The organism is Thioclava sediminum, from assembly GCF_002020355.1.
Lineage (GTDB): Bacteria > Pseudomonadota > Alphaproteobacteria > Rhodobacterales > Rhodobacteraceae > Thioclava > Thioclava sediminum.
On sequence record NZ_MPZV01000004.1, the window covers coordinates 386168 to 440788 of the forward strand.

The 54621-nt window shown below is 64.6% G+C and carries 60 protein-coding genes and 1 tRNA gene (2 of these 61 only partly in view); 24 read left to right on the forward strand and 37 right to left on the reverse strand.

The window, feature by feature from the left end; genetic code table 11:
• Window positions 1-114, forward strand: the 3' portion of a protein-coding gene (locus BMI91_RS17245) for an N-acetylmuramoyl-L-alanine amidase (RefSeq protein WP_244176672.1). It extends 576 nt beyond the left edge of the window; 114 of the gene's 690 nt are visible here — the last part of the coding sequence; the start codon falls outside the window, past its left edge; the stop codon is at window positions 112-114.
• 73 nt (window positions 115-187) lie between these two features.
• On the opposite strand, the gene BMI91_RS17250 is transcribed toward BMI91_RS17245, so the two are convergent.
• Window positions 188-2203 (reverse strand): NADPH-dependent 2,4-dienoyl-CoA reductase, encoded by a 2016-nt coding sequence (locus BMI91_RS17250; protein WP_078606032.1) that lies wholly within the window; start codon window positions 2201-2203, stop codon window positions 188-190.
• A gap of 225 nt (window positions 2204-2428) precedes the next feature.
• Between BMI91_RS17250 and BMI91_RS17255 the strand changes: the two genes are divergently transcribed.
• Window positions 2429-3334: a LysR family transcriptional regulator gene (locus BMI91_RS17255; RefSeq protein WP_078550848.1), complete on the forward strand. Its 906-nt coding sequence runs from the start codon at window positions 2429-2431 to the stop codon at window positions 3332-3334.
• A gap of 42 nt (window positions 3335-3376) precedes the next feature.
• On the opposite strand, the gene BMI91_RS17260 is transcribed toward BMI91_RS17255, so the two are convergent.
• Genes BMI91_RS17260 through BMI91_RS17270 form a run of 3 tightly spaced genes read right to left on the reverse strand, consistent with a single transcriptional unit; the run spans window position 3377 to window position 5780 of the window.
• The gene (locus tag BMI91_RS17260; RefSeq protein WP_078606033.1) at window positions 3377-4345 is read right to left on the reverse strand and encodes an OmpA family protein; all 969 of its coding nucleotides are present in this window, start codon (window positions 4343-4345) and stop codon (window positions 3377-3379) included.
• Window positions 4342-5055 (reverse strand): GNAT family N-acetyltransferase, encoded by a 714-nt coding sequence (locus tag BMI91_RS17265; protein WP_078606034.1) that lies wholly within the window; start codon window positions 5053-5055, stop codon window positions 4342-4344. Before BMI91_RS17265 ends, BMI91_RS17260 begins: the two co-directional genes overlap by 4 nt.
• The gene (locus BMI91_RS17270) at window positions 5052-5780 is read right to left on the reverse strand and encodes a competence/damage-inducible protein A (RefSeq protein WP_078606035.1); all 729 of its coding nucleotides are present in this window, start codon (window positions 5778-5780) and stop codon (window positions 5052-5054) included. Before BMI91_RS17270 ends, BMI91_RS17265 begins: the two co-directional genes overlap by 4 nt.
• A gap of 117 nt (window positions 5781-5897) precedes the next feature.
• On the opposite strand from BMI91_RS17270, the gene map reads away from it, so the two are divergent.
• The gene (gene map / locus BMI91_RS17275) at window positions 5898-6707 is read left to right on the forward strand and encodes a type I methionyl aminopeptidase (RefSeq protein ID WP_078550844.1); all 810 of its coding nucleotides are present in this window, start codon (window positions 5898-5900) and stop codon (window positions 6705-6707) included.
• Between the two features lie 140 nt (window positions 6708-6847).
• Here map and BMI91_RS17280 read toward each other — a convergent pair whose 3' ends face one another.
• The 3 genes from BMI91_RS17280 to BMI91_RS17290 are packed head-to-tail and all read right to left on the reverse strand — an operon-like array spanning window position 6848 to window position 9272.
• Window positions 6848-7516 carry an HAD family hydrolase gene (locus BMI91_RS17280; RefSeq protein WP_078606036.1) on the reverse strand — a complete coding sequence of 223 codons (669 nt, stop codon included), beginning with the start codon at window positions 7514-7516 and terminating at the stop codon, window positions 6848-6850.
• Complete coding sequence (gene rsmD, locus BMI91_RS17285) at window positions 7513-8076, reverse strand: 16S rRNA (guanine(966)-N(2))-methyltransferase RsmD (RefSeq protein ID WP_078606037.1); 564 nt, start codon at window positions 8074-8076, stop codon at window positions 7513-7515. Before rsmD ends, BMI91_RS17280 begins: the two co-directional genes overlap by 4 nt.
• A complete protein-coding gene (locus BMI91_RS17290) occupies window positions 8073-9272 on the reverse strand; it encodes an NAD(P)/FAD-dependent oxidoreductase (RefSeq protein ID WP_078606038.1) in 1200 nt (399 codons plus the stop codon). Before BMI91_RS17290 ends, rsmD begins: the two co-directional genes overlap by 4 nt.
• A gap of 82 nt (window positions 9273-9354) precedes the next feature.
• Between BMI91_RS17290 and BMI91_RS17295 the strand changes: the two genes are divergently transcribed.
• Window positions 9355-9843 carry a peroxiredoxin gene (locus BMI91_RS17295; protein ID WP_078570786.1) on the forward strand — a complete coding sequence of 163 codons (489 nt, stop codon included), beginning with the start codon at window positions 9355-9357 and terminating at the stop codon, window positions 9841-9843.
• A 54-nt stretch (window positions 9844-9897) separates the two neighbouring features.
• On the opposite strand, the gene BMI91_RS17300 is transcribed toward BMI91_RS17295, so the two are convergent.
• The 6 genes from BMI91_RS17300 to smc form a co-directional block, all read right to left on the reverse strand.
• Window positions 9898-10269: a 4a-hydroxytetrahydrobiopterin dehydratase gene (locus tag BMI91_RS17300; protein WP_078606039.1), complete on the reverse strand. Its 372-nt coding sequence runs from the start codon at window positions 10267-10269 to the stop codon at window positions 9898-9900.
• Window positions 10270-10326: 57 nt separating this feature from the next.
• A complete protein-coding gene (locus BMI91_RS17305; RefSeq protein ID WP_078522343.1) occupies window positions 10327-11208 on the reverse strand; it encodes a mechanosensitive ion channel family protein in 882 nt (293 codons plus the stop codon).
• Window positions 11209-11247: 39 nt separating this feature from the next.
• Window positions 11248-12435: a GNAT family N-acetyltransferase gene (locus tag BMI91_RS17310; protein ID WP_078606040.1), complete on the reverse strand. Its 1188-nt coding sequence runs from the start codon at window positions 12433-12435 to the stop codon at window positions 11248-11250.
• 57 nt (window positions 12436-12492) lie between these two features.
• On the reverse strand, window positions 12493-13257 hold the full coding sequence (locus BMI91_RS17315; RefSeq protein WP_093477243.1) for a glycerophosphodiester phosphodiesterase family protein: 765 nt from the start codon (window positions 13255-13257) through the stop codon (window positions 12493-12495).
• A complete protein-coding gene (locus BMI91_RS17320) occupies window positions 13257-13712 on the reverse strand; it encodes a RidA family protein (protein WP_078522346.1) in 456 nt (151 codons plus the stop codon). The genes BMI91_RS17315 and BMI91_RS17320 overlap by 1 nt, the downstream gene beginning before the upstream one ends.
• A 127-nt stretch (window positions 13713-13839) precedes the next feature.
• Window positions 13840-17298, reverse strand: a complete 3459-nt coding sequence (gene smc, locus BMI91_RS17325) for a chromosome segregation protein SMC (RefSeq protein ID WP_078606042.1) — start codon at window positions 17296-17298, stop codon at window positions 13840-13842.
• Between the two features lie 240 nt (window positions 17299-17538).
• On the opposite strand from smc, the gene BMI91_RS17330 reads away from it, so the two are divergent.
• On the forward strand, window positions 17539-17895 hold the full coding sequence (locus tag BMI91_RS17330) for a CidA/LrgA family protein (RefSeq protein WP_078606043.1): 357 nt from the start codon (window positions 17539-17541) through the stop codon (window positions 17893-17895).
• Window positions 17888-18604, forward strand: a complete 717-nt coding sequence (locus BMI91_RS17335) for an LrgB family protein (RefSeq protein ID WP_078606044.1) — start codon at window positions 17888-17890, stop codon at window positions 18602-18604. The genes BMI91_RS17330 and BMI91_RS17335 overlap by 8 nt, the downstream gene beginning before the upstream one ends.
• A gap of 10 nt (window positions 18605-18614) precedes the next feature.
• Here BMI91_RS17335 and BMI91_RS17340 read toward each other — a convergent pair whose 3' ends face one another.
• The 7 genes from BMI91_RS17340 to BMI91_RS17370 all read right to left on the reverse strand — a co-directional run bounded on the left by BMI91_RS17340 (window position 18615) and on the right by BMI91_RS17370 (window position 22864).
• Entirely contained in the window at window positions 18615-19271 is a 657-nt protein-coding gene (locus BMI91_RS17340) for a trimeric intracellular cation channel family protein (RefSeq protein ID WP_078522350.1), read from the reverse strand.
• Window positions 19268-19732 (reverse strand): ribonuclease HI, encoded by a 465-nt coding sequence (rnhA, locus tag BMI91_RS17345; RefSeq protein ID WP_078606085.1) that lies wholly within the window; start codon window positions 19730-19732, stop codon window positions 19268-19270. Before rnhA ends, BMI91_RS17340 begins: the two co-directional genes overlap by 4 nt.
• Entirely contained in the window at window positions 19725-20330 is a 606-nt protein-coding gene (locus tag BMI91_RS17350) for a glutathione S-transferase family protein (protein ID WP_078606045.1), read from the reverse strand. The genes rnhA and BMI91_RS17350 overlap by 8 nt, the downstream gene beginning before the upstream one ends.
• A 4-nt stretch (window positions 20331-20334) precedes the next feature.
• Window positions 20335-20763: a DUF3429 domain-containing protein gene (locus tag BMI91_RS17355; protein WP_078606046.1), complete on the reverse strand. Its 429-nt coding sequence runs from the start codon at window positions 20761-20763 to the stop codon at window positions 20335-20337.
• Window positions 20763-21710 (reverse strand): 4-hydroxy-3-methylbut-2-enyl diphosphate reductase, encoded by a 948-nt coding sequence (gene ispH, locus BMI91_RS17360; RefSeq protein ID WP_078541705.1) that lies wholly within the window; start codon window positions 21708-21710, stop codon window positions 20763-20765. The genes BMI91_RS17355 and ispH overlap by 1 nt, the downstream gene beginning before the upstream one ends.
• Window positions 21711-21770: 60 nt before the next feature.
• Entirely contained in the window at window positions 21771-22217 is a 447-nt protein-coding gene (locus BMI91_RS17365) for a YqaA family protein (RefSeq protein WP_078606086.1), read from the reverse strand.
• 83 nt (window positions 22218-22300) lie between these two features.
• Window positions 22301-22864 carry a LabA-like NYN domain-containing protein gene (locus BMI91_RS17370; protein WP_078522355.1) on the reverse strand — a complete coding sequence of 188 codons (564 nt, stop codon included), beginning with the start codon at window positions 22862-22864 and terminating at the stop codon, window positions 22301-22303.
• A 150-nt stretch (window positions 22865-23014) separates the two neighbouring features.
• Between BMI91_RS17370 and folK the strand changes: the two genes are divergently transcribed.
• The 4 genes from folK to BMI91_RS17390 all read left to right on the forward strand — a co-directional run bounded on the left by folK (window position 23015) and on the right by BMI91_RS17390 (window position 26899).
• Window positions 23015-23575: a 2-amino-4-hydroxy-6-hydroxymethyldihydropteridine diphosphokinase gene (folK, locus tag BMI91_RS17375; RefSeq protein WP_078550821.1), complete on the forward strand. Its 561-nt coding sequence runs from the start codon at window positions 23015-23017 to the stop codon at window positions 23573-23575.
• A 98-nt stretch (window positions 23576-23673) separates the two neighbouring features.
• Window positions 23674-24030 carry a DNA-directed RNA polymerase subunit omega gene (rpoZ, locus tag BMI91_RS17380; RefSeq protein WP_078522357.1) on the forward strand — a complete coding sequence of 119 codons (357 nt, stop codon included), beginning with the start codon at window positions 23674-23676 and terminating at the stop codon, window positions 24028-24030.
• Between the two features lie 27 nt (window positions 24031-24057).
• Window positions 24058-26190: a RelA/SpoT family protein gene (locus BMI91_RS17385; RefSeq protein WP_078550819.1), complete on the forward strand. Its 2133-nt coding sequence runs from the start codon at window positions 24058-24060 to the stop codon at window positions 26188-26190.
• Complete coding sequence (locus tag BMI91_RS17390; protein WP_341853201.1) at window positions 26096-26899, forward strand: DUF2062 domain-containing protein; 804 nt, start codon at window positions 26096-26098, stop codon at window positions 26897-26899. Before BMI91_RS17385 ends, BMI91_RS17390 begins: the two co-directional genes overlap by 95 nt.
• Window positions 26900-26906: 7 nt before the next feature.
• Here BMI91_RS17390 and BMI91_RS17395 read toward each other — a convergent pair whose 3' ends face one another.
• The 3 genes from BMI91_RS17395 to BMI91_RS17405 all read right to left on the reverse strand — a co-directional run bounded on the left by BMI91_RS17395 (window position 26907) and on the right by BMI91_RS17405 (window position 29868).
• Entirely contained in the window at window positions 26907-27152 is a 246-nt protein-coding gene (locus BMI91_RS17395) for a WGR domain-containing protein (RefSeq protein ID WP_078541711.1), read from the reverse strand.
• A gap of 104 nt (window positions 27153-27256) precedes the next feature.
• A complete protein-coding gene (locus BMI91_RS17400; protein WP_078541712.1) occupies window positions 27257-27967 on the reverse strand; it encodes a response regulator transcription factor in 711 nt (236 codons plus the stop codon).
• A complete protein-coding gene (locus BMI91_RS17405) occupies window positions 27964-29868 on the reverse strand; it encodes a hybrid sensor histidine kinase/response regulator (RefSeq protein WP_078606048.1) in 1905 nt (634 codons plus the stop codon). Before BMI91_RS17405 ends, BMI91_RS17400 begins: the two co-directional genes overlap by 4 nt.
• A 211-nt stretch (window positions 29869-30079) precedes the next feature.
• Between BMI91_RS17405 and BMI91_RS17410 the strand changes: the two genes are divergently transcribed.
• From BMI91_RS17410 to BMI91_RS17450, 9 genes are all read left to right on the forward strand, one after another.
• Window positions 30080-32056 carry an AMP-binding protein gene (locus BMI91_RS17410; protein WP_078606049.1) on the forward strand — a complete coding sequence of 659 codons (1977 nt, stop codon included), beginning with the start codon at window positions 30080-30082 and terminating at the stop codon, window positions 32054-32056.
• Complete coding sequence (locus BMI91_RS17415; RefSeq protein ID WP_078522363.1) at window positions 32053-32874, forward strand: ABC transporter ATP-binding protein; 822 nt, start codon at window positions 32053-32055, stop codon at window positions 32872-32874. The genes BMI91_RS17410 and BMI91_RS17415 overlap by 4 nt, the downstream gene beginning before the upstream one ends.
• Window positions 32875-32912: 38 nt before the next feature.
• Window positions 32913-33902: a branched-chain amino acid ABC transporter permease gene (locus tag BMI91_RS17420; RefSeq protein ID WP_078606050.1), complete on the forward strand. Its 990-nt coding sequence runs from the start codon at window positions 32913-32915 to the stop codon at window positions 33900-33902.
• Window positions 33903-34050: 148 nt separating this feature from the next.
• The gene (locus BMI91_RS17425) at window positions 34051-34233 is read left to right on the forward strand and encodes a hypothetical protein (protein ID WP_078541717.1); all 183 of its coding nucleotides are present in this window, start codon (window positions 34051-34053) and stop codon (window positions 34231-34233) included.
• A 40-nt stretch (window positions 34234-34273) separates the two neighbouring features.
• The gene (locus BMI91_RS17430) at window positions 34274-35350 is read left to right on the forward strand and encodes a branched-chain amino acid ABC transporter permease (RefSeq protein ID WP_078606051.1); all 1077 of its coding nucleotides are present in this window, start codon (window positions 34274-34276) and stop codon (window positions 35348-35350) included.
• Window positions 35351-35423: 73 nt separating this feature from the next.
• A complete protein-coding gene (locus BMI91_RS17435; RefSeq protein WP_078522367.1) occupies window positions 35424-36710 on the forward strand; it encodes an ABC transporter substrate-binding protein in 1287 nt (428 codons plus the stop codon).
• A 58-nt stretch (window positions 36711-36768) separates the two neighbouring features.
• Window positions 36769-37593 carry an ABC transporter ATP-binding protein gene (locus BMI91_RS17440; protein ID WP_078550806.1) on the forward strand — a complete coding sequence of 275 codons (825 nt, stop codon included), beginning with the start codon at window positions 36769-36771 and terminating at the stop codon, window positions 37591-37593.
• A gap of 89 nt (window positions 37594-37682) precedes the next feature.
• The gene (locus tag BMI91_RS17445; protein WP_078550803.1) at window positions 37683-38903 is read left to right on the forward strand and encodes a phenylacetate--CoA ligase family protein; all 1221 of its coding nucleotides are present in this window, start codon (window positions 37683-37685) and stop codon (window positions 38901-38903) included.
• A 52-nt stretch (window positions 38904-38955) separates the two neighbouring features.
• Window positions 38956-40605 (forward strand): peptidoglycan-binding domain-containing protein, encoded by a 1650-nt coding sequence (locus tag BMI91_RS17450; RefSeq protein ID WP_158522194.1) that lies wholly within the window; start codon window positions 38956-38958, stop codon window positions 40603-40605.
• A 95-nt stretch (window positions 40606-40700) separates the two neighbouring features.
• On the opposite strand, the gene ykgO is transcribed toward BMI91_RS17450, so the two are convergent.
• Window positions 40701-40826 carry a type B 50S ribosomal protein L36 gene (ykgO, locus tag BMI91_RS17455; RefSeq protein WP_038074920.1) on the reverse strand — a complete coding sequence of 42 codons (126 nt, stop codon included), beginning with the start codon at window positions 40824-40826 and terminating at the stop codon, window positions 40701-40703.
• 81 nt (window positions 40827-40907) lie between these two features.
• A tRNA-Val gene (locus tag BMI91_RS17460) sits at window positions 40908-40982 on the reverse strand.
• A gap of 180 nt (window positions 40983-41162) precedes the next feature.
• Between BMI91_RS17460 and BMI91_RS17465 the strand changes: the two genes are divergently transcribed.
• Window positions 41163-42029: an N-formylglutamate amidohydrolase gene (locus tag BMI91_RS17465; protein ID WP_093477246.1), complete on the forward strand. Its 867-nt coding sequence runs from the start codon at window positions 41163-41165 to the stop codon at window positions 42027-42029.
• 1 nt (window position 42030) lies between these two features.
• Here BMI91_RS17465 and BMI91_RS17470 read toward each other — a convergent pair whose 3' ends face one another.
• Window positions 42031-43293 carry a DNA polymerase IV gene (locus BMI91_RS17470; RefSeq protein ID WP_078606053.1) on the reverse strand — a complete coding sequence of 421 codons (1263 nt, stop codon included), beginning with the start codon at window positions 43291-43293 and terminating at the stop codon, window positions 42031-42033.
• A gap of 157 nt (window positions 43294-43450) precedes the next feature.
• A complete protein-coding gene (clpB, locus tag BMI91_RS17475) occupies window positions 43451-46072 on the reverse strand; it encodes an ATP-dependent chaperone ClpB (protein ID WP_078606054.1) in 2622 nt (873 codons plus the stop codon).
• A 197-nt stretch (window positions 46073-46269) separates the two neighbouring features.
• Between clpB and BMI91_RS17480 the strand changes: the two genes are divergently transcribed.
• Entirely contained in the window at window positions 46270-46479 is a 210-nt protein-coding gene (locus BMI91_RS17480; protein ID WP_078541724.1) for a hypothetical protein, read from the forward strand.
• An 81-nt stretch (window positions 46480-46560) separates the two neighbouring features.
• A complete protein-coding gene (gene pyrF, locus BMI91_RS17485) occupies window positions 46561-47262 on the forward strand; it encodes an orotidine-5'-phosphate decarboxylase (RefSeq protein ID WP_078522415.1) in 702 nt (233 codons plus the stop codon).
• Between the two features lie 10 nt (window positions 47263-47272).
• Here the strand turns inward: pyrF and BMI91_RS17490 are convergent, their stop codons facing one another.
• From BMI91_RS17490 to def (BMI91_RS17520), 8 genes are all read right to left on the reverse strand, one after another.
• A complete protein-coding gene (locus BMI91_RS17490; RefSeq protein ID WP_078541725.1) occupies window positions 47273-47512 on the reverse strand; it encodes a hypothetical protein in 240 nt (79 codons plus the stop codon).
• Between the two features lie 156 nt (window positions 47513-47668).
• Window positions 47669-47977 (reverse strand): flagellar basal body-associated FliL family protein, encoded by a 309-nt coding sequence (locus tag BMI91_RS17495; RefSeq protein ID WP_078522375.1) that lies wholly within the window; start codon window positions 47975-47977, stop codon window positions 47669-47671.
• 112 nt (window positions 47978-48089) lie between these two features.
• Window positions 48090-48365: an NfeD family protein gene (locus BMI91_RS17500; RefSeq protein WP_078522376.1), complete on the reverse strand. Its 276-nt coding sequence runs from the start codon at window positions 48363-48365 to the stop codon at window positions 48090-48092.
• Window positions 48365-49207 carry an SPFH domain-containing protein gene (locus BMI91_RS17505; protein WP_414717993.1) on the reverse strand — a complete coding sequence of 281 codons (843 nt, stop codon included), beginning with the start codon at window positions 49205-49207 and terminating at the stop codon, window positions 48365-48367. Before BMI91_RS17505 ends, BMI91_RS17500 begins: the two co-directional genes overlap by 1 nt.
• Window positions 49208-49267: 60 nt before the next feature.
• A complete protein-coding gene (locus tag BMI91_RS19895) occupies window positions 49268-49480 on the reverse strand; it encodes a hypothetical protein (protein ID WP_146684149.1) in 213 nt (70 codons plus the stop codon).
• Between the two features lie 41 nt (window positions 49481-49521).
• On the reverse strand, window positions 49522-50418 hold the full coding sequence (gene fmt, locus BMI91_RS17510; protein WP_078606055.1) for a methionyl-tRNA formyltransferase: 897 nt from the start codon (window positions 50416-50418) through the stop codon (window positions 49522-49524).
• A gap of 3 nt (window positions 50419-50421) precedes the next feature.
• Complete coding sequence (gene def, locus BMI91_RS17515; protein WP_078522379.1) at window positions 50422-50922, reverse strand: peptide deformylase; 501 nt, start codon at window positions 50920-50922, stop codon at window positions 50422-50424.
• Entirely contained in the window at window positions 50922-51467 is a 546-nt protein-coding gene (gene def, locus BMI91_RS17520) for a peptide deformylase (protein ID WP_075775430.1), read from the reverse strand. Before def (BMI91_RS17520) ends, def (BMI91_RS17515) begins: the two co-directional genes overlap by 1 nt.
• 129 nt (window positions 51468-51596) lie before the next feature.
• Between def (BMI91_RS17520) and BMI91_RS17525 the strand changes: the two genes are divergently transcribed.
• The gene (locus BMI91_RS17525) at window positions 51597-52772 is read left to right on the forward strand and encodes a MalY/PatB family protein (RefSeq protein ID WP_078606056.1); all 1176 of its coding nucleotides are present in this window, start codon (window positions 51597-51599) and stop codon (window positions 52770-52772) included.
• 46 nt (window positions 52773-52818) lie between these two features.
• On the opposite strand, the gene BMI91_RS17530 is transcribed toward BMI91_RS17525, so the two are convergent.
• A complete protein-coding gene (locus tag BMI91_RS17530) occupies window positions 52819-53166 on the reverse strand; it encodes a hypothetical protein (protein ID WP_078570812.1) in 348 nt (115 codons plus the stop codon).
• Between the two features lie 195 nt (window positions 53167-53361).
• Between BMI91_RS17530 and BMI91_RS17535 the strand changes: the two genes are divergently transcribed.
• Window positions 53362-54540 (forward strand): lytic murein transglycosylase, encoded by a 1179-nt coding sequence (locus tag BMI91_RS17535; protein WP_078606057.1) that lies wholly within the window; start codon window positions 53362-53364, stop codon window positions 54538-54540.
• An 18-nt stretch (window positions 54541-54558) separates the two neighbouring features.
• Here the strand turns inward: BMI91_RS17535 and BMI91_RS17540 are convergent, their stop codons facing one another.
• Window positions 54559-54621 carry the final stretch of an HlyD family type I secretion periplasmic adaptor subunit gene (locus BMI91_RS17540; RefSeq protein ID WP_078606058.1) on the reverse strand. 1272 nt of this gene lie beyond the right edge of the window, so only the last 63 of its 1335 coding nucleotides appear in the window; the start codon falls outside the window, past its right edge — the gene reads right to left on this strand; it ends in the stop codon at window positions 54559-54561.

Sequence of the window (54621 nt, forward strand, 5' to 3'; positions counted from 1 at the left end):
CGCCTTCGCTTCCGCCCGCGCCATGAGGGACCGCTGGATGCGGTCGACATGGCGCTGGTCGCCGATCTGGCGATGCGCTTTGGCGCAGATGGCGGGGCGTGGCGTTCCAGCTGAAGGCGAGGAGGGGGCGCTGCCCCCGCTCCCTGCGGGAGCCCCCCGGGATATTTCTTCCAAGCCGAAGAGGTGATCAGAGCGCCGCGGCGAGCCGGGTGCCCTGATCGATGGCGCGTTTCGCGTCGAGTTCCGCCGCCACATCCGCGCCGCCGATCACATGCGGGCTACGGCCCGCCGCGATCAGCGCATCGGCCAGCGAGCGGTCCGAGAGTTGGCCTGCGCAGAGCACGACCGTATCGGCCTCGATCAGCGTCGGGTTTTCGCGCGCCTCTCCGAACGTGACGTGCAGCCCCTCGGCGGTGATCTTCTCGTAGTTCACGCCGCCGATCATCTTCACGTCCTTCATATGCAGCGCCGCGCGGTGAACCCAGCCCGTGGTCTTGCCAAGGCGGCGACCAAGTTTCTCCTTCTTGCGCTGCAACAGCGTGACCTCGCGGGCAGGGGCCTCGGGCTCGGGCTTGGTCAGCCCTCCCGGTGTCCGCGCCGGATCGCCGACGCCCCATTCGCGCTTCCATTCTTCCAGATCGAGGGTCGGGCTTTCGGTCACCGTCAGGAATTCGGCCACGTCGAAACCGATGCCGCCCGCGCCGATCACTGCGACGCGCTTACCGGCGGTGACGCGGCCCTTGAGGATGTCGATATAGCTCACGACCTGCCCGCCCTCGGTCGGGATTTCCGGGTCGCGCGGCTGCACGCCGGTCGCGATGATGATCTCGTCGAAGGGCGCGAGCAATTCGGGCGTGGCGTCGGTCTCCAGCTTCACCGTCACGCCGGTCTTCTCGATCATGGTCTTGAACCAGTCGGTGAGCCCGTGGAATTCCTCCTTGCCGGGGATCGCACGCGCCATGGTCAGCTGCCCGCCGAGTTCGGAGGCCCGATCGAACAGGGTCACCGCATGGCCGCGCTCGGCCGCGGTGATCGCCGCCGAGAGGCCCGCCGGGCCCGCACCGACGACGGCGATGGATTTCGGCGCCTCGGTCTTGGTGATGACGATCTCGGTCTCATGGGCGGCGCGCGGATTCACGAGGCAGCTCGAGACCTTGCCCTGGAAGGTGTGGTCCAGACAGGCCTGGTTGCAGGCGATGCAGGGCGCGATCTCGGCGGCGCGGCCTTCTCTCGCCTTCACCACGAAATCGGGATCGGCGAGGAAGGGACGTGCCATCGAGACCATGTCGGCGCAGCCGTCGCCCAGCACCTCTTCGGCGACTTCAGGCGTGTTGATGCGATTGGACGTGATGACCGGGATCGAGACCTCAGGTTTGAGCCGCCCGGTGAGCCAGGTGAAGGCCGCGCGCGGCACCGACGTCACGATGGTCGGCACCCGCGCCTCGTGCCAGCCGATGCCGGTGTTGAGCATCGTGGCGCCTGCCGCCTCGACGGCCTTGGCGAGCGTGACGACCTCTTCCCAGGTCGAGCCGTCGGGGATCAGGTCGATCAGCGAGATACGGAAGATCACGATGAAATCGGGGCCGACCGCTTCGCGCACGCGCTTGACCACTTCGACGGGCAGGCGCATCCGGTTCTCGAACGAGCCGCCCCAACCGTCTTCGCGCTTATTGGTGTGGCGCACGAGGAACTGGTTGAGGAAATAGCCCTCGGAGCCCATCACCTCGACTCCGTCATAGCCCGCCTCGCGGGCGCGCGCGGCGGCGGTGGCGATGTCGGCGATCTGCTTCTCGATCCCGGCTTCGTCGAGCTCTTTCGGCGGGAAGGGGGAGATCGGGGATTTGATGGCCGAAGGGGCCACGCAATCGGGACCATAGGCGTAGCGCCCGGCGTGCAGGATTTGCATCGCGATCCTGCCGCCCGCCGCGTGGACGCGGTCGGTGATGATCTTGTGATGCGCGATATCTTCGGGGGTGAACAGACCTGCCGCGCCGGGGAAGACGCCGCCTTCATTGTTGGGGGCCATGCCGCCCGTCACCATCAGCGCGACACCGCCGCGCGCGCGCTCGGCATAGAACTCGGCCACCGCATTCCAGTCGCCGCGCTCTTCTAGATTGGTGTGCATCGAGCCCATCAGCACGCGGTTCGGCAGCGTCACATGGCCCAGATCGAGCGGCGTGAAGATATGCGGATATTGGCTCATGTAACCCTCCCTGATTTGGCCCGCACTCTGCGGCGCGAGGCGAAGCTTGTCACGTCAAACGCGGCGTCAGAGCGAGAGCGCCACCGTTTCGCAGGGATCACCAACCTGCGGGATTCTCTCCGATTGTTACCCTCGTATTGTCGCCGCGAAGTCTAAATTGCGCCCGATTTCGTGCCGATAAGCGGGAAATAAGAAACAGAAATTACAAGCCGAAGGGTGTTTGGGATGGATCGCCTGACTGAAATGGAAGCCTTTGCCACCGTTGTGGACCAAGGGGGCTTCACCGATGCGGCCAAGAAGATGGGCATCTCCAAATCGGCTGTGTCGAAACACGTCTCGGCGTTGGAGGCGCGCCTCGGCGCACGCCTTCTGAATCGCACCACCCGTCGCGTTTCGCCGACGGAAATCGGGCTGGCCTATTACGACCGCGCGCGTCGTGTTCTCAACGATGCGGGCGAGGCCGATGCGCTGGTCACGTCGATGCAGACGGCGCCCTCGGGGCTGCTGCGCATCTCGGTCGCCACCGATTTCGGTGTGAATCTTCTCTCGCCCGTTCTGGGCGAATTTCTGCAGGAATTTCCCGAAATCACCGTAAATATGGTGCTGAACAACCGCTACGTCGAACTCATCTCCGAAGGGTTCGACATGGCGATCCGCGTCGGCGAGCTGGAGGATTCGAGCCTGCGCGCGCGCAAGCTGACCGAGACCTCGCGCCGGATGATCGCCTCGCCGGATTACTTCAAGAAATTCGGCCGTCCTGAGCGGATCGACGATCTCAACGACCACAAGCTGCTGCATTATTCCAACCAGTCGGCGGGCAATGTCTGGAAGCTGACCGCGCCTTCGGGCGAGCGGCGTCAGGTCCGCTCGGCGGGCTGGCTGACGGTCAATGACGGCCAGTCGCTGCTGCATGCCGCAACGGCCGGTCTGGGGATCGCTTACCTGCCCTCGTTCCTTTACGCCGATGCGATGCGCGAAGGCCTCGTGGAAGAGGCGATGCCCGATCTGCCGATGGAGACGCTGGGCATCTATGCGATCTATCCGCCGGGCCGTTTCACCCAGCCGAAAGTGCGCGCCTTCATAGATTTCCTCGCCAAGACCTTCGCCGAGAAGGGCCCCGACAACTGGTGAGACCGAACTCCCTCCCGCGACGGGCCATTCCGCCGGCTGGCGCTAACTCCGGGTCGAGGTGAGAACCGCTTCGACCCGTCTGTTTTTCTCGCGGCCCTCTTTGGTCAGATTGCTTGCGCGCGGGGCAAGGAAACCCGCCCCCTCGGCGCTGACCTGCGACGCCGCCACCCCGTAATCGCCGATCAGCTTCTGCCGAGCCGATTGCGCGCGTTTCTTCGACAGCGCGATATTGGCGGCGAGCGAGCCCACCGCATCGGTATGGCCCACCAGCATCACCTGAAAATCGGGATTGGCCTTGAGGAACTCGGCTAGTGCCTGCAGCGAGGCGAAATCGCCCGAGCCAAGCGCAGAGGCGCCGGAGGGGAAGTCGAGATCGTCGAGCGCGACCGAGCCCTGCGCCTCAAGCGTTTGCGCAAGCGCGGAGGGGGCGACGGCGGGCGCATCGGCGCGCGGCAGAATCGGTGCGGTTTGCGGCGGGGCGAGCGGATCGTCGGGCTGGGCGGGGGTGACGTCCTGCACCCGCATCTCGGTCACCTGAATGAAGCCCGACTCGGACGAGCGCGACACGGTAATTCCGAAGTAATCCGACCCTTTGCGCGCCGCGATATAGCGGAAGTCGCCCAGATCGACATGCATCGCGGGCTCTGACAGCAGGTCGAGCGCGTAGCGAAAATCAAAGCCGCCGCAGGCCTGCGTGTCGCATTCATAGAGGATGTCGTAGCCCGCCTGTTCGAGCTGATCGCGCAGGGGCGCGAGGATTTGCAGCGTCGTGTTCTGATTGGCGCGCAGCTGATAGGCGGTGTCGGAGCGCGCGCCCTCAAGATCGCGGGTCTCGAGCTGACCGTCCTGCCATGGCCCGACCGCCAACTGGTAGCTGGTGGCGGGGCTCGTTTCCTGCGCGGATTGCGTGGCGCCTGCGGGCAGTGTCAGGTCCGCTGATGCGGCCAGCGCCGCGTGGGACAGGGGGGCGGCCAGCAGACCGGCGAGAAGAAGGATCGCCCGGCGGGTCATGCCACCTCCGGCGCGCGGCGATAGTGATATTGCGCGCGCACTTCCATACCGAAGCTTTCCGCGAGCGTGTTCGAGGCGTCATTGGCGAGCGTCGTGATCATCTCGAACCGCTCCGCCCCGGCCTCGGCGGCCCAGCGAGCGCCCTCATGGATCATCTCGCGCGCGAGGCTCATCCGGCGGTATTTTGGGGCGACGGCGAGCGCATGGAGCATCGCCGCCCCTTCGTAGAGGCCGATATAGGCAACGCCTGCGGCCCGGTCTTCCTTGCGGCCGAGAACGCAGGTTTTCGGCACCTCGGCGCGATCCATGATCGCTTGGCGCTCGGGGCCGACATCGAGCTCGGTCCACAGGTCGCGGGCGATCTGAAGCGGCGGCCAATGGGCGAAAGCGGTCACGGGCGGCACCTCGCCCTGCATCGCGGCGATCGGAGCCGACCAGATCCGCACCGGGTCATAGGATTCGTAACCGCGCGCCTCCAGGACCGCATCCAGGGCCTCGTCGCCCGCGCGTATCATGAAGCGCGGGCGCTGGCCCAAGGCGCGATGCGCGGCTTCGGCGGCCGGAATGTCGGCCTGCTCGAGCGGCACTTCCAGCGTCGCGCAGCTGACGCGCGAGCCGCCGCCTTGTCCGTCACGGATCAGAAATCCGCCCGCACGGCGATATTCGGCTGCGGGCCAGGTCGCGTCGATGATCGCATAGGCGTCGATCATGTGCCCTCCGGGAAGGCGGTCTTCAGCTCGGCGAAGCCCGCGTCGACCTGAACGGGATCGGTGCCGCGCAGCACGAGATTGGTGCCGTAACGGCCCTCCTGCACGAAGGGGTAGGACCCGATCGAGAGGTCGGGATAGCGGCCCGCCAGCGCGCGCAGATCGTCGGCCACCGAGGATTCCGCGCGCAGCACCTGCAGGCTGCGCGAGAGCATCGGCGCGCCGCCGGTGAGTTTCGGCAGAAGCCCCTCGACCATCGCCTGAAAGATGTTCGGCACCCCCGCCATCACGTGGACATTGCCCAGCGAGAAGCCCGGCGCGGCAGAGACCGGGTTCTCGATCAACACCGCCCCGTCGGGGATCCGCGCCATGCGCAGCCGCGCGGCGGTGAACTCGGTGTCGCGGGCTGCGTAATGCGCGGCGAGGATCGCCTTGGCATCCTCGCGCACGTCGAGCTTGGCCCCCATCGCCTCGGCCACCGCATCGGCGGTGATGTCGTCATGGGTCGGGCCGATTCCGCCGCTCGTAAAAAGGTGATCATGGGCTGCCGAGAGCTCCCGCACCGCGGCTACGATCACCTCGTTATCGTCCGGCACCACGCGGATTTCGCGGCAGGTGATTCCGCGTTCGACCAGCTGTCCGGCCAGATAATGCGCGTTTCCCTCGCGGGTGCGCCCCGAGAGGATTTCATCGCCGATGATCAGGATCGCTGCGGTGGGATTTGGCATCTGTGAGGCTCCTTTCGACTTGGTATAGGGCGCGGAACGGGGCGCGAAAAGCCCGGGCACTGGCCAAGCCCCGCTTTTGTGACTATCTAAAGGCCGAAACCCTTAAGGAGCAGACCGTTGGACGATACTCAGGGCCGCACCACGAAGGACGGAATCCGGATCTACGATCAGAGCGATTTTGCGGGAATGCGCGCCTCCTCGCAGGTGACGGCGCAAATTCTCGACGAGGTCGCCGATCTGGTGGAGCCGGGGGTCACGACCGCAGCACTTGACGCCTTCATCGAACGCCGCGTGGGCGAGCTGGGCGCTACCTCGGCGACCATCGGGTATCGCGGCTATCAGCATGCGAGCTGCATCTCGGTGAACCATGTCGTCTGCCACGGCATCCCGGGCGACAAGAAGCTGAAGGACGGCGATATCATCAATATCGACGTGACCGTGATCCTCGACGGCTGGTTCGGGGACAGCTCGCGCATGTATGTCGCGGGCAATCTGAGCCGCAAGGCCGAGCGTTTGATTCAGGTCACCCATGACTCGCTCATGGTCGGCATCGAGCAGGTGAAGCCCGGCAACACCTTTGGCGATATCGGCCACGCGATCCAGAAATTCGTCGAAAGCAACCGCATGTCGGTCGTGCGCGATTTCTGCGGTCACGGCGTGGGCAAGGTCTTCCACGCGCCGCCGAACGTGCTGCATTACGGGCGCGCAGGATCCGGCGCGATGCTGGAAGAGGGCATGATCTTCACGATCGAGCCGATGGTGAATCTGGGCCGCCCCGAGACCAAGGTTCTGGCCGATGATTGGACCGCCGTGACGCGGGACAAATCGCTGTCGGCGCAGTTCGAGCATTCGGTAGGTGTGACCGCCGATGGCTGCGAGATCTTCACCACCTCGCCGGCGGGACGCTTCCACCCGACTTGGCGCTAAGGTTCAGGCGTTAGTGGGGGCGCTGCCCCCCGCTGGCTGCGCCGGCCCTGCGCTTGCGCTTCGGGCGTTCGCCGGGGCGTCCTTCCACTGGAAGGCCGCTGGCCCCGGCTCACCCCGGGATATTTCCGCCAAGCCGAAGATCAGGGATCGAGGCCGATGAGCCGCGGCACCTGGGCCATGTCGGTGAACAATTCCGCCCCTTCCGCGGCGAGCTTCGGATTGTCGCCTTTCGGCGAATAGCCGAGGCAGCGCATGCCTGCGTTTTTCGCCGCGCGCGCGCCGGTGGCGCTATCCTCGATCACCACGCAAGCCTTCGGGTCAGCGCCCAGATGGCGCGCGGCATGGATGTAGAGATCGGGCTTCGGCTTGGGCATGTTCATGTCCTGCCCCGAGAACAGAAGTCCTTCCAGTCGCGTGCGGATATCCGGGTGCTGCCCGAGCGTCGCCTCCATCTTCGCCTGCCGTCCGTTCGAGCCGACTGCGAAGGGAATTCCCTCCGCATCGAGCCGCGCGAGAAGGCGCGGGATGCCCGGCATCAGTTCGGTCCCCTCGCGCAGCCGGGCGTAGAGCGCCTTGTAATAGCTGTCGACCCAGCCCTCGGGCAGATCGGCCCCGTGCTCGCGGCCCCATTGATAGACATTCTCGATGGTGGAGCCGATGAAGGCGTCTTCCAGTTCGGAGATCGTCTTGTGCAAGTCGTAGCGGGCGAATTCTTCCTGAATCAGGTCGAAGGTCGCGGGCTCGCTGTCGACGAGCACCCCGTCGCAATCGAACAGGACGGCATGGGGGATCTTCGGGTGGTTTGTCATTCAGGCATCCGGGCAAGGGTTACGAGCGTGTCGCCATAGCGGCGTTGGTCGAGCTGTTCGAGGGCGGCGGGCAGGATCGGCGGGGTGTTCTCTTCCCAAACGATCATCGCGCCCGGAGCGATCCATCCATTCTCGAGACAGGAGGCGAGGGCACGTTCGCCCAGCCCCATTCCGTAGGGCGGATCGAGGAAGATCAGATCGTAGCCTGGGCCGCGATTGGGGCCCATATTGGTTGCATCGCGCCGCCAGACATCGGTGACGCCCATCGCGCGCATCGCCTCGATATTGCGGCGCAGAAGCGCGCGGGCGGCGGTGCCGTCATCGACGAAGGCCACGCGGGCCGCGCCACGCGACAGCGCCTCCAGCCCCAGCGCGCCGGTGCCTGCGAAGAGATCGAGCACCCGCGCCTCGGGCACCGGATTGCCATGCCCGCCATTCCTCAGCAGGTTGAAGATCGACTCGCGCACGCGGTCGGTCGTGGGGCGCAGATGCGCATCCATGTCGCCCGCACCCACATCCGCCAGTTTCAGCCCACGCTTCGCGCCTCCGATAATTCTCATTTCATCAGGGCTTTCAGCTCTGCCGTGGTCTCGACTGCTTCGGGCGTCACGGGTTTGCCCGCTTCGATCAGGCGCTTGCCGACCATATAGGCGCGCGCATCGTTGATCGCGTCCACCGCGATCAGGCGGCCTGCGCGGAAATACCAGAAGCTGCTGCCTTCGTCGTGGCGGCTGACGACCTGATCATAGCCCGCATTGAGCCCGGCGATCTGCAATTTCGCGTCGAACTGATCCGACCAGAACCACGGTTTGGGCGTATAGGCGCGGTCGGCGCCCAGCATGTTCGCGGCGACCAGCTCGCCCATGTCGATTGCGTTGCCGACGGATTCGAGGCGGATACGCCCCTCGGTCCCGGGGAAGGAAGCGCAATCGCCCGCCGCCCAGATATGGGGCGCGGAGGTGCGGCCCTGTGCGTCGGCGGCGATGCCGTTTTCGCAATGGATACCGGCTTCGCGGGCGATCTCCTCGTCGGGGGTGATGCCGATGCCGACGATCACGAAATCGGCCGGCAATTCGCGCCCGTCCTCGAGGATCGCGCCGGTGACGGTCTCCTCGCCGGTCAGTCGCGTCAGACCGACCCCTTCGAGGATTTCGACGCCACGCTCGCGATGCAATGCGCGGATCGCGTCTGCGGTTTCCTTGCAGGCAACGCGACCGAGGATGCGCGGGGCGGCCTCGACCAGCGTGACCTCGAGGCCGAGCTTGCGCGCGACCGCCGCGGCCTCCAGCCCGATATAGCCGCCGCCGACCACCAAGAGCCGTTTGCCTTCGGTGAAATGAGGCTGCATCCGGTCGACATCCGCGAGGTTGCGCACGGTGAAGACATTGCCCAGATCGCCGCCGATCGCCGCGGGCAGGCGACGTGGCGTGGCCCCGGTGCAGAGCGCGAGTTCGGCATAATCCAGCGTCTCGCCATCCGACAGGGTGACCGTCTGCACCTCGGTGTCGATCGCGGTGACGGAGGTGCCGAGCCGCAGCGTGATGTCGTTCTCCTGCCACCAGTCCGGCGCGCGCAGCGTGAGCCGCTCCAGCTCCATATCGCCCAGCAGATAGGCTTTCGACAGGGGTGGGCGCTGGTAGGGCTGAATGGGCTCCGAGCCGATCACGGTGATCGCACCGTCATATTTCAGCGCCCGCAGTTTCGCGGCCATAGAGGCTGCGGCCTGTCCCGCGCCGACGATCACTATTCCGCTCATAACTTTCTCCACTGGCCCGGCTCGCGCCTGACCCTATATCGACGGGCGGAACAAGTGCAACGCGAACAAATCGGAGCTTTCTATGACCTTAACGACCGGCGACGTTCTTCCCGGCGCGACTTTCCTCGCCGTGGGCGATGAAGGGCCGCAACCCGTGAGCCTTGGCGACAAGATGAAGGGCCGCAAGATCGTGATCTTCGCCGTGCCGGGCGCCTATACCGGCGTCTGCACCACCGCGCATGTGCCCAGCTTCATCCGCACCAAGGACCAATTCGCCGAAAAGGGCGTGGACGAGATCATCTGCGTCTCGGTCAACGACCCCTTCGTCATGCAGGCCTGGGGCGAGGCAACGGGCGCGACCGAGGCGGGGCTGACCATGCTGGCCGACCCGGAAGCCGCCTTCACGCAGGCGATCGAGATGGACTTCACCGCGCCGCCCGCGGGTCTCATCAACCGCTCGAAGCGCTACGCGATGCTCGTCGAGGATGGTGTGGTCAAGCACCTGAATGTCGAGGAAAGCCCCGGCACCTGCGAAGCCTCGGCAGGCGAGGGCCTTCTCGCGGAACTCTGATCCGCCGCCCTGACAAAATGAAAACGCCCGGCCAAGGAGCCGGGCGTTTTTCGTTCAGTCGTCGTCTTTTTCGACCGGTTCGGTCAGTCGCATCACCGGGCGTCCGATATCGCGGTCGACCTCGGCCACGCCCTCGGCCAGCGAATCCAGCGCGCCGGCCAGTTCGATGTCGAGGACACTGACGCCACCGCAGTCATGGGTCGTCAGCGTGATTTCGAGCTTGTTGTAGACGTTGCGCCAGTCGGGATGGTGATCCATCTTCTCGGCGCAGAGCGCGGCTTGGCTCATGAAGCCCCACGCGGCGGAGAAATCCTTGAACAGAAGCCGCTTGATCAGGGCATCCTGCCCATCGGCCGCGCGCCATCCGGTATCTTCAAGCGCGTTCAGCAGCGCCTTGCGTTCCTCGGGTTCGAGCTTCGATGTCATCGCTTACTCCCTGATGCGTTAAGCTGGCCCGCAGCCTTGCAGCCCCGGGCCGCCAGTTCAAGCGGCACCGCTTTCGCGGGTCACGCTGCGGGTCTCGATTTTCGGTACCTGCACCACTTCGAGCGTCCGCGTGGGGAAGGGGATGCCGATATCGTTCGCGTCGAACTCCACCTTGATCTTGCGGGTATATTCCGCCTGAAGTCCCCAGAAATCTTCCGTCTTGGCCCAGACGCGGAAGGTGAAATCGACCGAGCTGTCGCCCAGTTGCTTTACCCGGATTACCGGCGCGGGCTCCGGCAGGGCACGCGGATCGGAGAGCGAGATATTCTCCAGAACTTCCTGCGTCTTCTTCAGGTCCGCGTCATAGGCGACGCCGATGGTCAGATCCATCATCCGCGTCGGGTTGGCGGAGAAATTGGTGATCGCGCTCGACCAGATGTCGCTGTTGGGCACGATGATCTGGATGCCGTCATAGGTCGTCAGAACCGTGTAGAAGAGCTGGATTTCAGTCACCGTGCCGCTTTCCGAGCCCGCCGCGATGAAATCGCCTTGGCGGAACGGGCGGAACAGGATGATCATCACGCCCGCCGCGAGGTTCGACAGTGTGCCTTGCAGCGCGAGACCGATAGCCAGACCGGCGGCACCGACAAGGGCGGCCAGCGAGGTCGTCTGAATGCCGAAGCGGTTGAGGATGAAGATCACCCCGATCGCGAGGATCAGGTATTTCACCATATTGCCGAGGAAGCCGAAGAGCGTGTCGTCCAGCCGTTTGTAACGCTGCGACAGCGCCACGATACGCCGTTTGGCCCAGGCCGAGATCGCCATCGCGACCAGCAGGATCACCAGCGCAGCCACCACATTCACCGCAACCATGATGGCCGCATCGATCCGATCCTGCGTCAGCCACGCGCTGACATCGGTCAGGTCATTCAAATTCATTCATCGCTCCCGTCATACGTCCTTTAACACTGCTACTTATCACGCCTGCTCATCGCTTCCACCCGAGGGGGCTCGGAACGGGCCCATTTCGGTGAGAACCTCGATATCTTCGTCCACGGCGGCGCGTTCGGCTTCCAAGTACTCCGCGACCGCCCCGCGCAGACCTTCATTGCCGATCCAATGCGCCGAATGGGTCGCGACGGGCAGGTAGCCGCGCGCCAGCTTATGTTCGCCCTGCGCCCCGGCCTCAACCCGGCTCAGCTTGTGCGCGATCGCGTAATCGACCGCCTGATGGTAGCAGAGCTCGAAATGCAGGAAGGGGTGATCCTCAATACAGCCCCAATAGCGCCCGAACAGCGCATCGCGTCCGATCAGGTTCAGCGCGCCCGCAATCGGGTGGTCTCCGTTCATCGCGAGCACCAGAAGCACGTCCTCGCGCATCTCGTGCAGCAGGTCGAAGAAGGCGCGGCTCAGGTAAGGGCGGCCCCATTTCCGCGCGCCGGTGTCCTGATAGAACTGCCAGAACGCATCCCAATGCTCGGGCCGGATATCGTCGCCGGTCAGCTGTACGATTTCTCCGCCGAAAGCTTGCGCCCGCTGGCGCTCCTTGCGCAGCGCTTTGCGCTTGCGCGAGCTGAGTTCGCCAAGGAACTGGTCGAAGCTCTCGTAGCCCTCGTTGAACCAGTGGAATTGTTGCCCGAGCCGCGGCAGCCAGCCCGCCTCGGCGGCAAGCTCCGCCTCGTCCTCGGTGCAAAACGTCATATGGACCGAAGAGACCCCGGCCCCTTCCGCGATCTGCGCCATCCCGGCCAGAAGCGCGCGGCCGCCGGCCTCTTCCAGCCCCGGCAGAACCAGCAGACGCCGGCCGGCCACGGGCGTGAAGGGCACTGCGCATTGCAGCTTGGGGTAATAGCGCCCGCCCGCGCGCTCATACGCATCGGCCCAGCCGTGATCGAAGACATATTCGCCCTGACTGTGCGATTTCACGTAGAGCGGCGCGACGCCGATGATCCGGTCGCCCATCCGCGCCACAAGATGCCGTGCGTCCCAGCCCGTGCCCGGCCCGACCGAGCCGGAGGCCTCGAGGGCTGCCAGAAACCGATGCGTGGTGAACGGGTCGAACGCCCGCTCCCCATCCCCGATTTCGGGGCAGGCGCAGGCGTTCCAGTCTTCTTCACTTATTTCGGAAATATCCGAATAAAGCGTGATTTCAACGCTTTGATCCATTTCATCCCGGGTGGTTAGGCCATCCTTTGCCTGAATCTGTACCCTGAGCGCGCGGCGTCAAGCCGGAAGCGCCGAGAGGTAGCCCTCGAAGGTCACGTTATCGGCCACCCGACGCGCCAGTGTCTCCTCGTCGACCGAGCGGATCGTCCAGCACAGAACCGGCACGCCGAGCGATTTCAGCTCGGTCACCCGAAGTGCGTTCAGGTCCTTCGCCTCATGCGAGATGAAGGCCGCGCCGACGCGCTCGAAATCGGGAATATGGCGCAGCTCGTCGCCGCGCGCTGCGGGCAGCAGCGCCCAGTCATTGGGCTGATAGGCCGAGGTGGTCAGCCCGACCGGAACGCCCGGGGCCAAGTCGCCGAATGCCGCCACCGCATGCGGATTGAAGGACATCACCGCGACCGGGCCTTCGTAGTCGCGCAGCAACAGCGCCGTCGCCTCTTCCAGCGGGCCGATCTGCTGGCCGAGCGCGCCGTCCTGATCCTTGATCTCGACCAGAAGCGGAACCTGCCCGTCCACGATCTTCAGCACTTCGGCGAGGGTCGGAATGCCCTCCTGCGTGCCGCTTAGATGGATCGCGCCAAGCTCTGCCGAGGTGCGCTGGCGCACCGGGCCGCGCTCTGCGGTCAGCCGGTCCAGCGCGTAGTCGTGAAACACCATCGGCACGCCATCGGCCGAGAGTTGCACGTCGATCTCGATCCCGTAGCCCGCCGCGATAGCCGCGCGGATTGCGCCACGGCTGTTTTCGGGACGGCCGAGCGTGTAGTCGTGCAGCGCCCGATGCGCGATCGGAAGCCGGAGAAAATCAGGATGCAATGCCATCACGCGACCTCGAAAATCGCCTCGATTTCGACCGCGACGCCCATCGGCAGCGAGGCCGCCGAGACCGCCGAACGCGCGTGACGCCCCGCATCGCCGAAGACCTCGACCATCAGGTCCGAACAGCCGTTCACGACCTTGGGCTGATCGGTGAAATCAGCGGTGGAATTCACGAAACCCACCAGCTTCACCACACGAAGCTTGTCGAGATCTCCAATCGCCGCCTTAGCCTGCGCAATCAGCGCCAGCCCGCAGAACCGCGCCGCCATCGCGCCCTCTTCGACATCCATCCCGTCGCCGAGCTTGCCGCGGATCAGCCCCTCGGGCCCGTTCGAGATCTGTCCCGAGACGAACAGTTGATTGCCGGTGCGCACAAAGGGCACGTAATTTGCCGCCGGTGCCGGCGCATCGGGAAGGTGAATTCCCAGCTCTTCGAGACGTGCTTCGATCTTGGCCATTGCGCCCTCCATGAAATTTCGCGGCGAGGCTAGGCGCGCGCCTTTTCTCCCGCAAGCGGAATCGCTTCTCTTCTTCTTGATCGAAATATCCCGGGGGCGCGATAGCGCGGGGCCGAGCCCCTCGCCGTTATGCCACCAGCGCTTCGGCCTTCTTCAGGTCGACCGAGACCAGCTGGCTCACGCCTTGTTCTTGCATCGTCACCCCGAACAGCCGGTCCATCCGCGCCATTGTCACCGCGTGGTGGGTGATGATCAGGAAGCGCGTGTCGGTGCGCCGCGTCATCTCGTCGAGCAGGTCGCAGAAGCGCGTCACGTTCGCATCATCGAGCGGCGCGTCGACCTCGTCGAGCACGCAGATCGGGGCGGGGTTGGCCATGAAGACCGCGAAGATCAGCGCCATCGCGGTCAGCGTCTGCTCACCGCCCGACAGCAGCGACAGCGTCGACAGCTTCTTGCCCGGCGGCTGGCACATGATCTCGAGCCCTGCCTCCAGCGGGTCGTCGCTTTCGACCAGCTGCAGGTTCGCCGAGCCGCCACCGAAGAGATGGGTGAACAGCGTCCGGAAGTTCTCGTTCACCTGCTCGAACGCGGTCAGAAGACGCTCGCGCCCTTCGCGGTTCAGACCCGAAATCCCGGCGCGCAGCTTGCGGATCGCCTCTTCGAGATCGGATTTCTCCTGCACCAGCGTGTCATGCTCTTCCTGCACCTCGCGGGCGTCTTCTTCGGCGCGCAGGTTCACCGCACCAAGGCTCTCGCGCAGCCGCTTGAGCCGGTTCACTTCCGCGTCGAGCTTCTCCGCGTCGGGCATTTTCTCGGGATCGGCGTCGAGGCTTTCCAGCAAATCCTGCGGCGACTTCTCGGTCTCCTCGAGGATACGTTCGGCGGCATAGGCGACGGTTTCACGGGCCGCATCGACGCGGGCCTCGGCACGGGCGCGGGCTTCGCGCGCCTCACCGGCGAGACGTTCGGCCTCGCGTTCGGCCAGCTGCGCCTCGCGCAGGGCGCTTTCCGCGCTGGAAAGCTTGTCCGACGCCTCGGCCTGACGCGCTTCGGCGGTGGCGATGGCCTCCGACAGCTCGGCGCGTTTCGCGGCCAGTTCCTCGGGCGCGGCGGAGGCGTCCTTCAGCTCCGCTTCGCTCTCGATCTTGCGGGTTTCCAGCTCTGCCGAGCGTTTCTCGGCGGTCTCCAACCGGTGCCGCCAGCCGGAGATTTCCTTGGTGATCTCCTGCCGACGCTTCAGCCGCGCCTCGCCCTCCCGACGGATTTCGTCATGGGCGGAGCGCTTGGTCATCATCGTCATCCGCGCCGCTTCGACCGTCATCTTCACCGCCTCGACATCGCCGCGCGCGGCGTCCAGATCGGGCAGGGAGGATTGCGCATTCTCCGCCTCGCGCAGCGCCATCCGCGCGCTGCCAGCCTCTTCCTCATGGCGGGCGACGGCGAGCTGGGCGCTTTCCAGCTTGGAACTGGCGATCGAGCGATCGGCCTCGGCCCGGCTGAGCGCGCGGCCCGCTTCGGCCAGGCGGCGATCGGCATCGCGGCGCGCCTCGCGCGCGGCGGCATCGGCGCGGGTGGCCTCGGCCAGCGCGGCGGTCAGTGCCTCATGGGCGGATTTCGCGCCCGAAGCGCGCGCCTCGGCCTCTTCCAGATCGCGCTTCAACTCCACCAGACGGTTGAGCTGTTGTAAGCGCAATGCGGCGGCGGTCGGGGCATCCTCGGCACCGGCGCGATAGCCGTCCCAGCGCCACAGGTCGCCCTCGGTCGAGACGAGGCGCTGGCCGGGGGCCAGTTGATCCTGCAGCCGCACGCCCTCGTCGTAATCCTCGACCAGACCGATCTGCGAGATCCGGCGCACCAGCACATCGGGCACATCCACATGAGCGGAGAGCGGCTCGACGCCGACGGGCAGGGGCTGCGGCGCGGGATAATCGGGCAGGGCTTGCCAGCCGGTCGCGTCATCCTCGCCCACTTCCGGCGCGCGCAGGTCATCGGCGAGCGCGGCACCCAGCGCCGCCTCGTAGCCGCGATCCACCCGGACGCGATCAAGAATCTGCTGGCCGTTGGAGGCTTCGCGCTCGACCAGACGCGCGAGCGCCGACACCTCGGCCCGCAAGGCTCCGGCCTCGCCCTCGGCTTCCGAGCGTGCCGCCCGGGCCGCGCTTTCGCGGCCCTGAGCCTCGGCGCGCGCGTCATCGGCCTGACCAAGCGCTTCCTCGGCGGCTTCGGCGGCGGCCTGCGCCTGTGTCTGTGCGCCTTCTGCCGCCTCGAATTCGGTATTCGCCTTCGCAAGCGCGGCGGCAGCGGCCTCGGCGGCTTGCTTAGCCTGCGCCGCGGCGGCTTCGGATTTCTCCGCCGTCGCGCGGTTGTCGGTCACGAGGCGCTGGGACGATTGGTGACGGGCCGCAAGCCGCGCGACATCCTCGGTCAGTTCCGACAGTTGCGCCTCGCGCTCCTGCAAAATCTGCGCGGCCTCATGGGCGGCATCGACTGCCGCCGCAAGTTTGTCTTCGTGCCCCTCGGAGGCTTTCGTGATCTGCGCCTGCTCCCATTCGAGCCGCCCGATCGTCTCGCCCGCATCGCGGTTGAGCCCCGCTTCGCGCTCCATGTCGCGCACGAGCTGTTCGATCCGCGCCTTCAGCGTCTCGATCCGCGCAATCGCCTGATCTTCCTGATCCGAGAGCGCGTCGCGCTGCACGGTGAGGCGCTGCAGGATCGCGCCCGCGATGGCCTCTTCCTCGCGCAGCGGTGGCAGCGCGTCTTCCTTGCCCTGCCGGGCCTTGGCCGCCTCGCGGGAGGCTTTCTCGGCCTGCGCGGCCCCGGCGACCTTCTCGCGATGCGCCTCTTCGGCGGTGGTGCGGGCCAGATCGGCTTCGCGCCAGCGGCGATATAGTAGCATCCCCTCGGCGCGGCGCAGCTCTTCGCCGATGGTGCGGTAACGTGCGGCCTGGCGGGCCTGCCGGGCGAGGGTGGCCAGCTGCGAGGCGAGTTGCTCGATCACGTCGTCGACGCGGGTCAGGTTCTGTTCGGCGCCGTTCAGCTTCAACTCCGCTTCGTGGCGGCGCTGATAGAGGCCCGAGATCCCGGCCGCTTCCTCGAGGATGCGGCGGCGGTTCTTCGGCTTGGCGTTGATAAGCTCGGAAATCTGACCCTGCCGCACGAGCGCGGGCGAATGCGCACCGGTCGAGGCGTCGGCGAACAGCATCTGCACATCGCGGGCGCGCACGTCCTTGGAGTTCACCTTATAGGCCGAGCCCGCGTCGCGGGTGATCCGGCGCACGATCTCCAGCCCGTCGCTGTCGTTGAACCCGGAGGGCGCCAGCCGCTCGGTATTGTCGATCTGCAGCGCGACTTCCGCGAAATTGCGCGCGCCGCGCGACGAGGCGCCGGCGAAGATCACGTCTTCCATGCCGCCGCCGCGCATCGCCGAGGGGCGGTTCTCGCCCATCACCCAGCGCAGCGCTTCCAGGAGGTTCGACTTGCCGCAGCCATTGGGTCCGACGACGCCGGTCAGCCCGTCATGGATCACGAGATCCGTGGGGTCCACGAAGCTCTTGAAACCGTTGAGACGTAGCCGAGAGAAGCGCAATTGCCAAACTTTCCGAATCTGACCGAGTTCTGAGAAGTGTCCGTAGAGCAGGCCTGCGAGTCAATGGAAAGACACCGCATCTGGCGATGATGGGACTGTTATCCACAATATATTGGCGCATTCTTGCGCAGGTATCGGGGGGTGCGAGATGCCTGTCGACGCAGTCGGGTATGCACCTCCGCTGTCTTTTCCTTTTGATCGCGGAGGCTTAGCATCAGGTGCGTCCCAAGGAGCCGACCGATGATCCCAGCCCTGTCCCTGATCCTCGCCTGCCAACTCGCTGGCGAGATCCTGTCCCGCGCGTTGCAACTGCCGCTTCCCGGCCCGGTTCTGGGGATGATCTTCCTGCTGATCGCAATGAGCGTCTCGGGCAAGGTGCAGCAGATCGTGCGCCCCACGGGCCAATTCGTGTTGCAACACCTGTCGCTTCTCTTCGTGCCGGCGGGCGTGGGGATCGTCGCGCATCTTGGTGCGCTTCGCGAGCATGGGATGGGGCTGGCGGTGGCGCTGGTGATCTCGACCATGCTGGCGATCGTGGTCGGGGCGGCGGCCTTCGTCGCGGTGGCGAAGCTGACCCGGAGCGATGCCGATGACTGATCCGTTCAAGCTCTGGTCCTACCTGTCCTCCGAACCGCTCTTGTGGCTGTGGGCGACGCTGATCGCCTATTGGATCGGGGATACGATCTTCAGGCGCGTGAACCGCAGCCCCTTCGCCAATCCGGTGATGATCGCGGTGGTGATCCTCGGCGCGGTGCTCCTGATGACGGGCACGCCCTATCAGCGCTATTTCGACGGGGCGCAATTCGTGCACTTCATGCTGGGCCCGGCGACGGTCTGTCTCGCGGTGCCGCTGCATGCGAACCTGCCGAAAGTGAAACGCGCGCTTCTGCCGATCGCGGCAGGGCTGATCGCGGGGTCGGTCACGGCCATCGTCTCGGTTCTGGCGATTGCAAAGGCGATGGGCGCGGGGCCTGAACTGCTCGCCTCGCTCGCGCCGAAATCGGTGACGGCCCCGGTGGCCATCGGGATTTCGCAATCGCTTGGTGGCGAGCCTTCGCTGACAGCCGCGCTGGTGATCCTGACGGGTATGATCGGGGCGATCACGGTGACGCCGATGCTCAACCTGCTGGGTTTTCGCGACTGGCGGGCGCGGGGCTTCGCGGTGGGCGTCGCGGCGCATGGGATCGGAACGGCGCGCGCTTTTCAGGTGCATGAGACCGCGGGCGCCTTTGCGTCCATCGGCATGGGGCTGAACGCGGTGCTGACCGCTTTCCTCGCGCCGGTGGTGCTGAGCTACTTCGGTTAATCGACTTCCGTCAGTATTGGCGCGGCGGGCGCGCCTTGTAGACCGGAAGCTTCCAGCCGAAACGCAGCGATCCGGCCCGCAGCGCAAAGGTCACGCCGCCGCAGATCAACAGCGCGATCAGCGTATCCGCCCCGAGCGCCGTCGCGATTACCGCGCTCATGGCCCCGGCAAACGCGCAGGACAGATACAGCTCGCCCTGTTTGAGAACCAGCGGCACCTCGTTGCAGACCACGTCGCGCATCAGGCCGCCGAACGTGCCGGTGGCGATGCCCATGATCAGCACGATCACCGGCCCATGCTCCAGCCGCATCGTGATCGCGACGCCTGCAGGCACTGCCACCGCCAAGGCGCAGGCATCGAGCCACAGCAGCGCGCGGTAGCGGCTTTCCAGAAGATGCGCGGTGAAGAAGACGACCACCGCCGCCCCCGCTGCGATCAGCACATAGGTGGGATCGCCAACCCAGAAGACCGGGTCGCGGCCCAGAAGCAGATCGCGCAGCGTGCCGCCGCCGATAGCGGTGAGCGCGGCAATGAAGATGAAGCCCACGAGGTCGAGCTGCTGGCGTGAGGCGACCAGCGCCCCGGTCAGTGCGAAGACCAGCACCGAGGCATAATCCAGCGCAGCGCCCAAGGGAAATTCCCCCAGCCAGTCGGGCAGGGCGGTCATTTTTGCTTGGCCGGTTTGAAGGGCTCCATCCCGGCGCGGGCCAGCTCGTCGGCGCGCTCGTTCTCGGGGTGGCCCGCATGGCCCTTGATCCATTCCCACGTCACGTTGTGGCGGCGCTGCGCCTCGTCGAGCCGCTGCCAGAGATCGACATTCTTCACCGGCTTCTTCGCCGCGGTCTTCCAGCCGTTGCGTTTCCAGCCGTGGATCCAGCCGGTCACGCCGTTCTTCACGTAAGCGGAGTCGGTGGTAATCGTGATCGCGGTGTCGCGGGTCAGGGTCTCCAGCGCGTTGATCGCGGCCAGAAGCTCCATCCGGTTATTGGTGGTTTCGGCCTCGCCGCCCTTCAGCTCGCGCTCCTTGACGACGCTTTCGCCATCCATCGCGCGCATCAAGACGCCCCAGCCGCCGGGGCCGGGATTGCCGCTGCAGGCGCCATCGGTCCATGCGTAAAGCTCAGGCATCGAGACCCACATAGCCGTCGAGCGCTGCGATCCGGTCGAGCCAGCGGCGCAGCGCCGGGAAGGGCTCGAGATCATAGCCGCCGCGGGTCTCGGCGGTATGGGTGTAGGCGTAAAGGCAGATATCGGCGAGGCTCATCTTGTCGCCCGCGAGCCAATCGGCCTGCTCCAGTCGCTGCTCCATGATGCCCAAGAGGACGTGGCCGCGCACTTCCAGCGCGTCGAGCGTCTCCTGCGTGCGCTCATGCGCGCGATGCGGATAGCACAGGATTGCGGCGCGCACGGCGATGACGCCCTCGTGCTGGTTCTGCTCCCAGAACATCCACGACAGCATCTGCGCGCGGGCGAAACGGTCCTCGGGGATAAAGCGCGAGCCCTCGCCGAGATAGGTAAGGATCGCGTTGGACTCCGCGAGCACCCGCCCGTCGTCGAGATGCAGCGCCGGCGCCCGGCCGAAGGGCAGCGCGCCGCTTTCATGAGCTTCGGCCAAGGCGTCGGTGTCATACTCGACATCGATCTTGTCGTAGCTCTGGCCCAGCAGCGCCATCAGCAGACGCACCTTGTAGCTGTTGCCCGAGGAGGGCATCGAATAAAGCTTCATCTCGTTACGTCCTTACAAGCGCGATCAGGCAGGCGACGACGACGACCGTCAGGCCGATGCGCAGTTTGAGCCACCAGCGCGGCGTATGGCCGAATTTCTGGAACAACCAGTCGAGCGGCAAGAGCGCGAGGAAGCCCAGAATCAGCACGAAATTCACCGGCATCCCGAGCGCCACGAAGGCGATGAAGAAGATTACCGGAGCGACGGCGAGGAAATAGCCGGTCTCCCATTCCGCGCTTGCGGCGAAGCCCCAGAGGCTGCCCGCCATGAAGCAGAAGATCATCAGGCCATAGGCGAGCACCGCCACACGCGGGTCCGCTATGAAGGCGAATTGGCCGGTCTGCACGACCAGCACGCCCCAGAGAAACGGGATCAGCCCGGTAAGGCCAAGGAGCAAAGCGCCGCCGGGGATTTTCGGGCCGATTTCGCGCATCACGACGCCTCTCTCAGAACGCGGGGCACCTTGAATTCGATGTCCTCGCGGGCGGTTTCGATCTGGTCGACGGTCAGGTCATAGCGCTGGCGGAAGGCGTCGATCACCTCGTCGATCAGCACTTCCGGCGCGCTCGCGCCCGCGGTCACGCCGACCGTCTGCACCCCCTCCAGCGCGCGCCAGTCGATATCCGCGGCGCGCTGCACCAGCTGCGAATAGGCGCAGCCCGAGGCTTTGCCGACCTCGACCAGACGGCGCGAGTTGGACGAGTTCGGCGCGCCGATCACGAGCAGCGCGTCGATCTGATCGGCCATCGCCTTCACCGATGCCTGACGGTTGGTGGTGGCGTAGCAGATGTCTTCCTTGGCGGGGCCGACGATCTTCGGGAACCGGTCCTGCAGCGCGGCCACGATCGCCGCCGTGTCATCGACCGACAGCGTGGTTTGGGTGATGAAGGCCAGCCTATCGGGATCGCGCGGCGTGATCTTGGCCACATCCTCGACCGTCTCGACCAGCAGCACCTCGCCATCGGGCAGCTGCCCCATCGTGCCCAGCACTTCCGGGTGGCCCGCATGGCCGATCATGACCATCTGCAGCCCCTCGTTCGAGTGCCGCTCGGCTTCCTTGTGGACCTTGCTCACCAGCGGGCAGGTCGCGTCGACATAGATCATCTCGCGCCGCGAGGCCTCGGCGGGCACCGATTTCGGCACGCCATGGGCCGAGAAGATCACCGGCCGGTCATCAGGGCATTCGTCGAGTTCTTCCACGAAGACCGCGCCTTGATCGCGCAGGCTGTCGACGACGTATTTGTTATGGACGATCTCGTGGCGCACATAGACCGGTGCGCCCCATTTCTCGATCGCCATCTCGACGATCTTGATCGCCCGGTCGACGCCCGCGCAAAAGCCGCGCGGGGCCGCCAGATAAAGGGTCAGGGAGGGTTTCATCGCGCGCTCCTTTGTTCGGGTTCAGACCTAAAGCCCCGTCCGCCTCGCGTCCAGAGGCGATCAGCTTGCGAGTTTGATCGCTTCCGCCGTCAGCCAGGCCAGTACCGCGTAACGTCCGGCTTTGGCCACGAAGACCAGCGGAATGAAGAGCCAGAGCGACATGCGCAGGATGCCGGAGATCAGGCAGATCAGATCGCCGCCGGGCGCCCAACTCAGCAACAGCAGGCCGATCCCCCAGCGCTCGAACCAGCGATGGCCGCGCGCGAGCTGCGCTTCGGTCGCGGGAAACCATTTGCGGTCTTTCCAGTGGGTGACGCCCAGTCCGATCACGTAGGTGACGAGCGAGCCGATCGTGTTTCCCACGGCGGCGATGAGGATCATCAGCCAGATATTTTGGGTGCCAAGCGTCTGCAGCGCGACGAATACGAGCTCCGACTGGAACGGGATCGGCGTCGCCGCCAGAAGCGCCGAGACGAAGAGGCCAAAGAGGGAAACGTTTTCGAGCATCAGGCCTTCCGCAATGACAAAGGGCGCGCAGGTGATCTGCACGCCCCTTCAAGCACGAATTACGGGTCGCGTCAGGCCCCGGATCAGCTGTCGTCGCCGTTCTCGTCCTCGCGCGGCTCACGCGGCGGGCGACCGATCACTTCGCGCAGCGCGTCGAGTTCGATGAAATTGTCGGCCTGACGGCGCAGCTCGTCGGCGATCATCGGCGGCTGCGAGCGGATCGTCGAGACGACCGAGACGCGGCAGCCCTGACGCTGAAGGCTTTCGATCAGCGGGCGGAAATCACCATCGCCGGAGAACAGCACGATATGATCGAGGCGCGGTGCGAGTTCCATCGCATCGACGGCCAGCTCGATATCCATGTTGCCCTTCACCTTCCGGCGACCCATGGAATCCGTGTATTCCTTGGCCGGTTTGGTGACCATCGCGAATCCATTGTAATTCAGCCAATCCACGAGCGGTCGGATCGGCGAATATTCTTCACTCTCCAGAAGAGCGGTGTAATAGAACGCGCGGACGAGTTTGCCGCGACGTTCAAATTCTTGTCTCAACAGCTTGTAATCAATATCAAAGCCAAGCGCCTTGGCGGCCGCATAGAGATTAGATCCGTCAATGAACAGGGCGAGCCGTTCGTCCTTGTAGAACATACAGTCCTCTTGCACAGGTAGGGTGGACCAGTTCGCGCAGGTGCCGATACGGAAAGTATAGCCGCATCAATTGTGTTGCACAGGCGGGGAGGGCCGACCAGATTTATCTAGGACATATCGCATTTCGCGAGGGAAACGGAATCTGTCTTTATGGACACTAACTATTTGGTCGCTTTCGGGGCGAATCTACCAAGCCAATTCGGGTCTCCTCGCACTACGCTCTGCGCCGCGATCGAGCGGCTCGAGCAATTGGGGTTTTCCTTGGTTGCCGCCAGTCGGTTCTGGTCGACGCCTGCCGTTCCCGAAGGGTCCGGTCCCGATTTCGTGAACGCTTGTTGCAAAATGCGAAGCAGTTTGCAACCGCGCGATGCGCTCGCGCAACTTCATGGAGTCGAAGAAGAATTTGGCCGTGTGCGGGAAGGTCGTTGGAGCGCGCGTGTTGTCGATATCGACCTGATCGCCTCGGAGGATCGGGTTCTGCCGGATCGCGAGAGCTTTCTGCGCTGGAAGAACCTTCCGCCGGAGGCGCAGCAGCGCGAGGCTCCGACCGACCTGATCCTGCCGCATCCGCGCTTGCAGGACAGGGCCTTCGTGCTGATTCCCTTGGCCGAAATCGCGCCGCTCTGGCGCCACCCGATCACGGGCGACAGCGTGATGGAAATGCTCGCCGCCCTTCCCGAGGCGGAAAAATCCCCGATTTCCCCTCTGTAACGTGGTCAAAACCCTGCGGACGGGCCGGATGGGCGCTTGTGTTTCTGCACTGCAAAGCCTAAGTAGGGCCCTCAATCCGAGTTCTTCTGGAGAGATTCATGGCCCGCGTGACGGTTGAAGATTGCGTTGACAAGGTTCCGAACCGCTTCGAGCTGGTAATGCTCGCTTCGCATCGTGCCCGCGAAATCGCTGCTGGCGCTCCCCTCACGGTCGAGCGTGACAACGATAAAAACCCCGTCGTCGCTCTGCGCGAAATCGCCGAGGAGACCCAATCGGCCGAGGATCTGCGTGAGCGTCTCATCGAGAGCAACCAGACCCAGATCGAGGTCGACGAGCCCGAAGAGGACTCGATGGCGATGCTCATGGGTGGCGAGAGCCCCGATCGTGCCGTCGAAGACGACATGAGCGAAGAGCGTATGCTGCGCGCGCTGATGGACGCGCAGGGGCGCGAGTAATCCACTGATTGGCTGGAACGAGCGCGAATGATCGACGTCGAAGACCTGATCGCGCTCGTCCGCAATTATAATCCCAAGACCGATGCGGATCTGATCCGGAAGGCCTATGCCTACGGAAAAGACATGCATGAAGGGCAGTTCCGGCATTCGGGCGAGCCCTATTTTTCGCATCCTGTCGCGGTGGCGGCGATCCTGACCGAGCAGCGTCTGGATGATGCGACAATCATCACCGCCCTTCTGCACGACACGATCGAAGACACACGCTCGACCTATGGCGAAGTGTCCGAGATGTTTGGCGAGCAGATCGCCGAGCTGGTCGATGGCGTCACCAAGCTGACCAACCTGCAACTCTCGAACGCGGCCTCGAAGCAGGCGGAGAACTTCCGCAAGCTGTTCATGGCGATGTCGAAAGACCTGCGGGTGATCCTCGTGAAGCTCGCCGACCGTCTGCACAACATGCGCACGATCCGCTCGATGCGGGCCGAGAAGCAGGCGCAGAAAGCGCGCGAGACGATGGAGATCTACGCGCCGCTCGCAGGTCGGATGGGTATGCAATGGATGCGCGAGGAGCTCGAAGACCTCGCCTTCAAGGTGCTCAACCCCGAGGCACGCACCTCGATCATCCGCCGCTTCGTCAGCCTGCAGAAGGAAACCGGCGATGTGATCCCGAAGATCACCGCCGACATCCGCGCGCTGCTCGAAGACGAGGACATCGACGCCGACGTCTTCGGTCGCGCGAAGCGGCCCTATTCGATCTGGCGCAAGATGGAGGAGAAACAGCTCACCTTCTCGCGCCTGTCGGATATCTACGGTTTCCGCGTCATTACCCGCACCGAGATGGATTGCTACCGGGTGCTGGGTCTGATCCACCACCGCTGGCGCGCGGTGCCGACCCGGTTCAAGGATTACATCAGCCAGCCGAAGACCAACGGCTACCGCTCGATTCACACCACCGTTTCGGGGCGTGACGGCAAGCGCGTCGAGGTGCAGATCCGCACCCGGCAGATGCACGAAGTGGCCGAGGCCGGCGTCGCGGCGCACTGGTCATATCGCGACGGCGAGCGGGCGCAGAACCCCTTCGCGGTCGATCCAGCGAAATGGCTCGCCTCGCTCAGCGAGCGGTTCTCGGACCCCGATGGCGACGGCGATCACGACGAGTTTCTCGAGAACGTCAAACTCGAGATGTATTCCGATCAGGTCTTCTGCTTCACCCCGAAAGGCGATGTGGTGAAGCTGCCGAAAGGCGCGACCCCGATCGATTTCGCCTATGCGATCCACACGCGGATCGGAAATAGCTGCGTCGGCGCCAAGGTCGACGGCATCCGCGTGCCGCTCTGGACCCGGCTGAAGAATGGCCAGTCGGTCGAGGTGATCACCGCCTCGGGCCAGCGTCCGCAGCTGACCTGGCTCGATATAGTGGCGACCGGGCGCGCCAAGGCCGCGATCCGCAAATCGCTGCGCGAGGAAGATCGCGACCGCTTCATCAAGCTGGGGCAGGAACTGGCGCGTGTGGCCTTCGAACATGTCGGCCGCCGCGTGACCGACAAGGCGCTGCGCACGGCCGGCAAGGCGCTGGGGATCGGCGATCAGGACGAGGTTCTCGCCCGGCTCGGCTCTGCGGAACTGGCGGCCTCGGATGTGCTCGACGCGCTGTATCCCGAGCTCGCCCAACGCCGCGAAGGCACCGAGATCGAGCCGACCCGCGCCGTTCTGGGACTCGGCGCCGATCAGAGCTTCCGCCGCGCCGATTGTTGCCAGCCGCTGCCGGGCGAGCGCATCGTCGGCATCACCTATCGCGGCAAGGGCGTCGTGATCCACGCGATCGATTGCCCCGCGCTCGAAGAGTTCGAGGATCAGCCCGAACGCTGGGTCGATCTGCATTGGAAGACCGGGCAACACCCGCCCGCCTACACCGCGACCCTGAAGGTCACGATCTCGAACGATGCGGGCGTGCTGGGACATATCTGCACATTGATCGGCCAGCAGAAGGCAAATATTTCGGACCTCGACTTTGTGGAGCGCAAGCCGGACTTCTATTCGGTTCTCGTCGAGGTCGAACTGTGCGATGCAGAACATATGCATCGCCTGCTTACCGCCTTGGAGGCGGAGAGCGACGTGGCACAGGTGGAGCGGATCAGAAACCTGTCGCGCAAACCCTGACGCACACGGCGCAGGGGGGAGAAAGGACGGCGGCGTGGTCTTCAGACGACGCGAAAAACGGGGGGTTTGGGCCAACCTGCGCGAGGCGATCTGGCCGCGTTCGGGCTGGTCCCGCGCTTTCCAATACGTCAAGCACAGGGTCAACCGGCTTCCCGACCGACCGCACCGGATCGCGCGTGGCGTCTGGGCGGGAGTCTTGGTTTCGTTCACGCCGCTGTTCGGATTTCACTTCGTTAGCGCTGCGGCCGTGGCCTGGATCATGCGCGGCAATATCCTCGCGGCGATCCTAGCGACGTTTTTCGGCAATCCGGTCACCTTCCCGATCATCGCGGTCTTCTCGACGAAGCTGGGGCACAAGATCCTTGGGGATCGCCTCGACCATGGAGGAGAGCCCGAAAGCCTGCTGCAGACCTTTCAGGCTGCGAGCCACGATCTGCTGCATAACTTCTGGGCGATGTTCACTCCCGAGCACGCGGAATGGAGCGGGCTGGAGCGGTTTTTCACCGATGTCTGGTTGCCCTATCTGATCGGCGGGATAGGTCCCGGCGTGATCGCGGCGACGATCTGCTACTACGTGTCGCTGCCGATCATCACCGCCTATCAGAACCGGCGCCGCAGTAAGCTGAAGTCGCGGCTGGAGAAGATACGGGCGAAGATCAAGCGCGAGGAACGCGCGGCGGCGGGGAAGTCCGAGAACCCCGAAGACTGAGTAGGGCTCAGGCCTGCGCTTCGCCTGCGCCCGCTTCGCTCAGCGCATAGCCGCGGCGCTGCGCTCGGCGACGAAACCGCTCCGCCGCATGGACCGCGTCGCGCAGGTTGGAAAACCACCGCAGACAGGACGCGCCGGTCTGGCCCTGCAGGCCCCATTCGCGCAGCACGGTATATTCCCCGAACAGGTTGTCGGAGACTTCCACGCGATAGAACCGTCGCGATGTCGGCGTGTGAAGAAGGAGATTGAGCATGGCAGTGCCCCTGCATCCCGATTTCGTGAAGTGAATCAGAGCGGGGCGGTTTTGGCCAGCGAAAAGAGGTTAACGCCTTGATGTCCGCGATAGAGGCGGTGTCGTCAGCTCCAGCGGACCTCGCCCAGGAAGATATAGCCTGCGCCGTAGATCGTCTTGATAAGGCGCGGGTTTTTCGGATCTTCGCCCAGCTTCGTACGCAGCCGCGAGATCCGCACATCCATCGCCCGGTCGAAGCTTTCGCCTGCCGCGCCGCCCAAGGATTCCTGCATCTGCGCGCGGGTGATCAGCCGGTTCGGGCTTTCCAGAAACAGCCGCAGCACTTCGCCTTCGGCATGAGAGAACGACGTCTCGGCCCCGTCCTCCGCCACCAGCAGGTAGCGGTCGAAATGTGCGGTCCAGCCTGCGAAATGGGCGGTCTGCGCCTGCGCCGGCCCCTCGCTACGCCCCTTGCGCAGGCGCGCACGGATGCGGGCCACGACCTCGGCCGGATCGAAGGGCTTGATGATGTAATCATCCGCGCCAAGCTCCAGCCCCGTCACCCGGTCCTGCACCTGCGCGCGGCCCGAGATGATGATGATCGCAGCGCCCGATTCCAGCGCCAGCCGATGCACCAGCGCGAGCCCGTCGCGATCGGGCAGGCCCAGATCGACAAGGCAGACATCGGGGGAGGAGCGCTTCAGCCCGGCTTCGAATTCGGTCGCGCGGCCGTAGCAGGTCGTGCGGAACCCGGCCTCTTCGAGCGCGTCGGAAAGCATCCGGCGGATTTCGGGCTCGTCGTCGAGGATCGCGACAAGGGGATGGTCGGCACTCATCGAGGCACTCCCGCAAGCAGCGCCGCAAGCTGCGCGGCGGTAAAGGGTTTCTGAAGGACCGGGCAGGGGGCCTGCGCGCGCAGCGCATCGCCCGGCGGCAGCGAGGTCATCAGGATCATCGGAACCTGATTGCGGATTTTGCGGGCGAGATCCACCCCGCTGCGCGGTCCGGGCAGCTGGATATCCGACAGGACCAGCGCGATGTCGGGCAGGTTCAGCAGGGCTTCGGCCTCGGCGATCGTGCCCGCCTCGACGACCGTGTGATCCATCGCCCGCAGCATGTCGCGGGTGCTAGCGCGAATGTCTTCGTCATCCTCGACCAGCAGCACCATCATCGGCTCGGCTTGGCGGGCGGCGGGTTTCAGCGGCAGGCGCATCGTGACGCGCGCGCCGTCCTCGGTATTGGCCAGCCGCAGCGTGCCGCCCGCGAGCTTGGTCTGGTCATAGACCATCGACAGGCCGAGCCCGGAGCCCTCATTGCCCTTGGTCGTGAAGAACGGATCGAGCGCATGTTCGAGCGCCTCATCCGAGAACCCGCCGCCCTGATCGGTCACTGCGATTTCGACCCATGTATCGCGCACCGCGCGGGCCTCGATCCGGATCGTGCCGCCCTCGGCGCGCATCGCGTGATTTGCGTTCAGGATCAGGTTCAGCAGGCTGTCCTGCAACGGGCCGGGATCGAGCAGGATCGGGTCTTTCAGATCGCTATTGTCGAAATCGAGCGTCACCGGATCATGGAGCGTAGGCCCCGCCATCGCGGCGAGATCGTCGAAGAGATCGTCGAGCACCACCGCCTGCGGGCGCAGCTCGCGCGGGCCCGAGATCGCGGCGATCCGGTCGAGAAGCGTGCCGCCGCGCCGGGCCGCGCCAAGGGTCGCCCGGATCGCGTCCTGCGCGTCGGCGGGCAGCCCCTCCATCCGTTCGAGCCGCCCCTGCAGTCCGAGGATGATCGTCAGCAGATTGGCGAAGTCATGCGCGAGCCCCGAGGAAAGCTGTGCTGCCAATTCGCGCTTCGCGGATTGCGCGAGTGCTGCGCGGGCTTGCGCCTCATGCGTGACGTCGGTGGAGAGGATGTAGACCCCGCTCACCTCGTTCTTGCTGGCAAGATCGGGGGTCAGTGCGACGCGGATGCGCCGGCCCGACGGGTCATGCGTGATCTCGACGACGCTCGCCTCGCCCGCCAGCGCGCGCCGAAACCCGGGGGTGATCTTGCGATAGGTCTCGGGGCCGAGCGCCTCGCTCGCATGGTGGCCGACCGCATTGGCGAGCGATCCGGGCATCACGGTCGACAGGCGCCGGTTGGAAAAGGTGTAGATCAGGTTGCGATCGACGCGCGCGATATGGGCGGGCATCATCTCGGTCACCTGTCGGGTGCGGGCCTCGGTGATCGCCAACTGGCGCGAGGTTTCCTCCAGCGCCATGTTGGTTGCGGCCAGTTCCCGGTTCGCCGCCGCCAGAGCCTCGGCATGGTCGAGCAGCTGGTCCGACAATTCCTCGGACCGCGCGCGCAACAGCGCCTCTTGCCGCTTCACCGGCGTGATGTCGGTATAGACCGTGACCCAGCCGCCTTCGGGCAGCGGCGCGCCTTCGACCGAGATCGTGCGCCCGTTCGCCCGCTGGCGCTCCATGTAATGGGCCTCGAAGGCGCGCGCGGTTTCGACCCGCTCGCGGACGGCGGCCTCGATATCGTCGACCTCGCCATATTCGCCCCGCGTCACGAGGAAGCGAATCGTATCCTCGAAGGTGGTGCCGGGCTGGGTCAGCGTGTCGGGCAGGTCGAACATCAGCTGATATTGGCGGTTCGACACGGCCAGCCGCAGATCGCTGTCGAAGATCGACAGCGCCTGTCCGATCAGGTTCAGTCCCGCCTGTGTCAGCCGCTCGCGGCTCGTTTCGCTCACCTCGCCCCTCCCGCTCCTTGGCTTTTGCTACCACCGGCGGGCGGCGTGGCAAAGCGTGTTTCGCTGCGCAGCGAAGCGGTAAGAATTCGTTACAATCACGAAAAGATCACGAAAACTTTGACATGGACTGTCGAGCCATGCCGAACTGTGCGCGGAGGAGCGCCCGGGGCGGTCGAGGGACGCCGGAGATACCGGCGCGAGGGAGGAAAATTTGGCTGACGCAGTCGCGAAGGGGCAGGAGTCTGCCCAATCGATTCCTGCGCTTTTGGCGCGGAACGTGGCCCGATATGGTGGCTACCCCGCCTATCGCGAAAAGGAATTCGGGATCTGGCAGAGCTGGAGCTGGGCCGAAGCGGCCGAGGAAATCCGCGCGATGGCGCTGGGCTTCCTGAGCCTCGGCGTGGAACGGGGCGATTATATCGCCATCATCGGGCGCAACCGCCCCATGCATTACTGGTCGATGGTCGCGGCGCAGATGTGCGGCGCGATTCCGGTGCCGCTCTATCAGGACGCGGCGGCCGACGAGATGGCCTATGTGATGGAGCATTGCGGGGCGCGTTTCGTCGTCTGCGGCGATCAGGAACAGGTCGACAAGATCGTCGAGATCGAAGACCGCATCCACGCGATCACCCATGTCACCTACACCGACAAGCGCGGCATGCGGAAATACGACCATTCGCGCATGAACGCGCTGGAGGACGTGCAGGCCGAGGGTTGCGCGGGCCATTCGCGCTACGAGGCCGAGCTGGACAAGCGCATCGCAGAGCTGACCTATGACAGCACCTGCGTGATGCTCTACACCTCGGGCACGACGGGCAAGCCGAAGGGCGTGGTCCTGTCGAACCGCAACATCATCGAGACCGCCAAGGCGTCCTCGGAATTCGATCACCTGAACCATAATGACGAGGTTCTCGCCTACCTGCCGATGGCATGGGTGGGCGATTTCATCTTCTCGATCGGGCAGGCTTATTGGTCGGGCTTCACCGTGAACTGCCCGGAAAGCCCCGAGACGATGATGATCGACCTGCGCGAGATCGGGCCGACCTATTTCTTCGCGCCGCCGCGGGTCTTCGAGAACCAGCTGACCTCGGTGATGATCCGCATGGAAGATGCGGGCAAGCTGAAGAAGAAGCTGTTCGACCACTATATGAAGGTCGCGCGCGACGTCGGTCCCGATATTCTCGACGGCAAGCCCGTCAGTTTCGGCAAGCGGATGTCCTATGCGCTGGGCAATTTCTTCGTCTACGGCCCGCTCAAGAACACGCTTGGCTTCTCGCGCATTCGCGTGGGCTACACGGCGGGCGAGGCGATCGGGCCGGAGATCTTCTCCTTCTACCGCTCGCTCGGGATCAACCTGAAGCAGCTCTACGGTCAGACCGAGGCTTCGGTTTTCATCACCCAGCAGCCCGATGGCGAAGTGCGCGCCGATACGGTGGGCGTGCCGTCCCCGGGCGTCGAGGTGAAGATCGCCGACAATGGCGAGGTTTTCTATCGCAGCCCCGGCACCTTCGTGGAGTATTACAAGAACGCTGAGAGCACGGCGTCCACCAAGGACCCGGAAGGCTGGGTCGCGACGGGCGATGCGGGCTTCTTCGAGGAAGACACCGGGCATCTGCGGATCATCGACCGCGCGAAGGACGTGGGCAAGATGGCCGACGGTCGCCTGTTCGCGCCGAAATATGTCGAGAACAAGCTGAAGTTCTACCCCTCGATCCTCGAGGCGGTGGTGTTCGGCGCAGGCAAGGACCGTTGCACGGCCTTCATCAATATCGACCTCACCGCAGTCGGCAACTGGGCCGAGCGCAACAACATCTCCTACGCCTCCTATCAGGAGCTTGCGGGCCATCCGCGCGTCTACGAGATGATCCGCGAGCATGTCGAAGAGGTGAATGAAAGCATCGCCGAAGACCCGATGCTCTCGGGCTGTCAGGTCCATCGCTTCCTGATCCTGCACAAGGAACTCGACGCCGATGACGGCGAGATGACCCGCACCCGCAAGGTCCGCCGCAACGTGATCGGCGAGAAATTCGCCGACCTCATCGCGGCGCTCTACGACGGGCGCGACGAGATCTACACCGAAACGGAAGTGACCTACGAGGACGGGCGCAAAGGCTCGATCAAGGCGACGCTGAAGATCGCCGACGCGAAGGTCGTGGCCCCGAAACAGATGGCGGAGGCGGCGGAATGAAAGACATGAACGAAGGTTACGTCACCGCCGACGGCCGCCAGATCGGCGGGGTCATCATGGAGATGAAGAACATCACGCTGCGCTTTGGCGGTGTGGTGGCGATCAAGGATATCTCCTTCGACATCCGCGAGGGCGAGATCCGCGCGATCATCGGGCCGAACGGCGCGGGGAAATCCTCGATGCTGAACGTCATCTCGGGCTTCTACATCCCGACCGAGGGCGAGGTGTTCTACAAGGGCATCAAGCGCGGGCCGATGAAGCCCTATCAGGTCGCGCGCCTCGGTATCGCGCGCACCTTCCAGAACATCGCGCTGTTCGACGGCATGTCGGTGCTCGACAACATCATGACCGGGCGGCTGACCCATATGAAGAAGGGTCTCATGTCGCAGGCGGGCTGGTGGTGGACGGGTGCCGCCGCCGAGGAGCACGAGAACCGCGAGAAGGTCGAAAAGATCATCGACTTTCTCGAGATCCAGAATATCCGGAAAACGCCGGTGGGGCGTCTGCCCTACGGCCTGAAGAAGCGGGTGGAGCTGGCGCGAGCGCTGGCCGCCGAGCCGAAGATCCTTCTGCTCGACGAGCCGATGGCCGGGATGAACGTCGAAGAGAAAGAGGACATGAGCCGCTTCATCCTCGACGTGAACGACGAATTCGGCACCACCATCGTCCTGATCGAACACGATATGGGCGTCGTGATGGACCTCTCCGACCGGGTCGTCGTGATGGATTACGGCAAGAAGATCGGTGACGGCACGCCCGACGAGGTGCGCAGCAATCAAGACGTGATCGACGCCTATCTGGGGGTGGCCCATGACTGAGACCATCCGCATCGCAATTCAGACATCGGAGGCGCGTCATGCCTGATATCGTTCTCTATGCCGCCGAGGTGACGCTGAACGGCCTGATGGCAGGGGTGCTCTATGCGCTCGTGGCGCTGGGCTTCGTGTTGATCTTCAAAGCCTCTGGCATCTTCAATTATGCGCAGGGCGTGCTCGCGCTCTTTGCCGCGCTGACGCTGGTCGGCATCCAGAAGGGGCAAGTGCCCTTCGCCCATCTCATCAACGCGATGACGGGCAATCACTACACGAATTTCCCATGGGAGGTTCCGGCAATCGTCGCGATCCTGCTGGCGGCGGCCGTGATGGTCGTGCTCGCGATCATCATCGAGAAAGTGGTGCTCAAGCATCTGGTGAACCAGGCGCCGATCATCCTCTTCATGGCGACGATCGGGATGGCTTACTTCCTCGAAGGCTTCGGGGACGTGATGTGGGGCTCTGACATCAAGACGCTCGATGTGGGGCTGCCGCAGGGCATCAACGATACCATCGACACCGTCACCTTCAACATGTTCGGCTACGGCTTCTTCATCGACAATCTCGATATCGTGGCGGCGATCGTCGCGGTGCTGCTGGTGTCGGCGCTGACCGTGTTCTCGCAATACTCCAAGCAGGGCCGGGCGCTGCGTGCGGTGGCCGACGATCACCAGGCCGCGCTGTCGGTCGGGATCTCGCTGCGCTTCATCTGGATCCTTGTCTGGTCGATCGCGGGCTTCGTGGCGCTGGTTGCAGGCATCATGTGGGGCTCGAAATCGGGTGTGCAGTTCTCGCTGTCGCTGATCGCGCTCAAGGCGCTGCCGGTGCTGATGCTGGGCGGCTTCACCTCGATCCCGGGCGCCATCGTCGGCGGTCTGATCATCGGTGTCGGCGAGAAACTGTTCGAACTGCTGATCGGGGCCCCCTTCCTGGGTGGCGCGACCGAGAACTGGTTCGCCTATGTCCTCGCGCTCGTCTTCCTCGTGTTCCGGCCGCAGGGCCTGTTCGGCGAGAAGATCATCGAGAGGGTCTGACCGATGATCACGACGCTTTCACGCCACGGTGAAAAATTCCTTGATCGAGCCGCAGGGGTGCGACAAGCTGCCACATGTCGTGGCGTCAAGGGGAGGGGAGCCCAGTGTCGTCGCGCTGATGTGACGATCATTGGGAGGACCGTTACCGATGAAGACCTGTGCAACCGTGTTCACGATTGGCTGGGGAGCCGCGCTCGCATTCGGATGGATCGCGCTGGCCGCGCCGCCGGAAGAACCGACCACCTTGCAAACACTGAATATCGTGCTGGCCGCCTTGGGGGCGGGAGCCGGGCTCTGGGCCTGGGTGAGGATCCGGCGCGGCAACTGCTGACGGGAGACGACGCGCTCTCCCTGACGAAAGGGAGAGGCTGATGTTTTACCGCGAAGCAGGTGATTTCAAGACATCCTACCGGGAGGACAGTCAGACCTTTCCGATCAAGTTCGACCGGCTGCGCTATTACGCGGTGCTGGCGGTCGCCTTCGGGATCGTGCCGCTGTTCATCAACGACTACTGGGCGAACGCGGTCGCGGTGCCCTTCCTGATCTACGCCATCGCGGCGATCGGGCTGAACATCCTCGTGGGCTACGCGGGGCAGGTCAGCCTTGGCACCGGGGGCTTCATGGCGGTGGGCGCTTATGCCGTCTACAAGCTGATGACGGCCTTCCCCGACATCAACATCTTCTTCCACGTCATCATCGCGGGGTTCATCACCGCCGCCGTGGGCGTGATCTTCGGCCTGCCGAGCCTGCGCATCAAGGGCTTCTACCTCGCGGTGGCGACACTGGCGGCGCAGTTTTTCCTCGTCTGGCTCTTCAACAAGGTGCCGTGGTTCTACAACTACTCGGCCTCGGGTCAGATCAACGCGCCCGAGCGCACCGTCTTCGGCGTCTTCGTGACCGGCGCGCAGACCTCGGCGATGGCGAAATACATGTTCTGCCTCGTGGTGCTGACGCTTGTGGCGTTGGTCGCACGTAACCTGACGCGCGGCACGGTGGGGCGTAAATGGATGGCGATCCGCGACATGGACATCGCCGCCGAGATCATCGGGGTGAATCCGCTGACGACGAAACTGTCGGCCTTTGCGGTCAGCTCCTTCTTCATCGGCATCGCCGGCGCGCTGTTCTTCGCGGTCTACCTTGGCGCGGCGGAAGTGGGCGAAGCCTTCGGCATCCAGAAGTCCTTCCTGATCCTCTTCATGGTGATCATCGGCGGTCTGGGCTCGATCTTCGGCTCGTTTGCGGGCGCTGCTTTCCTCGTGCTGCTGCCGGTCTTCCTGAAGAACGTGCTCGTCGGCACGCTCGGTTGGCCCACGGACCTCGCCGCGCATATCGAACTGATGATCGTGGGCGGGCTGATCGTGGCCTTCCTGATCGCGGAACCGCATGGCCTCGCGCAGCTCTGGCGCGTCGCGAAAGAAAAACTCCGGCTTTGGCCCTTCCCGCACTGACGGCCGGGCCGCCCAACACAAAGAACCGGGACACGCCCGGCGCAACACTCGAACATTCTGGGAGGAGAACCGAATGAAGAAGACCCTAACCGCACTGGTCGCGGCGGCGATGACGCTGACCACGGCCCCGGCTTTCGCCGAACTGGTGGTGCCGAACCTCAGCTATCGCACCGGGCCCTATGCCGCAAACGGCATCCCCTATGCCGATGGCTTCAACGACTATTTCACCCTGCTCAACGAGCGTGACGGCGGCATCGGCGGCGAGATGGTTGCCACTCCCGAATGCGAAACCGCCTACAACACCGAGAAGGGCGTGGAATGCTACGAGTCGACCAAGGGCGAAGGCGCGCTGGCCTATAACCCGCTCTCGACCGGCATCACCTATCAGCTGATCCCGAAGGTCACCGCTGACGGCATCACGCTCTACACCCCGGGCTACGGCCGCACCTCGGCTGCGAACGGCAAGGTGTTCAAGTGGGTCTTCAACTTCCCGGCCAACTACTGGGATGGCGCCTCGGTCGCGATCAAACATATCATTGATCAGGAAGGTGGCGACATCAGCGGTAAGAAAATCGCGCTGGTCTATCACAACTCCGCCTATGGCAAGGAGCCGATCCGCACGCTCGAAGAGCTGGCCAAGAAGCACGGTTTCGAGCTTTCGACCCTGCCCGTCGACCACCCCGGTCAGGAGCAGAAGTCGCAATGGCTGCAGATCCGTCGTGACAAGCCCGACTATGTCCTGATGTGGGGCTGGGGCGTCATGAACCAGGTCGCCATCCAGGAAGCCGTGAACATCCGCTTCCCGATGGATCACTTCATCGGTGTCTGGTGGTCGGGTTCGGAGAACGACGTGGCTCCGGCAGGCGACAAGGCCTCGGGTTACAAGGCGCTGTCGTTCCACGGCACCGGCATGGACTACCCGGTCTATGCGGACCTCAAGCAATATGTCGTCGATGCCGGCAAGGCGTCGGGCGCAGGCGATCAGGTCGGCACGATGCTCTATTCGCGCGGCATGTACGCGGCGATGATCATCTCCGAAGCGATCCGCAAGGCGCAGGAGATGGCCGGCAAGTCGAACGTCAACGCCGCTGAAGTGCGCGACGGTTTCGAGAACCTCGATCTCACCGAAGCCCGTCTGGAAGAACTCGGCCTGCCGAACTTCGCCCAGCCGATCAAGGCGAGCTGCGAGAACCACGGGGGCCCCGGCTCCGCGAAGGTCTTCCAGTGGGATGCCGGTGCGAAGAAGTGGAACGAAGCCTCTGACTGGATCGAATCCGACAAGGACGTGCTGAACCCGCTGATCGAAGAAGATTCCGCAGCCTTCGCTTCGGAAAACAACATCACCGACCAGTGTAACTGATCGAAAACGGCCTCCGGCGCGCGCCGCCGGGGGCCACCCCAACGTCCCGGAGAGAACCATGCTCGACGCTTCGAAAACCGATAACACCCTTCTCGAGGTCAACAATATCGAGGTGATCTACAATCACGTCATCCTCGTGCTGAAAGGGGTGAGCCTGAGCGTGCCCAAGGGCGGGATCACCGCGCTTCTGGGCGGCAACGGCGCGGGCAAGACGACGACGCTCAAGGCGATCTCCAACCTGCTCAAATCCGAGCGCGGCGAGGTGACGAAAGGCTCGATCACCTATCGCGGCGAACGGGTGCAGGACGGCTCCCCCGCCGATCTGGTCCGTAAGGGCGTGATCCAGGTGATGGAGGGGCGCCATTGCTTCGAACACCTGACCGTCGAAGAAAACCTGCTGACCGGCGCCTATACCCGCAAGGACGGGCGTGCCGCGATCCAGGCCGATCTGGAGATGGTCTACGACTACTTCCCGCGCCTCAAGGAGCGCCGCAAATCGCAGGCGGGCTATACCTCGGGCGGGGAGCAGCAGATGGTTGCGATGGGTCGCGCGCTGATGAGCCGCCCCGAGACGATCCTGCTGGACGAGCCCTCGATGGGTCTCGCGCCGCAGCTGGTGGAACAGATCTTCGAGATCGTGAAATCGGTCAACGAGAACGAGGGCGTGACCTTCCTTCTGGCCGAGCAGAACACCAATGTCGCGCTGCGCTACGCCCATTACGGCTACATCCTCGAGAGCGGCCGCATCGTGATGGACGGTCCCGCAGCCGAGCTGCGCGAGAACCCGGACGTGAAGGAATTCTACCTCGGCATGTCCGACGAAGGCCGCAAGAGCTTCCGCGACGTGCGCAGCTATCGCCGCCGCAAGCGCTGGCTGGCGTAACGGTAACTTACTGATTCAATTGAATTGCTGCGCAGCATTTTGGGCGCGGAATAGGAGCGGTTTGTCCGCTGAATGGAAAGGGTCGAGAGATGCGCGAACATTTCGACGAATTGGAAACCCGCAGCGCCGACGCGCGTGAGGCCTCTCTGGCGGAGTGCCTGCCGGCGCTGATTGACGCGGCGATGAAGGCTCCCGGGATCGCGGCGCATCTGCAAGGCGTAGACCCGAGCGCGATCACCTCGCGGGAGGCGCTCGCGAAGCTGCCGGTGCTGCGCAAGTCCGACCTCGGGGCCGCGCAGAAAGGCGCGCCGCCCTTCGGGGGGCTGGTCACGAAACCCGCCCATGCCTTCGCGCATATCTTCCAGTCGCCCGGTCCGATCTACGAGCCCGGCGATACCAGCCACAACTGGTGGCGGTTGGGGCGTTTCGTCCATGCCGCAGGCGTCGGTCCCGGCGATATCGTGCAGAACTGCTTCGGCTATCACCTCACCCCCGCGGGCATGATGTTCGAGAATGCCGCGCGCACGGTCGGTGCCGCCGTTCTGCCTGCGGGCACCGGCCAGACCGAATTGCAGGTCCGCGCCGCCGTCGATATCGGCACCACGACTTACGCGGGCACGCCCGATTACCTGCGCATCATTCTCGAGAAGGCCGAGGAGATGGGCGAGGCGCTGAAAATCACGAAGGCCACCGTGTCGGGCGGTGCGCTCTTCCCGAGCCTGCGTCAGGATTATGCGGATCGCGGCATCGCATGCCTGCAATGCTACGCCACCGCCGATCTGGGCAATATCGCCTATGAGAGTGCCGCGATGGAGGGGATGATCGTCGACGAGGGCGTGATCGTCGAGATCGTCCGCCCCGGCACCGGCGATCCGGTTGCCCCCGGCGAGGTTGGAGAAGTCGTCGTGACCACGCTCAATCCCGACTACCCGCTGATCCGTTTCGCCACCGGCGATCTGTCGGCGGTGATGGAAGGCGTCAGCCCCTGCGGGCGCACCAATATGCGCATCAAGGGCTGGATGGGCCGCGCCGATCAAACCACCAAGATCAAGGGCATGTTCGTCCGTCCTGAGCAGGTCGCCAGCTTCGTCTCGGCCCATGCAGAGGTGCAAAAGGCCCGTGTCATCGCCACCCGTGACGGCGAGATGGACGTGATGACCGTGCAGATCGAAACCGAGGCCGACGATCCCGCCCGCTTCGACGGTGGTATCCGCGAGGCGCTGAAGATGAAGGGCGTGATCGAACTGGTGTCGCCCGGCTCTTTGCCCAATGATGGGAAGGTCATCGACGACCAGCGCAAATACGACTGAGGAACCGCGCGCGCACTCAAGGGGTTTCTCCGGAAAGAGAGTGGAGGACCCCATGCGTAAACTTCTTCTGACAGGTGCCGCGATCGCGGCGCTTGGCCTTCCCGCCCATGCCGCCGATCTGGCGCTGGTGCTGGGCAATTCCGATTATCAGCGGATCGACGATCTTCGCTCGGGCACCGCGCTGACCGATAGCGAAGCAAAGCTGCAGACGGCGGGCTTCTCGGTGCTGATCGAGGATGATGCCGACGCCGCCGAAATCCGTTCCCGCTTCCGCGACTTCGTGACCCGTGCGCCCGAGGCCGAGCGGCTGGTTGTGGCGCTCTCGGGTCGTTTTGTCCATTCCGACGGCGAGACGTGGTATCTGCCGGTCGACGCCCGCGACACCTCGCTGCCCGAAGCGGTGAGCGAGGCGCTGCCGTTGTCGGCCGTGATGACCGTGCTCGCAGCCCATCCGGGGCGTGCCGTGCTGCTGCTTGGGTCGGCGGACGATGAGGGCAACGGCCAGGGCCTGACCCAGCCTGGGATCGGGACGCTCGACATTCCGCAGGGCGTGACCGTGCTGCGCGGCAGCCCTAAGGATGTGGCCAGCCTCATGTCGGGCAACCTGACCGAGCCCGGCGCTTCGCTGATGCAGTCGGCGCAGTCCGAAGACCTGCGCGCGAGTGGCTACATGCCGCGGGATTTCGTACTTGTCACCGAGCCGACGGGCAAGAAGCCCACCCCGGTGAAAACCCCCGAGGCTGACCCGTCGGCCCCGTATTGGGACATGGCGCGATCCGAGGACACGATCACCGCCTATCAGCTCTATCTCGACCGCTATCCGAATGGCACCAATGCCGCTCAGGCGAAGCAGCGTATCCAGCAACTGCGTGACGAGCCTCAGCGGCAAGCGAAGGCTGCGGAAGAGGCGCTGAACCTCAGCCGCGATCAGCGTCGCGAGGTGCAGCAGAACCTGACGATCCTGAAATTCGACCCGAAAGGCGTCGATGGTATCTTCGGGCCCGGCTCGCGCGGGGCGATCGCGCGCTGGCAGAAGGCCAACGGCTTCGACGACACCAGCTATCTGACCCGCGCCCAGCTCACCGCGCTCTCGGCGCAGGGTGAGAAACGCGCCGCCGAACTTAAGGCCGAGGCCGAGGCCCGTCAGGCCAAGATCGATCAGCAGGACCGCGCCTATTGGGAGCAGACCGGCAAGGCGGGCGATGAGGCCGGGCTGCGCGCCTACCTCAAGAAATATCCCGATGGTCTGTTCGCGGAACTCGCGCAGGAGCGGCTCGACAAGATCGAAGCGGATCGCCGCGATGAAGCGCAGTCGGCCGATCGCGCCGATTGGGACGTCGCACGCAAGGCCGACACCATCGCCAGCTACCGCGACTATCTGGCAAGTCGCTCCGACCCGGCCTTCAAAGCCGAGGCCGAGGCGCGCATCGCCGAGCTGCAGCAACAGAATCAGCAAAGCGACGCGATGGACGCGGCCGCCGCGAAAGAGGCCGCCCTCAACCTGCCCGGCGTTGCGAAATCGCTGGTGGAGCAACGCCTTGCCCAGATGGGCCTGAAGCCCGGCAAGGTCGACGGTGTGTTCGACAAGGATACCCGCCGCGCGATTCGCCGCTATCAGACCGCAGGCGGGCTGGAAGCCACCGGCTACCTCGATCAGGCCACCGTGGCGCAGCTTCTGGCCGGGGCGATCGGCGCGCGTTAAGCGCCGATCCCTATCAGCCTCAGATCGCTGAACAAAGGAAAAGGCCGCGCCGGGAAATCCCTGGCGCGGCCTTTATTCGTTTCGGCTCGGCTGCCTCAGCCCTGGCGGGCTTTGAAGCGCTTCTGCGTCTTGTTGATCACGTAGACGCGGCCTTTGCGGCGCACGACCTGGCAATCGCGATGACGCTGCTTGAGCGAGCGGAGCGAGTTGCGGACCTTCATCGGCCTTCTCCTGTATCGCGGCGCGCGGTGCGCCTTGAAAAACGAATGCCCCGGGCTTGCAAGCCGGGGGCGGTGAATAGATGGTGGGCGGTACTGGGATCGAACCAGTGGCCACTACGATGTCAACGTAGTGCTCTACCGCTGAGCTAACCGCCCACACCCGTGCGATCCCGTTTGATGCCTTTGATTCGCGCTTGCGGCTAGGCCGCGAAGGGAACCGAAAGGCGCGGTGTCGCGTCGGTCTGGGGGTCTATATAAAGAGTCGAAACGGCTTTCAAGAGGGTTTTGGCGTGAAAGCGTTCCAGTGTAAGATATTAGGCGATCATAAGAGGTTTCATGTCCGACAGCCCAGCCCTTTTGCCGCCGTTCCGGCTGGTTCGCCCCAAGGCGTTGCGGACGGCTGCGGTCTTCGCCTCGCCCCATTCCGGTGCGCAATACCCGCATAGCCTGCAGGAACGGGCCGTTCTGGACATGCTGCGCCTGCGGTCTTCCGAAGATGCTTTCGTCGATGAGCTGCTGGCGGATGCGCCGCGATTCGGCGCCCCACTTCTCTGCGCGCAGTATCCCAGAGCCTGGGTCGATCTCAACCGGGCGGAGGACGAACTTGATTCGGCGCTGATCGCCGGGCTGGACCGGGCGCATCCGGGGCCGCGCGTCGCTGCCGGTCTCGGGGTGATTCCCCGCGTGGTGTCCGGTGCGCGGGCGATCTATCGCGGCAAGATCCCGATGATCGAGGCCGAGGCGCGGATCAACCATGTCTGGCGGCCCTATCACGCGCAGCTCGAGGCGCTGATGGCCGAGGCGCATGGGGCTTTCGGGCAGGCGATTCTGCTCGATATGCATTCGATGCCCTCCGAGGCTCTGGCCGCGAGCGGGCCGCGCCGCGCGGAGATCGTACTTGGCGATCGCTACGGCACCAGCGCCGACCGGGAGATCGTGCGCGAGATCGAACTGATCTTCGAAGGCGAGGGGCTGAACGTGGCGCGCAACAGCCCCTTTGCCGGTGCCTATATCACGCAGCGCTACGGGCATCCGCGCGAGGGGTATCACGCGATCCAGATCGAGATCGACCGTGCCCTCTACATGGATCAGCACCGCATCGCGCCGAACGAGAATTTCAACGCGTTCGCGGCGCTGATGAGCCGGGCGGCGCGTCAGATCGCCGATCTCGGAGCACATCCGCTGCGTCACGCGGCGGAGTGACTCACTCCCCGTCCCAGCCGCGCCCGTTGCGGATCGCATCCGCCCCGAATCGCGCCCGGATCGCATCTTTCGCCCGCTCCGCGCTTGCGCGCTTGCCCGCATCGGGGTCGAGCAGGTCACCCGCCGGATCGCGCCCATCGGCGGCCGTGAGGTCGGAAAATCCGATGCCGATGAGTCGGTAGGCCTGCCCCTTCGGCAGTTTGTCGAACAGCGTCTCGCCCGCGCGATAGAGCGTGTCGGCCAATTGGCTCGGCTCCTCCAGCCGGGTCTGCCGGGTCACGGTCGCGAAATCAGCCTTCTTGAGCTTCAGCGTCACCGTCCGCCCCGCCAGATCGCGCGCCTTCATCCGGGCCGAGACCTTCTCGGCCAGATGCCACAGCTTGCCCATCAGCGCCTCGCGATCGGCGATGTCAGTGTTGAAGGTGGTCTCGTTCGACACCGATTTCATCGGCGAGTCGGGAGAGACGCGCCGCGCATCGAGCCCGCTGGCCAACTCAAACAGCCGCCGCCCCGACGCGCCGAAGCGGTCCTCCATCCGCGACAGCCCCGCGCGGCGGATATCGGCAAGCGTGCGGATGCCCGCGCGCCCCAAGGCCGAGCGCGTCGCCGCCCCCACGCCCCAAAGGATCGACACCGGCTTGTCGCGGAGAAACTCTTCCGTATCGCCGCGCCCGATCACCGAAAACCCGCGCGGCTTGTCGAGATCCGAGGCGATCTTGGCGAGGAACTTGTTATGCGAGAGGCCAACCGAGGCCGTGACCCCGATCTCCGTCTCGATCTCGCGCGCAAGCCGCGCCATCAGGAGCGCGGGCGGCGCATGATGCAGCCGCTCCGTCCCGCCCAAATCGAGGAACGCCTCGTCGAGCGAGAGCGGCTCGATCAGCGGCGTCAGCTCGACCATCTTCGCCCGGATCTCGCGCGAGACGCTGGCGTAATGCTCCATCCGCGGTTTGATGATCACCGCATCGGGGCAAAGCTTGCGCGCCTGATACATCGGCATGGCCGAGCGCACGCCGGAGATTCGCGCGATGTAGCAGCAGGTCGTCACCACCCCGCGCGTGCCGCCCCCCACGATCACCGCCTGCGAAGACAGCTCGGGATTGTCGCGCTTCTCGACCGAGGCGTAGAAACTGTCGCAATCGATATGCGCGATGGGCAGGTCGAACAGCTCCGGATGCGAAAGGATGCGCGACTTGCCGCAGGCGGGGCAACGCTTCGGCGCCTCGTCAAAACTCTTCAGGCAATGGCGGCAAAGGGCGGGCATGGGGACTCGATCCGGGGGTGTGCCCCTTAGATACTCTCTCTTCCTCTTGGCGGAAATATCCCGGGGTGAATTGGCGTAGCCAAGAGGGGCAGCGCCCCCGACGCTGACGAAAAAGGGGCGGATCGCTCCGCCCCTCTCAATCGATTTTCAGGTGGGTTTAGTGAAGGGGCACGCCATCGGCAGGCTTCGTGCCCCCCAGAGGCGCGCTGTGACCGCCGACGATCAGGCCGTTCGGGCCTGCGGTGACTTCGACCGTCGCACCATCCATGATCTCGCCGCCAAGGATCGCCTCGGCCAGCGGGTCCTGCAGCGAACGCTGGATCACCCGCTTCAGCGGACGTGCGCCATAGACCGGGTCGTAGCCTGCATCGGCGAGCCACTTGTGGGCCGACTCGTCCAGCTCCAGCGTGATCTTGCGCTGTGCCAGACGTTTCTCCAGCCGCTTGAGCTGGATCTCCACGATCCCGTCCATGTTCTCGCGGTTCAGGCGATCGAAGATCACCATCTCGTCGAGACGGTTCAGGAATTCGGGGCGGAAATGCGCCCGCACCGCATCCATCACCTGACGCTTGGCCTCACCCGCATCCGTGCCTTCCGGCAGCTGGCTGAGCGCTTGGCTGCCGAGGTTCGAGGTCAGCACGATCAGCGTCTGCTTGAAGTCGACCGTGCGGCCCTGACCATCGGTCAGCACACCATCGTCGAGCACCTGCAGCAGCACGTTGAACACGTCCGGGTGCGCCTTCTCGACCTCGTCAAACAGCACGACCTGATAGGGACGCCGCCGGACCGCTTCGGTCAGAACGCCACCCTCGTCATAGCCGACATAGCCCGGAGGGGCACCGATTAGCCGCGCCACGGAGTGTTTCTCCATGAACTCGGACATGTCGATCCGCACCATCGCCTGATCGTCGTCGAACAGGTAATTCGCGACGGCCTTGGTCAGCTCGGTCTTACCCACACCGGTCGGGCCGAGGAAGAGGAACGAGCCCAGCGGGCGGTTCTCGTCGTTCAGCCCCGCACGCGCCCGGCGCACGGCGTTCGACACGGCGGTGATCGCCGCATCCTGACCGACGACGCGCTTGTGCAGCTCGTCTTCCATCTTCAGCAGCTTCTCGCGCTCGCCCTCGAGCATCTTCGAGGTCGGAATGCCGGTCCAGCGTTCGACCACTTCGGCGATCTGCTCGGGACGCACCGATTCCTCGACCATCAGCTCTTCGCCTTCGGCCTCGTCGGCTGCGGCGAGCTGCTTTTCGAGGCTCGGGATGATGCCGTAGCTCAGCTCACCGGCGCGGGCGAGATTGCCTTCGCGCTTGGCCTGGTCGAGCTCGGCCCGAGCCTTGTCGAGCTGCTCTTTGAGGTTGCGACCCGATTCCAGCTTGTCCCGCTCGGCCTGCCATTTGGCAGTCATTTCCGAAGCGCGATCCTGCAGATCGGCCAGTTCCTTTTCGAGCTTCTCGAGACGGTCTTTCGACGCGGTGTCATCCTCTTTCTTCAGCGCTTCCGCTTCGATCTGCATCTGCAGGATCTGACGGTCGAGCGCATCGAGCTCCTCGGGCTTGCTGTCCACTTCCATGCGCAGACGCGAGGCGGCCTCGTCCACGAGGTCGATCGCCTTGTCGGGCAGGAAGCGGTCGGTGATGTAGCGATGCGAGAGCGTCGCTGCCGAGACCAGCGCCGAGTCGGAGATCTTCACCCCGTGGTGGAGTTCGTATTTCTCCTTGATACCGCGCAGGATCGAGATCGTGTCCTCGACCGTCGGCTCTTCCACCATCACGGGCTGGAAACGCCGGGCCAGAGCCGCGTCCTTCTCGACATACTTGCGATACTCATCGAGCGTCGTGGCGCCCACGCAGTGCAGCTCACCACGGGCCAGCGCCGGCTTGATCAGGTTCGCCGCATCCATCGCGCCATCGGATTTCCCGGCGCCGACAAGCGTGTGCATCTCGTCGATGAACAGGATGATCTCGCCCGCAGCGGCCTCGATTTCCTTGAGGATCGCCTTCAGACGCTCTTCGAATTCACCGCGATATTTCGCACCGGCGATCAGCGCGCCCATGTCGAGCGCGAGCAGCCGCTTGTCGCGCAGCGATTCCGGCACGTCCCCGTCGATGATGCGCAGCGCAAGGCCTTCCGCGATCGCGGTCTTACCCACGCCGGGTTCACCGATCAGAACCGGGTTGTTCTTGGTCCGACGGCTCAGCACCTGCATGGTGCGCCGAATCTCGTCATCACGGCCGATGATCGGGTCGATCTTGCCTTGCTCGGCAGCTTCGGTCAGATCGCGCGCGTATTTCTTGAGCGCCTCATAGCCCTCTTCGGCCGAGGCCGAATCCGCCGTGCGGCCCTTGCGCAGATCGTTGATCGCAGCGTTGAGCTTCTGCGCCGTCACCGCGCCCGCATCGAGCGCATCCTTGGCGCGCGTGTTCACCATGGCCAGAGCCATCAGCACACGCTCCACCGGCACGAAGCTGTCGCCCGCTTTCTTGGCGATCTTCTCGGCCTCGTCGAGCACGCGCACGAGGCTCTGCTCGACATAGACCTGCCCGTCGCCGCCCGACACTTTCGGCAGTTTCGACACCGCCAGATCGACGGCTTCGAGCACGCGGGCAGGCTCGCCGCCGGCGCGCTTGATCAAATTGGCCGACAGCCCCTGATCGTCATCCATCAAAGCCTTCAGAAGATGCTCGGGCACCACACGTTGATGACCCTCGCGCATCGCGATCGTCTGCGCGGCCTGAAGGAAACCGCGAGACCGCTCCGTGAACTTCTCCATGTTCATCGGCATTCTCCTTTTTTAAAGCCCCCGGGATGTGTCTGGCCCTATATTAGGCGCCGTCCTGACCGGGTCTCGATATGAAAAATGGGATGTGGCGCATCCCGCTTCAAGAGCTTTATGGCGACCATTTCGCCGCAGGTGGAAACCAAAACGCAAGGTTTAGCGTTTACGCAGGGACACCCACACAGGAGGCTCCGAGGATGCATCATGCCAGCGCCACGCGCATCGCGCGCCTGATTTACAACGCCGCGCAGCGCCGTTTCGAGGCGGTCGTCGAATTCTTCACCCCCGGGATCGCGCAGCCGCTGCGGGTGCCCGTTCGGGTCGAAGCCAGCCCCAACATTTCGCATCGCCAGCTCGCCCGCGCGCTGACCCGCGAAGCGCAACGTCGTGGCATCGGCGGGCTGTGATCCCGCGAACGGCTTGACGTAGCGGTGATTGATCCGCATCAGGGGGCGATCTTGAAAAGGAGCGCCCCAGCGATGACCGACATGACCCTGCCCGCCGACGACCGTCTCATCGTCGCCCTCGACGTGCCGAGCGCCTATGAAGGCCTCGTGCTGGCGAACCAGCTGGGCGACTCGGTGTCCTTCTACAAAATCGGTCTTGGAATGCTCACGGGCGGCGGCCTCGCGCTGGCCAGCGAGCTGAAGCAGGATCAGGGCAAGCGCATCTTCCTCGACATGAAGCTGTTCGATATCGGCGCGACGGTCGAGAACGCCGTACGCGGGTTGGCGCAGTTCGACCTCGATTTCCTGACCGTGCATGGCGACCCCTATGTGGTGAAGGCCGCCAAGGAAGGCGCGGCGGGTACCGATCTGAAAATCCTCGCCGTGACGATCCTGACCTCGCTCGACCGCGAGGACCTGAACGGGGCGCTGATCAAGGACGGCGCGATCAGCGACCTGGTGGCGGAGCGTGCAGGGCGAGCCTTCGAGGCCGGTGCGGATGGCGTGATCGCCTCGCCGCAGGAGGCCGCGATGATCCGCGCGCTGCCCGAGGCGGAGGGCCGTCTGATCGTGACGCCGGGCGTGCGTCCCACCGGGGCCGATCTCGGCGATCAGAAGCGGATTGCGACCCCGGCAGCGGCCGTGGGTGCAGGGGCCGACCATATCGTCGTCGGTCGCCCGATCCACCGCGCGCCCGATCCGCGCGCTGCGGCGGAAGCGATCCTCAAAGAATTGCAGGGCTGATTAGCATTTCTTACTGACCGTCGCCGCCTGTCGCCGGGCCGCTCGTCTTCGATTCGGGCGCCACGTCGACCTTCGCGGCATTCGGGTCGGACATCTGCTGCTCGCTCGGCGGATCGGTGGCGGCGTCGTCACCCCCGTCGATTGGCGTATCGGCAACGAGCCAGACCACGACACCCAGTGCCGCGACCAGCGCAACCAGGGTGAGTATCAGGCCGCCGATACTGCTCTGTCGGTTCGAATCCTTGGCCATTCTTGCTCGCCTCTTCGCTTTGATCCCTCGGTAAAGGAAACGCGAGGCTCTGACCTGCGTTCCTCCTCCCGTCATCAGATAGGCGGAGCATGGCGCAAAATGAAACGGCGCCCCGCAGGACGCCGCTTCACTTGCACGTGATCTGCAAACGCGGGATCAGTTCGAGCCGCCGCTTTGCGTGGTGGCCTCAGCCGACGCGCCGCTCGTGTCGGTGCTGCCGCTGTCGCTGGCCGCCGCATCGCCCGAGGCGTCGGCGCTGGACGAATCCGCCGGGGCTGCGTTGTCGTTGTTCTCGATCGTGACCGAGGTGGCGCTCGCGTCGCTTTCGGTGGGCGCAGTGCTGGCGCTCTCGTCCCCGGGCGACATCATGAGCCAAAGGACGATGCCTAGGGCGACGACGACCGCGCCCAGAACGAAGTAGATGCCGCCCAGACCCGAGCGTTCGTGATTATGCGTGTCAGACATGATGATCTCCTGTCGATTTTCATCTCTCTGTATTGGCGAGAGAACATCGATAGGCCGCTTCCAGTTCCCGCGATGCGCGGGAAGTCGCCGGCAGCGGTTTCGTCACAGGTCCTCAGTTCTCGTTGATATCGTCATGCCATTGCTTCACCTGACCGCGCCGCACGCCCATCAGTTTGCGCAGCGCGAGCCATGCGATGATCGACAGAACCGCGAAGGTGATCAGCGTGATCGGCACCGACTTTCCGACGATGCCGATCCAGATCAGCCCGCCGGTGATCACCGCCCCGATCGAGAAGCCGAGGAAGATGAAGCCGGGGATGATCATCTCGGCCCCGCCCAGCACCAGACCGGCCAGAACCCAGACCCACGGAAGTTGCCAGAGGTCCATCACGCTTTCCTCAGAAGCTGGAAGGCGTCGGTGAAGGCCTCGAGGGCTGCTGCAGGTAGGATCACGGTCTGCTTGCCTTCGCCCTTGGCCACCTGAGCCAGCGCATCGACCTGTTTCAGCGCGACCTGATATTGCGCGGCTTCCAAGCCGTTCTTCGCAATCGCCAGCGCGACGACTTCCGTAGCATAGGCTTCGGCATCGGCCGAGATGCGGCGCGCCTCGGCCTCTTTCTGCGCCTGGAACAGCTGGGCTTCGGCGGCGAGTTCGACCGCGCGCTTCTTGCCTTCGGCCTCGGTCACCTGCGCCCGGCGCGCGCGCTCGGCGTTGAGCTGTTGCAGCATCGCGGCGCGGGTCGCCTCGTCGAGATTGACGTCGAGAATCTCAGCGCGCGTTACCTCGATCCCCCAATCATCGACCATCACGGCGACCTGTTCGCGGACCTTCTCGATCAGGCGGGCACGGTTCGATTGCACCTCGTCGAGTTCGATCACCCCGATCTCGGAGCGCACGATCCCCGCCACCGTCGTCGCGATCGCGGCGTCGACATCGCGGATACGGTAGACGGTCTTTTCCGGCTCGGTGATCCGGTAGAAGACCGAGGTTTCGACCTTCACCAGCACGTTGTCGGCGGTGATCGCGTCCTGCATCGCGTTGGGCAACTGACGCTCGAGGATCGAGATCTTGTGCGGCACTCGGTCGAGGAACGGCACGATGAAGTTGATGCCGGGGCCGAGCACCGCGCGCAGCCGCCCGAAGCGCTCAACGACGTGCTTCTCGGATTGCGGCACGATACGCACGCCGAGGAAGACCGACAGGATCAACAGAACCGCGACGGCGATCATCACGATATCGCTGCCGGTTAGGGAATTAAGGAAATACATCTGGGCCTCGACCTTCTGAACTCACACTTGATTACCGGGAAAGACGCGCAAGGCGAGCAGCGTCAGCACCACGAGCACGGCCCAGCCCCCGGGCCGTGAGATGAGCCAGACCGCGAGCGCGAAGCCTATCCCGACGATACGACTGCTCGCCGTCGCGAGAAAGCCGAACAGCACGCCCATCAGGCGAATTCCATCAAATTGGGGGTCATCGACTGCTCCTTGTGGTTTTTCCACAAGTTTGCCGCAACTTCCGCGATTTGGGAAGGCTGTTGCGCTCAGCCTAGGCGTGCAGGCAGGCGCAGGCCGCGCAATACGTCGGCGCCGGACATCGGACGCTTGCCCGGGCGTTGGGCTTCGAGGATTTCCAGCGCGCCCGTGCCGCAGGCGATGGTAAACCCGTCGAGGATCTCGCCCGGTGCGCCGCTTCCCTCTGCCGGGGCGGCGCGCAGCAGCTTGATCCGTTCACCCGCGATTTCGGTCCAGGCACCCGGGAAGGGCGAGAGCCCGTTGATATGCCGGATCACCTCATCCGCCGGGCGCGTCCAATCGACCTGCGCCTCCGCCTTGTCGATCTTCGCGGCATAGGTCACGCCATCCTCGGGCTGCGGTTGCAGGATCAGCGAGTCGATCTCGGACAGCGCGTCGAGGATCAGCCGCGCGCCCATCGCGCTCAGCCGATCATGCAGCTCGCCGGTGGTCTCGGTCGCGCCGATCTCGGTCGCCTCACGCAGCAGAACCGGCCCGGTATCGAGCCCGGCCTCCATCTGCATGATGCAGATGCCAGTCTGGCTGTCGCCCGCCATGATCGCCCGGTGGATCGGGGCCGCCCCGCGCCAGCGCGGCAAAAGCGAGGCGTGGATATTCAGGCAGCCCTTCGCGGGCGCGTCCAGAATGGCCTGCGGCAGGATCAGCCCGTAGGCCACCACGACCGCAATATCGGCATTCAGCGCGGCGAAGGCCTCGCGATCCTCGGGGGCTTTGAAATTCCGCGGGGTGCGCACCTCGATCCCCAGTTCCTCAGCCTTGGCATGAACCGGAGAGGGGCGCTCTTTCTTGCCGCGACCGGCGGGGCGGGGCGGCTGGCTATAGACGGCGACTACCTCATGCGCGTCGGCCAGCGCCTCCAGAACGGGGACGGAGAACTCCGGCGTTCCCATGAAGATGACGCGCATCGCTTAGCCTTTCGCGAGTTTCTTCGACTTCTGCACCAGCATCTTGCGGCGCAAGGGCGAGAGATGATCGACATACATCTTGCCGTTGAGGTGGTCGATCTGGTGCTGCACGCTCGTCGCCCAGAGGCCCACGAAATCGCGGTCCTCCATCTCGCCGTCCTCGTTGAGGAAGCGCACCGTCACCGCGCGAGGCCGCTCGATCGGGGCGGAGATGCCCGGCAGGTTCGGCGAGGCCTCTTCATGCTTGCGCATCTGCACCGACGCATGAAGCACTTCCGGATTCGCCATCCGCACGGCCTGACCGCGCTTGTCGGATGCATCGACCACCGCGAGCCGCATCATGATGCCAATCTGGGGGGCGGCAAGCCCGACGCCCGGCATCGCATCCATCGTCTCGACCATGTCGTCCCAGATCATCCGAACGGTCTCGGTGATCGTCTCGACCGGCTCGGCGGGGCGATGCAGGCGGCGGTCATCATAGGGGATGAAAGCGCGCGAAGCCATCAGAGGATTGGATCCTTGGCGGCGCCCGCACGGGCGCGCTCGCGCTTGAGCTTCTCCATCTTGCGGGTGATCATCTTGCGCTTCATCGGACCGAGATAGTCGATGAACAGCTTGCCGTTGAGGTGGTCGAACTCGTGCTGCGCGCAGGTCGCCCAGAGCGCGTCGAACTGCTCCTCATGGCTTTGCCCGTCGAGGCCGAGCCACTTCATCCGCACCTCGGAGGGGCGCGTCACCTCGGCATATTGATCCGGGATCGACAGGCAGCCTTCCTCGTAGACATTGGTCTCTTCCGAGGTCCAGCTGATCTCGGGATTGATCAGGACCATCGGCTCGGGGGCCGCTTCCTTGTCCTTCACGCAATCCATCACGAAGATCCGCTTCATCACGCCGACCTGAGGCCCGGCCAAGCCGATGCCGGGCGCGTCATACATGGTCGCGAGCATGTCATCGGCGAGCTTGCGGATCTCGTCGTTAACTTCGGGCACCGGCTCGCAGACCTTTTTCAGGCGCGGATCGGGATGGATCAGGATCGGTCGTAGCGTCATGGGCAGGGATTTAGGCGAAGCAATGCGTCTGTGCAATGGCAGCGGTGATTGTGCCAGTGACAAAACGCCGTTTGTAACCCGGCTTTGCTTTTGCTCAGATGCGCCCAATCCGACCAGAGAGAGGCCCAGATGAGCAAACCCGACTTCGACGAAATCATCGACCGCGTAGGCACCCATTCGCAGAAATGGGACGGGATGGAAAAGTATTACGGGGTTTCGCCGGAAGACGGGATCGCGATGTGGGTCGCGGACATGGATTTCCGCCCGCCCACCTGCGTGCAGCGCGCGCTCGAGGACATGGTCGCGCAGGGTATCTACGGTTACTGGGGCGGGGATGACGAGTATCGCGCCGCGATCCAGTGGTGGATGCGCGAGCGCCACGGTTGGGAGATCGAGCCGGACTGGATCTTCACGACTCACGGTCTGGTCAACGGCACGGCGCTCTGCGTCGATGCCTATACCGACCCGGGTGATGCGGTCGTTCTGATGACGCCGGTCTACCATGCCTTCGCGCGGGTCATCCGTGCGGCCGGGCGCGAGGTGCGCGAATGCCCGCTGAAACTGGTCGATGGCCGCTACGAGATGGATTTAGACGCCTGGGACGGGCTGATGACGGGGGCGGAGAAAATGCTCGTCCTCTGCTCGCCGCATAATCCCGGCGGGCGCGTCTGGACCCGCGCGGAGCTGGAAGCCACGGCGGCGTTCGCGAAGCGCCACGGGCTGGTGTTGGTCTCGGACGAGATTCACCATGACATCGTGATGCCGGGCGAAACCCATATCCCGATGGCGAATGCCGCGCCCGATCTGCCGCTGGTGATGATGACGGCCACCACGAAGACCTTCAACATCGCGGGCACGCATACGGGCAACGTCATCATCTCGGACCCGGATCTGCGCGCCCGATTCGCGACGCGGATGGCAGCATTGGGGATCTCGCCCAACAGTTTCGGCATCGCGATGGCGACGGCGGCCTACAGCCCCGAGGGGGCGGCGTGGGTCGATGAGTTGAACGCCTATCTCGATGAGAACCGCCGGATTTTCGATCAGGGGATCGCCGAGATCCCGGGGCTGCATTCGATGCCGCTCGAAGCGACCTATCTCGCTTGGGTCGATTTCTCCGGCACCGGAATGGAGCCCGAGGAATACAAGTCGCGTGTTCTGAAGGACGCGAAGATCGCGGTGAATTTCGGGGCGACTTTCGGTGCGGGGGGAGAGAAATTTCTGCGCTTCAACCTCGCCACGCCGCGGGCGCGGGTGCGCGAAGCGGTCGATCGACTGCAAGCCGCCTTCTCTGATCTGCAATGAAAAAGGGCCGGTTTTCCGGCCCTTTCCTTTGAAATCTCGGTCTCGCTCAGATCTTCGTCAGGTAGCCCGATAGCGTCGGCCCTTCCTGCGCAAAATCGAGCGCCGCGCGATCGCTGACGGGCGTTTCGCGCTTCACCGTGCAGATCAGTTCGTTCCCCTGAATTTCCGAGGCCACGATCAGGCAGGTCGCGACGTGCTTGGGTCCGTCATAGAGATCGACATGGCCGCGCAGATGCGAGACCTCGTCGGCATCCAACGCGAAGCCACCCGGCACCCGGCGCAGCACCGGCCAAATCTGACCGCCTGCGAGAACACGCAGGCGTGCCTTTTTCGCCGCATCGCGTTTCTGCGCGGCGCGCAGTCCTTCAAGGACCTCCTTAGGCAGGAATTCCATGACATCCTCCAACAGCTTCCCCGTGATCCATGCTGATCACCTCAATGTAAAAAGCAAGTTAACCATTCAGACGATCCGATTCTGCGGCTGCAAAGAGTGCTGAAATTGCAACGGCTTGCAGGGCCGCCGCATCGGGTTGTCGCCTTGGGCCGCGCAAGATAGCGTCGAGGAAGATCGCGCAACCCGGAGGCTCTCATGCGTAAAGCTCTGCTCACCCTGACCCTCGTTCTCTCGCCCATGTTCAACGTCGGTATTGCCCATGCCGAGTGCGGCGGTAGCTGGTCCGGTTTCGTGTCCGGGATTCGCAGCGATCTGCAGGCGGCTGGATTGAACGCGCAGCAGGCCAATGCGTTCCTCGCCGGTGCGCGGCAGAATCAGGCCGTGTTGCGGGCGGACCGGGCGCAGGGGGTATTTCGCAAAACCTTTCTCGAATTCGCGAGCGCGGTGATCAGCAAGAACCGGATGGTCAACGGGGCGAAAAACGCCAAGCGCTATGCGAAAACCTTCGACCGGATGGAGCAGACCTATGGCGTCTCGCGCGGGGTTCTGCTCGCCTTCTGGGCGCTCGAGACCGATTACGGCGCGGTGCAGGGCGATTTCAACACGCGCGACGCGCTGCTGACGCTGGCCCATGATTGCCGCCGGCCCGAGCTGTTCCGTCCGCAGGTGATTGCCGCGGGCGAGCTGTTCCGGCGCGGCGATTTCGATCCCAAGCGAACCACCGGTGCCTGGGCGGGAGAGATCGGGCAGGTGCAGATGCTGCCCGAGGACATCCTGCACAACGGGGTCGATGGCGATGGCGACGGCCATGTGCGCCTGAAGACCTCGGCGCCCGATGCGCTGATGTCGGGGGCGAACATGCTGCGCGATATGGGGTGGCGCCCGAACGAGCCGTGGATGCAGGAAGTGACTGTGCCCAACGATCTCGATTGGTCCCAGACCGGGCTCACCACCGAATTGCCGGTTTCCGAATGGGCGGCGCGCGGCGTGCGTGCGCGACAGGGGCAGCTTGCGCGCAACCTGCGCGGGTCGATCCTTTTGCCGATGGGGCGCAAGGGGCCCGCCTTTATCGTCTATCCGAATTTCCGCGTGCTGTTCGAATGGAACAAGAGCTTCGTCTACGTCACCAGCGCCGCCTATTTCGCGACGCGCCTCGAAAGGGCGCCGCGCCTCGATCCCGGCGCGCCCGAACCGGGACTGAGCGTGTCGCAGATGAAGCGGTTGCAGGAGAAGCTGGTCGCGAAGGGCTACGACGTGGGCGCGGTCGACGGCATCCTCGGCGCCAACACCCGCAACGCGGTTCAGATGGCGCAAGAGCGGTTCGGACTGCCCGCGGATGGATGGCCGACACGCGCCTTGCTCGATCGGTTGTGACCACGTCGGGGCGGGCGGTCACCCCGCTGCGCCGCCAAGTGCGAAGAAATCGAGGAACGGGCTGAGCAGGTAGCGGATCGG

Coding starts and splice junctions, on each gene's coding strand:
- pyrF (WP_078522415.1), top strand. CDS start 46,561: ATGACCCTGCCCGCCGACGACCGTCTCATCGTCGCCCTCGACGTGCCG.
- BMI91_RS17305 (WP_078522343.1), bottom strand. CDS start 11,208: ATGAATTTGAATGACCTGACCGATGTCAGCGCGTGGCTGACGCAGGAT.
- BMI91_RS17435 (WP_078522367.1), top strand. CDS start 35,424: ATGAAGAAGACCCTAACCGCACTGGTCGCGGCGGCGATGACGCTGACC.
- BMI91_RS17450 (WP_158522194.1), top strand. CDS start 38,956: ATGCGTAAACTTCTTCTGACAGGTGCCGCGATCGCGGCGCTTGGCCTT.
- BMI91_RS17365 (WP_078606086.1), bottom strand. CDS start 22,217: ATGCTCGAAAACGTTTCCCTCTTTGGCCTCTTCGTCTCGGCGCTTCTG.
- BMI91_RS17250 (WP_078606032.1), bottom strand. CDS start 2,203: ATGAGCCAATATCCGCATATCTTCACGCCGCTCGATCTGGGCCATGTG.
- BMI91_RS17295 (WP_078570786.1), top strand. CDS start 9,355: ATGACCTTAACGACCGGCGACGTTCTTCCCGGCGCGACTTTCCTCGCC.
- BMI91_RS17355 (WP_078606046.1), bottom strand. CDS start 20,763: ATGCGCGAAATCGGCCCGAAAATCCCCGGCGGCGCTTTGCTCCTTGGC.
- BMI91_RS17400 (WP_078541712.1), bottom strand. CDS start 27,967: ATGAGTGCCGACCATCCCCTTGTCGCGATCCTCGACGACGAGCCCGAA.
- BMI91_RS17525 (WP_078606056.1), top strand. CDS start 51,597: ATGAGCAAACCCGACTTCGACGAAATCATCGACCGCGTAGGCACCCAT.
- BMI91_RS17415 (WP_078522363.1), top strand. CDS start 32,053: ATGAAAGACATGAACGAAGGTTACGTCACCGCCGACGGCCGCCAGATC.
- BMI91_RS17505 (WP_414717993.1), bottom strand. CDS start 49,207: ATGATCGCCGTCGCGGTTCTGTTGATCCTGTCGGTCTTCCTCGGCGTG.
- BMI91_RS17280 (WP_078606036.1), bottom strand. CDS start 7,516: ATGACAAACCACCCGAAGATCCCCCATGCCGTCCTGTTCGATTGCGAC.
- BMI91_RS17395 (WP_078541711.1), bottom strand. CDS start 27,152: ATGCTCAATCTCCTTCTTCACACGCCGACATCGCGACGGTTCTATCGC.
- BMI91_RS17480 (WP_078541724.1), top strand. CDS start 46,270: ATGCATCATGCCAGCGCCACGCGCATCGCGCGCCTGATTTACAACGCC.
- BMI91_RS17385 (WP_078550819.1), top strand. CDS start 24,058: ATGATCGACGTCGAAGACCTGATCGCGCTCGTCCGCAATTATAATCCC.
- rpoZ (WP_078522357.1), top strand. CDS start 23,674: ATGGCCCGCGTGACGGTTGAAGATTGCGTTGACAAGGTTCCGAACCGC.
- BMI91_RS17290 (WP_078606038.1), bottom strand. CDS start 9,272: ATGAGCGGAATAGTGATCGTCGGCGCGGGACAGGCCGCAGCCTCTATG.
- BMI91_RS17255 (WP_078550848.1), top strand. CDS start 2,429: ATGGATCGCCTGACTGAAATGGAAGCCTTTGCCACCGTTGTGGACCAA.
- BMI91_RS17310 (WP_078606040.1), bottom strand. CDS start 12,435: ATGGATCAAAGCGTTGAAATCACGCTTTATTCGGATATTTCCGAAATA.
- BMI91_RS17500 (WP_078522376.1), bottom strand. CDS start 48,365: ATGGACCTCTGGCAACTTCCGTGGGTCTGGGTTCTGGCCGGTCTGGTG.
- BMI91_RS17470 (WP_078606053.1), bottom strand. CDS start 43,293: ATGCCCGCCCTTTGCCGCCATTGCCTGAAGAGTTTTGACGAGGCGCCG.
- BMI91_RS17445 (WP_078550803.1), top strand. CDS start 37,683: ATGCGCGAACATTTCGACGAATTGGAAACCCGCAGCGCCGACGCGCGT.
- rnhA (WP_078606085.1), bottom strand. CDS start 19,732: ATGCCTGAGCTTTACGCATGGACCGATGGCGCCTGCAGCGGCAATCCC.
- BMI91_RS17260 (WP_078606033.1), bottom strand. CDS start 4,345: ATGACCCGCCGGGCGATCCTTCTTCTCGCCGGTCTGCTGGCCGCCCCC.
- ispH (WP_078541705.1), bottom strand. CDS start 21,710: ATGAAACCCTCCCTGACCCTTTATCTGGCGGCCCCGCGCGGCTTTTGC.
- BMI91_RS17265 (WP_078606034.1), bottom strand. CDS start 5,055: ATGATCGACGCCTATGCGATCATCGACGCGACCTGGCCCGCAGCCGAA.
- BMI91_RS17350 (WP_078606045.1), bottom strand. CDS start 20,330: ATGAAGCTTTATTCGATGCCCTCCTCGGGCAACAGCTACAAGGTGCGT.
- BMI91_RS17465 (WP_093477246.1), top strand. CDS start 41,163: ATGTCCGACAGCCCAGCCCTTTTGCCGCCGTTCCGGCTGGTTCGCCCC.
- BMI91_RS17370 (WP_078522355.1), bottom strand. CDS start 22,864: ATGTTCTACAAGGACGAACGGCTCGCCCTGTTCATTGACGGATCTAAT.
- BMI91_RS17315 (WP_093477243.1), bottom strand. CDS start 13,257: ATGGCATTGCATCCTGATTTTCTCCGGCTTCCGATCGCGCATCGGGCG.
- BMI91_RS17335 (WP_078606044.1), top strand. CDS start 17,888: ATGACTGATCCGTTCAAGCTCTGGTCCTACCTGTCCTCCGAACCGCTC.
- BMI91_RS17340 (WP_078522350.1), bottom strand. CDS start 19,271: ATGACCGCCCTGCCCGACTGGCTGGGGGAATTTCCCTTGGGCGCTGCG.
- BMI91_RS17300 (WP_078606039.1), bottom strand. CDS start 10,269: ATGACATCGAAGCTCGAACCCGAGGAACGCAAGGCGCTGCTGAACGCG.
- BMI91_RS17270 (WP_078606035.1), bottom strand. CDS start 5,780: ATGCCAAATCCCACCGCAGCGATCCTGATCATCGGCGATGAAATCCTC.
- BMI91_RS17420 (WP_078606050.1), top strand. CDS start 32,913: ATGCCTGATATCGTTCTCTATGCCGCCGAGGTGACGCTGAACGGCCTG.
- BMI91_RS17320 (WP_078522346.1), bottom strand. CDS start 13,712: ATGGCCAAGATCGAAGCACGTCTCGAAGAGCTGGGAATTCACCTTCCC.
- def (WP_075775430.1), bottom strand. CDS start 51,467: ATGACGCTACGACCGATCCTGATCCATCCCGATCCGCGCCTGAAAAAG.
- BMI91_RS17390 (WP_341853201.1), top strand. CDS start 26,096: ATGCAGAACATATGCATCGCCTGCTTACCGCCTTGGAGGCGGAGAGCG.
- BMI91_RS17490 (WP_078541725.1), bottom strand. CDS start 47,512: ATGGCCAAGGATTCGAACCGACAGAGCAGTATCGGCGGCCTGATACTC.
- clpB (WP_078606054.1), bottom strand. CDS start 46,072: ATGAACATGGAGAAGTTCACGGAGCGGTCTCGCGGTTTCCTTCAGGCC.
- BMI91_RS17440 (WP_078550806.1), top strand. CDS start 36,769: ATGCTCGACGCTTCGAAAACCGATAACACCCTTCTCGAGGTCAACAAT.
- folK (WP_078550821.1), top strand. CDS start 23,015: ATGGACACTAACTATTTGGTCGCTTTCGGGGCGAATCTACCAAGCCAA.
- BMI91_RS17530 (WP_078570812.1), bottom strand. CDS start 53,166: ATGGAATTCCTGCCTAAGGAGGTCCTTGAAGGACTGCGCGCCGCGCAG.
- ykgO (WP_038074920.1), bottom strand. CDS start 40,826: ATGAAGGTCCGCAACTCGCTCCGCTCGCTCAAGCAGCGTCATCGCGAT.
- fmt (WP_078606055.1), bottom strand. CDS start 50,418: ATGCGCGTCATCTTCATGGGAACGCCGGAGTTCTCCGTCCCCGTTCTG.
- def (WP_078522379.1), bottom strand. CDS start 50,922: ATGGCTTCGCGCGCTTTCATCCCCTATGATGACCGCCGCCTGCATCGC.
- BMI91_RS17535 (WP_078606057.1), top strand. CDS start 53,362: ATGCGTAAAGCTCTGCTCACCCTGACCCTCGTTCTCTCGCCCATGTTC.
- BMI91_RS17495 (WP_078522375.1), bottom strand. CDS start 47,977: ATGTCTGACACGCATAATCACGAACGCTCGGGTCTGGGCGGCATCTAC.
- BMI91_RS17330 (WP_078606043.1), top strand. CDS start 17,539: ATGATCCCAGCCCTGTCCCTGATCCTCGCCTGCCAACTCGCTGGCGAG.
- BMI91_RS17430 (WP_078606051.1), top strand. CDS start 34,274: ATGTTTTACCGCGAAGCAGGTGATTTCAAGACATCCTACCGGGAGGAC.
- BMI91_RS17425 (WP_078541717.1), top strand. CDS start 34,051: ATGAAGACCTGTGCAACCGTGTTCACGATTGGCTGGGGAGCCGCGCTC.
- rsmD (WP_078606037.1), bottom strand. CDS start 8,076: ATGAGAATTATCGGAGGCGCGAAGCGTGGGCTGAAACTGGCGGATGTG.